This window comes from Aquabacterium sp., assembly GCF_030652515.1.
Classification (GTDB): Bacteria; Pseudomonadota; Gammaproteobacteria; order Burkholderiales; family Burkholderiaceae_C; genus Aquabacterium.
Genome location: NZ_JAUSAR010000159.1, coordinates 1 through 42039 on the forward strand (window position 1 = coordinate 1; position 42039 = coordinate 42039).

The window sequence follows — 42039 nt, forward strand, 5'->3', positions numbered from 1 at the left end:
CTAGTTTGTCAGCTCACCAGTGAGCCACGCCGTAGACGCCCATGGCGCACACGCTCATGAGCACCAGGGCGGTGGTGCGCACGGGCGCGCCATCGTCGGCGGGCAGGGCATCGCCCTCCACCATCTGGTCGCCGGTGATCATGGGTGTGACCAGGTCCCGTTTCTTGAGCACCCGGTGAAGGGCGATGGCCAGCAGGTGCAGCCCGACCAAGCCATAGATGAGTTTGCTGGTGACCTGGGCGTGCAGCCAGCTGAGCTGGTCGGACAGGTCTTTCTCGATGAAATGGGCCAGTGGCCCTTCGGTGGCGATGTCGTCGTTGGCGAACAAACCGGAGCCGGCCTGCAGCAGGATCACCGCGAGCATGGCCAGCACCGACAGGCCGCCCAGCGGGTTGTGGCCCGAGCCGGTCCCTGGCGAGCGACCACGCAGGTAGGCCACGATGGTGGCAGGCGAGCGCAGGAAGCTGGCAAAGCGCGCATACCGGGGCCCCATCAAGCCCCACAGCACGCGGAACAACACCAATGCCAGGGCCGCGTAGCCAAAGCGGAAATGCCAGTCCATGGCCGCTTCACCCAGGTAGTGGGTGACGAAGGCGCCCGCGATGATCACCACCAGGGCCCAATGGAAAAGTCGCGTGGGCAAGTCCCACACCCTGATCGTTTTCATGAAGGACTCCTCAGCGGTTGCGGTAGCCGTCGTGGCAGGCTTTGCAGGATTGGGCCAGGGTGTTGAAGGCGGTCTTGAACGCGTTCGCATCGCCGGATCGGGCGGCGGCCGACAGCTTGGCTGCCCCGCTTTGCCACTGATCGTTGTGGGTTTTGAACTTGGCGGCGTCCAGCCAGACTTCGGGCTTGACCTTGGAGGGGGCCATGTCGGACCCCGGTGGGAAAGCGCCCGCCAGTTGCCGAGACAGCAGCTCGATGAGGGCCGCGTTGGCTTCGGCGGCGGGTTTGTCAAAGGGCACTTCGCCTTTGGCCATGGCCCCGGCGCGTTGCACGTGCGTGCCCAGCACCTGGAAGCCCGCCTGTCGGTATTTCACCGCGTCGCTCAGGCGCGCGAACTGGGCTTGGGCCGACCAGGGCAGGACCAGCAGCAGGGTCATCAACAGGGTGGATGGGCGCATCTCGACAAGCTCCGGCTACTTGAGGGGGCGGGGCGCCTGTGTGCGCTCCCACTCGATGGCGGCATTGACGAACTTCTCGAAGGCCCCGCCTTTTTCCAGCAAGGTCTTTTCCATCGCCGGGTCGAGCGTTTTCTCGATGCCTTGCTCGTCCAGCGGCATCTTGCGTTCGCGCACCGACTTCAGAACCCGGTGGATCTCGCCCGAGGCGTGGGCGGGCGATTGCAGCAGCACCAGCCGTTTCATCTTGTCCGGGTTGTTGGGCACGTGGCATTCCAGGCATTGCGAATCGCGCAGCGAAATGGCGAACTCGCGGTAGGACTGGTCGAGTTGCTGCTTGTAGGGGTTGTCTTCGCGGTAGAGGCCATCAAACAGGGTGACGGCGGGCTGCGTTTTGCCCTGGGCGTCGGTCCACAGCCATTTCCCATCGAAAGCGGGCGGGGTGTTTTTTTGCACCACGTGGCCCTCGGCCTGGTCACCTCGGTTGGAGAACTGGGCGAAACGAATCAAGCCGGTTTTTGCATCCAGCCACAAATACAGGGATCGGGCATTTTCATACATGTCCCATTTATTCGCCTCATGCCAGAATGGATAAGGGAATTGGCCGGGTTGCAGGCGGTTTCTGAAACCCACACCCAAGGTGGCCAAGAATAATTTTTCACGCGCGACGTAACTGATTTTGTATTTGCCGTCAAACATGAACAACGGAATATACATGCCAGTGAGTATGTACGGCGCAAACTGCGTCAGGTGGGTTTCTTTCAAGGGTAATTCGGCGTCTTTTTGGCGCCCCCATGAAACCACCGGTTTGACCATCGCCTGTTTGAGCAGCGAGTCGGTGAACAGGGCTTGACGGCACTGGTCGAACGCGGCCTGGCTGGCGGGATCTGCCAGCGGGCAAAGCTGTTTCAGCTGGTTCGTGATCTTTTCAACGGATTTTTCAATGTGCAATGGTGTGGGCATGTCGGCCGCTTGGGCGATTTGGCCGTAAGTTGCGAAAGCGGCCGTCAAAGCGGTGATTTGGCACAGGTGATTCAATACTGTTCTCACAACAACTCCTTGGTTATAAAAAGTCTAGCCATGTCCAAAAAGGTGCGCAGGTTTATTACTCATGTAAGCAAGCGTTGATTTGTGCAACACCGGTGAGCTGTGTGATTTCATGCCTGCGGCGTCTGACCACGGTTCGGCTTAATGCCGCAAACTCGGATCCAAGCAGTCATCGGGCGCCGAAGGTAACTATGAATAAGCAGGAATTGAAAGTGGCGGTGTTCACCTCGCAGCAGCGAGACATGCGGGTGATCGGCATCGTGCTCACGCACCTCAAAAGCGCCAAGTACACGTTCAGCGTGGCCGAGCGGACGCCCTCGGCCGCGGTGGACGTGGCCCTGGTGGACGACAGCGATCCTGAAATGCGCAAGCGCCTGGCCACGGTGCTGGCCAGCAAGCCGGCCTTGCCCGTGGTGCACCTGGTGTCAGAAGTGGGGCAGAACGGTGCCCAGTGCGAACTGGTGTCCAGCCAGTTGATGATGCAGTTGTTGCCCACCCTGGAGCGTTTGCTGCACAGCCTGGCCAACCAGCCACCCGCCGCGCCAGTCGCCCCCACCAGCACGGTGACGACCCTGCCGCCCACGCGCAACAAGCTGCGCGCGCTGGTGGTGGACGACAGCCCGACGGTGCGCACGCAACTGGCCAATGTCATGTCCAACATCGGCATGGCCTGCGACGTGGCCGATGGCGCCAAGGGGGCGCTGGCGCAACTGGCCAACCGCCAGTACGACCTGATCTATGTCGATGTGATGATGCCCGACATGGATGGCTACACGCTGACCCGCGAGATCAAGCGCGACCGCAGCAACAAGGCTCCCGTGATCATCCTGACCAGCCAGTCATCCCCCTTTGACCGCGCCCGTGGCGCCCTGGCTGGCTGCGACATCTTCCTGACCAAGCCCGTGGGCCTCAAGCAGTTTTACGCCGCCACCACCAAGGCCTTGCGCAAGTCCATGGCCGTGGACGACCTGAGCACCTGGATCACCGATCCGACGCAGGCCAAGGCCCGGGCGCACGCCTGAGTCCTTCCCCATCATTCACCCGGAGATCTGGCATGACCGCCAACAAAGCCCTTGTCGTCGATGACTCGTCCACCGACCTGTCGAACCTGAAAACCATCCTGCAAGACGCGGGCTGGCTGGTGAACACCGCCAGCAATGGCATGCAGGCCCTGGAGCGCGCCAAGAACGACCGCCCCAGCATCATCTTCCTGGACATCGTGATGCCGCAACTGGACGGTTACGGCACCAGCCGCGCGCTGGCCGACGACCCGGCCACCAAAGGCATCCCCGTGGTCTTCGTGTCGACCAAGAACACACGTGCTGACCAGGTGTGGGCCAAGGCGCAAGGCGGCAAGATGCTGATCGGCAAACCCTTCAGCGCCGACCAGATCGTTGACGCGCTGAAGTTCGCGGCCTGAGCGCAGCAGCACCATGGACATCGCTGCCCTGGCGCGTGGTGTGGCCCCTGCCGCTGGCGAGTTGCGCTACGGCTTTCGGGTCGCGGGTTTGCAACTGGTGCCCGCGGCGCGTGTGCTGACCGAGATGATCGCCGAGGCGAAGATTTTCCCCGTGCCCAAGTCGGCCTCGGCGCTGGCGGGCGTGACCAATCTGCGCGGCACCATCGTGCCCTTGCTGGACCGCCGCGAGTTTCGCCGGGGCAGTCCCGACATCCGGCCCTTTCAGCACCGCGTGCTGGTGTTCGACCGTGAAGAGCAACGTGTTGGTCTGTTGCTGGACGCTGCCCCAGAACTGCTGAGCCTGGTGCCCGCCCCCGAAGGCACCGCGCGACCAGGCTCCAAGTTGAGTGCTTACCTGGTGCGGGCCTGGGCGCAAGCCGACCAGCCTGGCCAGATCTGGTGGGAGTTCAACCACCGGGCCGCTTTTGAATCCCTGGCGCGCGGCGCCCAACCCGCATCCATCCAAGAAGAGGTATTCCCATGAAACTCAACATCCGCCAGAAGCTCTTGCTCGGCTTTGCGCTGCTGCTGTCCGCCTTGTTCGCGGTGGGGGGCTATGCCATCGTGCAGCTCAACCAGTTGGAAGAAACCATCCGGATGACCCAGGGCAAGGAAGCGCTGCTGGGCCGGGCCAACTCGGCGCTGTGGAGCTTGCGTTACAGCCTGCCGCAGTACCTGGCATTGGAAGACCAGGCTTCGCGCCAGAAGATCATCGACGAGCAGCCCGGTCTGTGGAAGGTGGTAGAAGACAACCTCAAGGTCTATGGTGAAAGCCAGGGCTTGTCTAGCGAAGAGCGTGCGCAGCACAAGTCCCTGGTGGGCAGCTTCCCAGCCTACAAGGTGCACCGCACCGAATGGTTCAAGCTGGTCGTGAACAACCAGTTTGAAGAAGCCGCCGCCTGGCGCAAAAAGTACACCACGCCCACGGGCGCGGCCACCATCAAGGCCTTCGGCAAGCTGCTGGAGACCACGGTGCGCAATGACTCGGTCAAGCGCGAGATGCAGTTCCAGGAAATCGCCGTGGCCAAGCAGTGGATGGCGGGCATCGCGGGTGCTGCCGCCTTGGTGGGCTTGTTCGCCGCTTTCTTCGTGGTGCGTTCGCTGATGCTGCCGATCAACAAGCTGCTGGGCGCGCTGGCCAAGCTCACCGCTGGCGACTACACCGCACGCGCTGATCTGAAGAGCAAGGACGAGCTGGGCCGCCTGGGCTCCGCCCTCGATCGCCTGCTGGACGAACGCCTGGAAGGCCTCAGCCAACAGGCCAAGGAGAGCGAGCAGATCAGCAACTCCGTGGTGGAGATCATGCAGGCCATGGGCCAGGTGGCCACCACCAAGGACCTGTCGATCCAGGTGCCCGTGACCGAGGACGTGACCGGCGCCATTGGCGATGCCATGAACATGCTGACCAGTGAAACTGCCAAGGTGCTGAACAACGTGAGCGACGTGTCGCACAACGTGTCGCGCGCCACGATGGCGGTCAAGCAAAGCACCGACACCGCGATGGCTTCGGCCGCGCAAGGCCAGAGCGAGGTCGAATCGGCCGCCCGTGAACTGTCGCAAGCCGCCTTGACCTTGACCGACATGGCCCAGATGGCCACCAAGGCCAACGAGTCGGCCGAAGCCGCCGTGCGCACCACGCGCCAGGCCCTGGCCACGGTGGACAAGACCGTGGTGGGTATCAACGAATCGCGCGACCTGATCCGCGAAACGGAAAAGCGCATCAAGCGCCTGGGTGAACGCTCGCAAGAGATCACGCAGGTCGTGGGCCTCATCAACTCGATCGCTGAACGCACCGGCATCCTGGCGCTGAACGCCTCCATGCAGGCCACGGCCGCCGGGGATGCAGGACGCGGCTTCGCCATCGTGGCCGATGAAGTCAAGCGCATGTCGGAGAACGCGCGTGAAGCCACGCGTGAGATCTCCACCTTGGTGCTGTCCATCCAGTCGGAAACCTCGGAAACGGTGCTGGCCATGAACAACGCCATCACCCGCGTGGTCGATGTGTCCCGCCTGGCCGACCAGGCCGGATCGGAAATGAAGGGCACGCAGCAGGCCACCGATGCGCTGGCCTTCAGCGTGCGCGGCATCGCGGCCGCGTCGATCGAGCAAGCGCGTTCGGGCCAGACCCTGCAAGCACGCGCGCTGACCATCCAGCAGACCAGCCGCGACACGACCAAGCAGCTCACCCAGCAGAACGAGGTGACCAACAAACTGGTGGGCTATGCCCAGGCCCTGGTGCGCGAGGTGGCCGTGTTCAAGCTGCCGCGCCGCCTGGCGGCCGAGCAGTCCTGAACCACGCAGCCCCCAGTCCCTTCGCCGGAGCACCCCTTGATGACCGCTACCCACTTGCGTGAAGCCCTGGAGCCGCTCCTGTTCGAGCTGTTCGACCAGGCGGCCCAGTTGCAGGACGAAGGCAACGTGCCTTGCCTGCGGGCTTACCTGCAACGGGTCACGGCCTTGCAACTGGCGGCCAAGCAGCACCAGTTGCTGGGCCTGAGCTATGTGGGCATGCTGGTGGAAAGTGGCTTGACCAAGCTCATCACCTTGGACCGCCCCGTGGCGGCCGAAGAGTGTGACGCGCTGGCCGCGTGGCCGGCCCTGGTGCTGGGCGAGCTGATGAGCCCGGTGGGGGATGAGGTCGCAGCGTCCTGGATGGTGCTGCATGGCTTGCGCAGCCAACCTTGGTTCCCATCCATCTCGGCGGCCAATGTGGCTTTGATTGAGCGGCGGCTCGCGGAAGATGCGGGCAAGCTGGCCCAGGTGGATGAAGAGGGCCCCCCCGACATGCTCATGGCCGAAGAGGCTGAGTTGGACGACGAGCTGGAGCCGGACATGGAGTCCGACACGGTCTTCGACATCGGCATTGGTGAGGCGCCAGCAGCTGCCGCCCCGGCGGTGACCCTGGAAGAGCTGGCCATGCTCGGCGATGCCCTGGAGGCCTTGCAAGCCGATCTGGCCGTCCTGGTCGCACCGGACCTGCCTTTGGCCGAGCGCGATGCCCTGTTCGACAACCACCTGGAGCAACTGCACAACCTCGTCAACGCCGCCAACCTGCTGGGCCTGGCCGGCTTCCAGCAAGTGCTCGAAGTGATCCTGATCAACACGGCCGCTCTGCAAGCCGAACCCGAGCCCTTGAGCGAAAGCCAAAGCGCGGTGCTGCAAGCCTGGCCAACCCTGGCCATGGCGCACTTGCAAGCCCCCAGCGAGCCCGAGGCCGCGCAAGCCCTGGCTGATGGCGTGGCCGACTCCAACTGGCCTTATCCGGCCGATGCAGACGCCCTGCCCGAGTGGGTCAAGGCGATGACCTCCGTGAGCCTGGTGCGCGCACGGCCATCGCAAGACCGCCCCGTGAAAGCTTTGCCCCAACACGTGGACCTGAGCGTGCCCGCCGACATTGACCGCAAGGTGTTGGACAGCCTGCTGGTTGAGCTGCCCCCGCAAGCGCAGGAGTTCTCGGCCCTGGTGCAGCGCCTCTCGCAAGGCGGCACCTTGGAAGACCTGGACCAGGCGCGCCGCGTGGCCCACACGCTCAAGGGCGCGGCCAACACCGTGGGCATCAAGGGGGTGGCCAACCTCACCCATGCACTCGAAGACATCCTGGTGGCCTTGGGCCGCGAAGAGCGCCTGCCCACGCGCGAACTGCTGGACATGCTGCTGGAAGCCGCCGACTGCCTGGAGGCCATGAGCGAAGCCTTGGTGGCCAACGCGGGCACGCCGCCAGAAAGCCTGGCCGTGCACCAGAAGGTGCTGGACTGGGCCAACCGCATTGACTGTGATGGCTTGCCCCCGGACCAGGCCGACAGCAGCGACGATGCCCACATCGCCGAGCCCCTGATCAGCGCTGCCGTGCCGCCGACCACCATGGTCGCCGCCACGCATGGCGATGCGCCCCTGGCCAGCAACATCACCGCCTCAGACGAAGACGCCCAAGCCGAAACCTACCTGCGCGTGCCCGCCTCCCTCATCGACTCCCTGCTCAAACTGGCAGGTGAGAACAGCATCGTCACCTCGCAGATCCAGGACCGCGTCACGCGCCTGAGCGACAACATCAACGCCTTGCGCACCGGCTCGCGCCAGTTTGGCCAGTTGTCGGCCGAGCTGGAGCAACTGGTGGACGTGCGCGGCCTGGCCATGCTGGGCGGCCACACCGGCGAGCTGGACGCGCTGGAAATGGACCAGTACAACGAGCTTCACATGCTGTCGCGGCGCATCGTGGAGTCGGGCGCCGACAGCCGCGAGTTCTCGCGCTCCTTCGAGCGCGAACTGGCCAGCATGCGCGACCTGATGGCCGAGAAAGAGCGCCTGCAGCTGGAGATCCAGCGCAGCATCCAGCGCACCCGCATGGTCGAAGTCGCCTCGATCTCGCCGCGCCTGCAACGCACCGTGCGCCAGGCCGCCAGAGTGCTCAACCGCTCGGTGGACCTGCGCATCCAGGGCGAGGCCACCATGGTCGACACCCAGTTGCTCGACCGCATCATCGACCCCTTGATGCACCTGCTGCGCAACGCCGTGGACCATGGCATCGAGCCACCCGACGTGCGCGAAACTTTGGGCAAACCCGCCACCGGCACCATCACCTTGAGCTTCCGGACCGAAGGCAACAACGTGGCCGTGCGCTGCGAAGACGACGGCTGTGGCCTGGACCTGGGCGCCATCCGCCACCGCGCCTTGTCCCGTGGCCTGATCGCCCCGGACGCCACGTTGACCGAAGCCCAGGTGATGCGCCTGATCGTGCTGCCGGGCTTCTCGACCCGCGAGCAGACCACGCAGCTGTCGGGCCGAGGCATCGGCATGGACGTGGTGCAGCGCGCGGTGGTGGACCTGCGCGGCACGCTGGACATGGATTCGCAATCCGGCCAAGGCTCGCGCTTCGACCTGCACTTCCCGGTGCGCATGAGCACCATCCAGGTCATGCTCAGCCGCTCCGAACACCACCTGCTGGGCATCTCGGTGCGGGGTGTGGAGCAGATCCTGCCCGCCCGCGAAGAAGTCGGCGTTGATGCGCAAGGCGGCCTGACCTACGCCCTGCAAGGCGAGCAACTCAACGCCATTCGCCTGGAAAAACTGATGGGCCTGCCGCACGAAGCGCTCAAGCAGCCCGGCGTGATGGAAGTGGCCATGATCGTGCGCGACGAGTTCCGCCAACGCCTGGCCATCATCGTGCCCGAGCTGAGCGATGCGCGCACGGTGGTCGTCAAACCCTTCAACCCCATGATGCCGCACGCCCTGGGCATCGACGGTGCCACGGTGCTGGGCGATGGCTCGGTGGCCACGGTCATCGACCTGCCCGACCTGCTGCGCGACTTCACCGCTGGCCAGATGCCGGGCGTGGACGACGCGGTGGTGGCCTCGCGCCACAAGCTGCCGCTGTGCCTGGTGGTGGACGACTCGGTGAGCGTGCGCCGCACCATGGAGCAACTGATGCAGGACTCCGGCTACGAAGTCGTCACCGCGCGCGATGGGGTCGATGCCCTGGGCGCCGTGCAACTGCGGGCCCCCGACATCGTCCTGGTTGACCTGGAAATGCCCCGCATGAACGGGCTGGAATTGACCAGCGCCTTGCGCAACTGCAGCGCCACCAAGGCCACGCCGGTGGTGATGATCACCTCGCGCTTCACCGACAAGCACCGCCAGTTGGCCAACGACGCGGGCGTGAATGCCTTCCTGACCAAGCCGTACTCGGAAGACCTGCTGCTCAACACCATCGACGGCCTGTTGCGCAGCGCGGCCTGAGCCCGGGTTTCCGGCCTGCGCCGGGGGCGGCCCGCAGCAGGTATTCTCTAGGGCATGTACGCCAAATTCTTCGGACTGAAGCACGAGCCCTTCTCGATCGCCCCTGACCCGCGCTACCTGTTCATGAGCGACCGGCACCGCGAGGCGCTGGCCCACCTGCTGTATGGCGTGGGCGGTGGGGGGGGCTTCGTGTTGCTGAGTGGCGAAATCGGGGCGGGCAAAACCACGGTCTGCCGGTGTTTCCTGGAGCAGATCCCCCGGCGCTGCAACGTCGCCTACATCTTCAATCCCAAGCTGACGGTGCAGGAGCTGCTCAAGTCGGTGTGCGACGAGTTCCGCATCCCCTACCAGCACCAGGGCCCCGGGGTGGAGACGGTCAAGGACTACCTGGACCCGCTCAACGAGTTCCTGCTCAAGACCCACTCGGTGGGGCAGAACAACGTGCTCATCATCGACGAGGCGCAGAACCTGTCGCCCGATGTGCTCGAGCAATTGCGCCTGCTGACCAACCTGGAGACCAGCGAGCGCAAGCTGCTGCAGATCATCCTGATCGGCCAGCCCGAGTTGCGCACGATGCTGGCCCAGCCCGAGCTGGAGCAACTGGCGCAGCGCGTGATCGCACGCTTCCACCTGGAGGCCTTGTCCGAGGCTGAAACCGCGCAGTACATCCGCCACCGCCTGGCGGTGGCGGGCCTGGCCCGGGGCAAGCTGTTCGACACCCAGGCGGTGGAACGCGTGCACCAGTTGTCGCGCGGCATCCCGCGCCGCATCAACCTGCTGTGCGACCGCGCCTTGCTGGGCGCCTATGCCGAAGGCAAAAGCCGCGTTGACAGCGACATCGTCGAGAAAGCTGCCAGCGAGGTGTTCGACATCACCCGGGTGCTGGCGCCACCGCGCGCGGCGGCCGGGCGCATGCCCGCCTGGGGCTGGGGCCTGGTGGCCAGCACGACCGCCTTGGGTGTGGCAGGCATGGCCAGCGTGGCCTGGCTGCAGCACCGGTCCAGTCCCGCCGCAGAGCCGGTGGTGGCCAAGGCGGCACCCGCCCCGGCCCCGGTGGCGGCGTCCCGCGCTGCCACTGCACTGGTGGCCGCCGCGAGCCAGGCCACCCCCACCGTGGCACCATCCGCACCCATCGTGGTGGCCGCACCTGTGCTGAAAGCCAGCGCCGAGATCGCCTCGCTGTTCAGCAGCAAGCAAGGCAGTGAGCGCAAAGCCTGGCTGGAGCTGGCGCCACTGTGGAAGCTGACCCTGGCCGAGGGCGACCCTTGCGCCCAGGCCCAGCAAGCCCATGTCCATTGCTTTCGCAGCAGCCGGGGGCTGGGCCTGATTCGGCAACTGGACCGGCCCGGCATCCTCACCTTGAACGACGAGAACGGCCGCGCCACCTATGCCTTGCTGACCAGCCTGGACAAGCAAAGCGCGACGCTGAGCATGGGTGGCGTGAGCAAAACGGTGCCGGTGACCACCTTGCTGAAGGTCTGGCGCGGTGATTTCGCGACCTTCTGGCGCGCGCCGCCGGGCTATGTGCAATCCATCGTGGATGGCAATTCGGGCCCGCTGGTGGACACCCTGGCCACGCGCCTGGCCATCGCCCAAGGTGAGCCCGTGACCGCCGACAAGCGCACTTACGACGCGGCCCTCAAGGCCAAGGTGGCCGCCTTCCAGCAGGCTCATGGCCTGAGGCCCGACGGTGTGGCGGGGCCCACCACCTTCATGCAGCTCAATCGTGTCACGGGCGTGGAAGAACCACGCCTGCGGACGGGGGGATAAGGCCATGTCTTACATACTCGATGCCCTGCGGCGCGCGGACTCGGAGCGTGAACGTGGCGCCGTGCCCAGCATCCATTCCCCACCAGTGCCACCGCTGGCCGATGACCCCAAGCCGCAAACCGGCAGCCGCCAGTCTCAAATGCTGGTGGGGGTCATCGTGGTCTTGTTGCTGGCCCTGGCGGGGCTGCTGGCCTGGCACCTGATGAGTGGCAAGCAGCCAGCCACTGTGATGGTGGCCGAACCCGCCCCGGCACCGGTGCCCATCGCCGAGCAGGCGCCTGAACCGCCGACCGTTCAGGTCGCCCCCGTGCCGAACCCGATGCCGGCCACGCCAGTGACGCAAACCCCTGCCCCCGTGGCCCAGGTGCCCCCCATGCAGCCGGTAGCCCCGCCACCCGTGACAGCAGCACCGCCAATACAGCGGCCATCGCCGCCTCCAGCCCAGCCCACCATGGCCGCTGCGCCAATCCTGAGTGTGCCCCCTCGACCCGTGCTTGCTGCGCCATCCCCCCGGACTGCGCCAGTTTCAGTGCCCACCGCCGAAGCCGACACCCGCATCTACACCCCCAGCGAGTTGCCCGCCCACATCCAGCGCGACCTGCCCAAGCTGGTGATCGGTGGCGCGATGTATTCCGAGACCCCGGCCAACCGCATGCTCATCATCAACAGCCAGGTCTTCCACGAAGGTGACAAACTCACCCCGGACCTGGTGCTGCAAGAGATCAGGCTCAAGTCGGCCGTGCTCAAGTACAAAGGCTACCGCTACGGCGTCAGCTACTAACCCAGGCGCCATCATCACCATGAAGACCCTCCAGGCAGACGTCGCGATCATTGGCTTTGGCACAGCGGGCATGAGTGCCTACCGCGCGGCCAAGGCGCGCACCGACCGCATCGTGGTCATCCAGTCCGGCCCCTACGGCACCACTTGCGCACGCGTGGGTTGCATGCCCAGCAAGCTGTTGATCGCGGCGGCCGACAGCGCCCATGCCATCGCGCAGGCCCCCTTGTTCGGCGTGAGCGCCGGGCCGGTGAAGGTGGATGGCGCAGCCGTGATGCAGCGGGTGCGTTCAGAGCGCGACCGCTTCGTGGGCTTTGTGCTGGACACCGTCAACGACTGGCCTGCCGAGCAGCGCGTGTTGGGCCGTGCGCGTTTTGTCTCGCCCCACGAGCTGATGGTGGATGAGCACACCCGCGTCACCGCCCAACGTGTGGTCATCGCCACCGGCTCTTCGCCAACGATTCCACCCGGCTGGCGCGAAGCCCTGGGCGACCGCCTGGTCACCAACGACGAGGTCTTTGACTGGCAAGACTTGCCCCAATCACTGGCCGTGGTGGGCGGCGGTGTGGTTGGGCTGGAGTTGGCCCAGGCCCTGACGCGGCTGGGCGTGCGCGTCAAGTTGTTCAGCAAGGGGACCAGGCTGGGGCCCTTGACCGACCCTGAGGTCAGCGCCCAGGCTTTGGCCATCCTGTCGGCCGAGCTGGCCATCGCCGCGCCCGCCGAAGTGCGCCAGGTCCGCCGCCTGGGCGACCAGGCCCAGGTCACGTACAGCGTCAATGGGGCCGAACACACCGAGGCTTTCGAGCAGGTGCTGGTGGCCGCAGGGCGAAGGCCCAACCTGGCGAGCCTGGACCTGGCCGCCGCGGGCATCGCCGTCAACGATCGGGGCCTGCCGGCCTTTGACATCGAGACCGGGCAGATCGGTAACAGCCACGTGTTCATCGCCGGTGATGTGAGCAACGCCCACCCCTTGCTGCACGAGGCGGCCGATGACGGCAAGATCGCGGGCGACAACGCCGGGCGCTTTCCGGACGTGCGAGTGCACCCCCGGCGCGCACCCTTGGGGGTGGTGTTCACCGATCCGCAGATGATGCTGGCGGGCGCCAGCTTCAAGGCCTTGCAGGCCTCGGGCCAGGACTTCGAGGTGGGTGCCGCCAGTTTTGACGATCAGGGGCGCAGCCGCGTGATGGGCCAGAACCGGGGGCTGCTGCGGGTGTATGGCGAGCGGCACACCGGCCGATTCCTGGGCGCGGAGATGATGGGCCCCGCTGCCGAGCACATCGGGCACCTGCTGTCCTGGGCCGTGCAGCACCACCTGACGGTGCAGCAGATGCTGGACAGCCCCTTCTACCACCCGGTGGTCGAAGAAGGCGTGCGCACCGCCCTGCGCGAATTGAACCGGCATTTGCGCATGGGCCCTGTCCCGGTGGCACGCTGCCAGGACTGCGGCCCGGGTGCGTGAGGAAGAGACCTTGACGCGGTAAAAATTCGCCCTTCAACGGGGCAATGTCACCTACGATAGGTTTCACAAAAATCGAATGAGATGAGGACCGACCAAGATGAAGGTCTCCGAGTCGAGCGTTGAGGAGTCCACCAACCGCCGCCAGTTCCTGATGCCGCACCGGCGCGAGTCGTGGCAGCCTTACGTCGCGTTCGTGGCTCTCTCGCTGGTGGTGATCAGCCTGCTGGCAAGCATGGCCGTGACCAGCGTGAACGTGTTGGGAGCCCTGCGCGCCTACGTGGGCGGCGAAAGCCTGTGGTCCAAGGCCCGCAACGATGCCGTGCAGCACTTGCGCGATTTCGCGGTCACCCGCAACCAGGCTGATTTTGTGGCTTTTGAGCAAGCGCTCAAGCTGCCCATGGGCGACCAGCAGGCGCGCGAGGAAATGCTGCGCAGCGAGCCTGATCTGACCATCGTGCGGCAGGGCCTGATCGCCGGCGGCAACCACCCCGATGATGTGGAAGGCATGATCACCCTGTTCCGCCGTTTTGGCGACCAGCCTGCCCTGCAGGAGGCGCTGACCGCGTGGACGCATGGCGACGCCTTGCTGGCGAAACTGCGGGTGGAGGCGCAGCGGCTGCGCCACCACGTGCACGCGCCAGCCGATGGGGTGATGGTGCTGGCCTCGCTGGAGGAAATCCGCGAACTCAGCGATGAACTGGTGCTGGCCGAAAAGCGTTTCAGCGCCAGCCTGGCCGAGGTGTCACGCCTGACCGAGAAGGTCTTGATCGGCAGCACCTTGTTGGCCGCCGTGGTGCTGGCTTTGGGCAGTTTTTTCCTGGTGAGGCATGCCCTGCGGCGCCAGGAGGCGCACCGGCAGGCCTTGGTGTCGGCCAACGAGCCCTGGATGCTGGCCGCCGTGGTGGCCGAGCTGGGCATGTTCGAGATGGACATTGGTTCTGAGAACATCATGCTCGACGCCAGGGCGGCCTCACTGTACGGCGTGGGGTCGACTCAGATGCTGGTGCCTCGTGTTCAGTTGCGCCAGCTCATCGTGGCCGATGACCAGGAGTCCGTGCAGGCGGCTTTCGTGTCGGCGATGCAGTCGGGTCAACCTTTCAAGACGACCTACCGGGTTCGCCGGGCTGATGGTGATGGGGCTGTGCGGTACATCGAATCGACCGGCCATCTGATGGACGACAGATCGGCCACGGCGCGGCGCCTGGTCGGCGTGATGCGCGACGTCACCGAGGAGCGGGCCCAGGCCGAGCGGGCCATGCAAAGTGATGCGGCTGAAAAAGTGGCCCAGTCGCAGCGCAATTTCCTGTCGCGCCTGAGCCATGAGCTGCGCACCCCATTGAACGCCATCCTGGGCTTTGCGCAATTGCTGTTGCTGGACCGGGCCAACGCGCTGAACCCCGCGCAGGCCCAGCGCGTCAACATGATGCTGGAGGCGGGGCAGCAACTGCTGAGCATGGTCGAGGATGTGCTGGACCTGACCAAGGTGGATGCGGGCGAGATCACCATCGCCTTGCAGCCGGTCGAGCTGGCGCCTTTGTGGCGCTCCAGCGCGGCCATGATCGAAGGTGTGCGTGAGCGCCATGGGGTGACCTTCGTCGATCGCCTGCCCGCCCAGCCTTTGTGGGCCATCGCCGATCCGCAGCGCCTGGTGCAGGTGTTCATCAACCTGCTGACCAATGCCTGCAAGTACAACCGGCCTGGTGGGCATGTGGTGGTCGAGGGTTGGGTGGAGGAGGCCTTCGTGGTGCTGGAGCTGTCGGACGATGGCATCGGCATGTCGGCCGAAGACATGGCACAGCTGTTCCAGCCTTTCAAGCGCCTGGCACCGATGGCGGAGAGCATCGAGGGCACCGGCCTGGGGCTGTACATCGTCAAGCAACTGGTGGAACGCATGAACGGCAGCATCCAGGTGCACAGTGAAAGCGGACAAGGTTCCCGCTTCACGCTCAGGCTGCCGACGACATCGGCGTCTTCTTTTCCAGGAGCAGGCGCACCACTTCGATCCCGATGAACAAGGCCAGACTCCATCCAAACACCGGCAAGGCCAGGCTCAAGGCGCCCACCAAGGGCAGCAGCCACCACCAGGTTCGGGTTGGCAACTGTCGCAAGGTTTGGCGATTGACCTGGGGCGCCGCCAAGGCCCCGCGTGGGCGGCGCATCCACCACATGACCAAGCCCGACACCACCGAGAACACGGCGGCCAGCGCGGCCAGGATGAGCAACACCTGGTTCCACCAGCCGAACTCACCCCGGTGAAACGGGATGCCCACGGCGGTGGCCTTGGACAGTGCGGGCAACTGGTCCCAACCGCTGCGGAACAGGGTCTGGCCCGAGTAGGCATCGATCACGCGCGTGAAGCGCTTGGTGGGCTGAGATCGGTCGAAGTTCTCGGCGCGCCAGACGCCGTCGGCACCACTCGGTGGTGTCAGTTGAACGGCGATGTCAGGCGCCTGGGCGCGCACCTGCTCATGCACGACTTGCCAGCTCAGGGCCGTGCTGCCGTCGGCGGGTTGCGAGCGCAAGCCCTTGGGTGCTTTGGGCGTGCCTTGGCCCAAGGCCTGTTGGGCGGCGCGGAAGTTGTCGCCGCTGTGCTGCGCCCAGGTCAGGCCAGTGACCAGCACGGTGAGGGTGACCAGGCCCAAGGCGATGGCGATGCTGGCGTGCAGGTCGCGCCAGGTGAGGCGTTTGGAGGATCCTCGGCGTGGCCACAAGGCGCGCCATCCCGGTCCGCCTTGCGCCTGAGACTTGGGCCACCACAGAACCAGGCCGGTGGCGAACAGCACCAGCATCCAGCTGGCACCCAGCTCGATCAGCCAGCGCCAGCCATCGCCTTGCAGTGCGCTGGAATGCAGCTTCTTGGACCAGGTCTTGAAGCGCTGCAGCTCGGGCAACTGGCCCAGCACCTGGGCGCTGTAGGGGTTGACGTAGACGATGCTGCCCGTGGGCAGGCCATGGTCATGCTCGCCCTTGCCCTGGTGGTGGGCGTGGGCAGCCTGGAGGTAGACCTGCGTGCTGTCGGTGGCGCCATGCGCGGGCACCACGTAACGCAAGGCCTCGTGCGGGTGCTCGGCCAGGGCGGCGGCCACCTGCTGGTCCAGGGGCCTGGGTGCCGTGGCGTTGGCGGGCGCGGTGACGTGGTCCAGGCCCGCGTACAGCCGGGCCTCGATCTGCGGTGACAGGGCATAGAGCAGGCCGGTCAGCGCGGCAAAAATCACGATGGGTGCGCTGATCAGCCCGGCCCAGAAGTGGATGCGCCAGAACAGGCGGTGAAGGGTGTGGTTCATGGTGGGGGCCTGTTCAAAGCTTGAAGCGCAGTTCGGCGAACAGCGTGCGCCCGGGGTAGGGGTGCGATTGGTAGGCACGGGCGTCCAGCGCATTGTTGACGCCCAGGGCCAGTTCCAGTTGTTTCGTCATCTGGTAGCTGCCGCGCAGGTCCAGCTGCTTGACACTGGAGACGCCGCCGTAGACGTTGGGGTTGATGTCGGCGTTGTAGACATCGTTGTAGGCGCGGCCTTCGTGGCGGTAGCCGGCGCTGAAGCGCCAATCGGCGTTGAGCTGGTAGCTGGCCTGCACGGTGGCGCGCTCTTTGGGCACGCGCAACCACCATTTTCCAACCGAGGTCGGATCCTTGTCATTGGCCACCACCTTCGAGTGAGTGAAGGCCAGGGTGGCGTCCAGCGACAGGCCACTGATGAACAGGTCCTGCGCTTGCCACGCGAACTCGATGCCGGTGGTCTTGACGCGGTCCACGTTTTGAACGCAGGTGTAGCTGTTGAGCGTGATGGTGGACGAGGTCTTGCACACCGTCGCGTCGGTGGTGCTTTGGCGCAGTATCGCGTCCTTCACGTCATCGTGGAACAGCGACACGCGCAGGCGTTGCGCTTCCCATGTCTTCTCAGCGCTCAACTCGACCGCGTCCGAGGTTTCGGGTTGGAGATTGGGGTCTGAAAAACTGCGTGTGGTGGACGTGACCGTGCCGTTGTACAGCTCTTCAACATTGGGAAAGCGCACACCGCGTCCGGCGCTGAGCTTCAGGATCAGGTCGTCGCGCACGCTCCAGGCCAGGGCGGCCTTGGGCGAGTGACCGCGCAAGGTGCGTTGGGGGTAGATCTCGGCCTGGTTGAGGGCGAACTGGCTGCCATCAAAGGCGCGGAACTGCTCTTCGCGCCAGCCCAGGGTCAGCTTCAGGTCGTCTTGCAGGCGCCAGGCGTCCTGGGCATACAGGGCGATCACTTCGGTCTTGCCTCGGTAGTATTGGCTCAAGGTGCCTTCGCCCTGTTGCCAGTTGGCGGTGGTGTCTGCCACCGTGTTGTCCAGCTTGTAAGCATTGCGGTGCAGGCCGAAGGCCAGGGCGTGGCGGCCATCGGTCCAGTCACCGGCACTGGGCGTCCAGGTCCCTTGCACCTCGAAGGTGTTCCAGCCGGTGCCATCGCGGCGGGTCAGGGTGCCCGAGCTGCCGCTGCCAAAAGCCACCGGGTCAGGGCTGTTGGCCTGGCGGTTTTCATCGTTCAGGATGCGGTAGTCGGAGATCACCACCGAGGCATTCCAGCCGGTGGCGTTGCGCGTCTTCAAGGTGGCGCCGAGTTGCTGGTGGGATTCGTCGCGGGTGGAGGGGGCGAATGAGCTGGCAGGCAGTTCAAAAACATGGCCGTCCTGGCTGACCAGGAAATAGTTTCGTGCCACTGAGGTGCCTGACTTCTGAGCGTTGACACTGGTCCCTTGCCACACGGGGTTGCCCGCGGCATCACGCAGGAAGGTGACATTGCTCATCTTCGTGGTGTTGCCCCACCACGAGGCCATGGCACTGGCTTCCAGTGTGGGCGTGAAGCGGTAGCCTGCCCGCAGGTTCACCGTGTCTTGCACGGTGTGGTCAATCGCCCCTCCATTGGCGCCAAAGATGGCGCGCCTCAGGCCCTTGGCATCGGTGTCGTAGACCACCCCGGTGACGGGTGTTGGCGTGGCGGACTGGCTGGCGTAGGTTGGAAAAGCACCGCTGGCGTCCGCCGACACGGCCCCGTACTGCATCGGCTGCGAGGTCGAATCCTGGTGATTCACATCGGCCGTGAACCACAGGCCGGTGTCCAGCTTTTGCCCCAGGTGCAGTGACATCTGCTGGGCGTCGTCATGGTCCTTGTGCCCATACTGGTCAAAGCTTTGGCGGGCCGCGATCACTCGCCCCGAGGCCTCCAGGCCCTTGGGCACGCGCTGGCTCATGGCCACGGTGGTGCCGATCGAGTTGCCTGGGAACAGCGCTGAATAAGGCCCGTAAAGCATGTCCACGCGCTCGATCGCCTCGGGCGATGCCATGTTCCAGCGTGGCGCGTCGAAGCGGCCCAGGAAGTTCGAGATCAGGTAGCCATCCAGGTAGACCAGCGCGCGCGAAGGTTGCAGGGTGCCAAAGCTGCGCCCGGCGATCAGGGCGTTGCGGTCGCCGATGTAGCGCTTGCGCACGGTGGTGCTGGGGGTGTATTGCAGCGCGTCTTCGGGGTTGAAGAGGTTCTGGTCGCGCAGTTGTTCGGCCGTCTTGCTGGCGGTCGAGCCTGGCAGGCCTGCCGGCAGGCCGCCTCTGGCGCCGCCACTTTTGCCGGTGACCACCACGGGGGCCAGTTCAGTGTCGGTGGCCACGCCTTGGGCGTGGGCGAGGGGCGCGCAGGTGGCGGCGCAGGCCAGCGCCAAAGCGTGCAGGCGCACGTTGAATGCAAACATGTTTGAAACTCCAGATCGGATCAGGTTCGCCCGGGCAAGGCCGGGCGGTGCTCAAAGGCGGATCAGACTGAAGTGGGCGGCGCGCGCGCTTGGGAGGGTGCCCACGCGAACAGGCTGCGTGGGGCGTGCAGGAACAGGAAGGGCAGCGCGTGGGTGAGCGGTGTGGTCAAGGCCATCACGGGTGGCACGGCCGGGAGCAGGGCGGCATCGTGCGCCTGCACCAGGCAGAATGGGCAGTGCTCGCCAGCGTGCTCGCCACTGGGCAGGCCTCGGCTGCCATCGGCTTGCTGGGCCGAGCTGGCGTCCTGGCCCAAGGTCACAGCGATCAGCTTGTTGCCGGTGCTGGAGCACACCTCGACCCAGGTGATGGGCGAATGCGACCAGGCCCGCATGGCATGCGACACCGTGGGCGCGAGCGCACCCAGCAAGATCGCGCAGAGAGCGATCCAGGCAGTCCAGCGGCGGTGAAGGCGTGTGAAGACCATGGGCCTCAAGTGTACGCGCTGGGCCCTTGGAAGCCGCCCGCGCGGTAGGTCAGCACCAGGGTGTCGCGCCAGCCGTGTTCGCCCAGGGGCTGGATGGGGGTGGATTCGTGGATCACTCTGGCGTCGTCCAGCAGCAGCACGCTCCAGGGTTCGTTCAGGGTGAAGCGCACACCGTGCGGGCCATCGGCCTCGAAGACGCGCGTTTCGCCGCCCTTGACCTGGTGGCGCCCGACCATCACAACCGCCACGAAGTCCACACCATCGCGGTGGGCGCCTTCGGGGGTGGGGCGGCCGATGCCGCCCGCAGTGTCCACGCGGAACTGGTGCGCCTCGATGAACCACTGGGCGACGGGTTTGGCGGCGTTGAACTGCTGGCCCAGCAGGGTCAACAGATGGCGCCAGGCGGGGTGCTGGCTGACCTCGGCGTCGATGGGCTCGAACCAACGCTCGAAGCCCCCGTGCAGCGCGTTGTAGGTGACGGGCTGCCAGTGGGCGCGGTGCGGGGCCTGGATCAGCGGGCCTTGGACGTTGTCCAGCACATAGCAGCTGTGACGCCGAAAGCGGTAATGACCACCGTCGCGCAGATGCGTGTCGGCGGGCAAGTGGTGCCAGGTGGCGCGCAGGGGGTCCAGGTCGGCTTCACGCAGGTGCAGGGCGGGCAGCAGGTCGGCAGGGCTCAGCAAGGCCCAGCCTTGGGCGTGCAGTTGGGCGGGCAGTTCCGCGAGTGGGGTGGGCGTGACGGCGTTCATGCGCCAATGGTCGCATGTTTGCGAGGGGCGGGGTCAGGCGTAGGTGCTGAAACGCCCGTCGCGGCACCAGGCCCACAGGCGCAACTGGCCTGCCTGCGCGGCATCGATGGCCAATGAGGTGGGCGCCGACACCGTGGCCAGCAAGGGCACGCCCGCGCGGATGCACTTGTGCACCAGTTCATGGCTGGCGCGGCTGGTCATCAGCACCCAGCCCTTGCTCATGGGCACGCCAGATTGCGCCAGGTGACCCAGCAGTTTGTCGAGCGCGTTGTGTCGGCCGACGTCTTCAAACACGTGAAGCAATTGGCCTTGTGGCGTGACCCAGGCGGCGGCGTGCAAGGCGCCAGTCCGGGCGTTGAGGACTTGCCGACCCGGCAGATCAAGCAAGGCGGTTTGCACGGCGGACTGGGCTGGCGCATCGTCGGCGCGCCACGTGCGCAGCCAGTCCGGCAGGGACCAACCACGAGGCCGGGCAGGTGCCTGCGCCCATTGCTGCAGGCTTTCAATGCCGCACACGCCGCAACCCGTGCGGCCTGACATCTGGCGACGGCGTTCTTGCAGCCTGGCAAAGCTGCGTGTGGCCACTTCCAGTCGCACTTCCCAACCCAGCGGGGTGGACACCACGTCGATGCCATAGCACTGCGCCGCGTCGTCCAGCAAGCCTTCGCTCAAGGCAAAGCCCAGGCCCAGTTCGGCCAGGTTCAAAGGGGTGGCCATCATCACCACGTGCGACACGCCGTTGAACAGCAGGGCCACGGGGGCTTCCACCGCCACGGCTTCTTCGCCAGGTTTGGCCGCCCCGTCGGGGCTGGAGCGCAGCACCGGCCGCGCAGACCAGCCGGACTCGCTCATGCGCGTGGGCCTGGCTGTGCCGGGCTTTCAGGCAAGCCGCAATGGTCGGCGGGTTCGTCCAATGGCGCCTGGCTGGCCGTGAGCCGCACAGGGATGTATTTGGACGTGGGCGTGCCCGCGCCTTCGGCCACGCTGTGCAGGGGCACCAGCGGGTTGGTCTCGGGGTAGTAGGCGGCCAGGCAACCGCGCGGGATGTCGTAAGCCACCAGCTTGAACTGCGGCGCGCAGCGGTCAATGCCGTCGTCACTGATCGTGTGCAGATCCACCCAGTCGCCCGCCTTGAAGCCCAGGGCCTGGATGTCGTCCGCGTGGATGAAGACCACGCGGCGCTGTCCCCACACGCCCCGGTAGCGGTCGTCCAGGCCATACAAGGTGGTGTTGTACTGGTCGTGCGAGCGCATGGTGGCCAGCGTGAACACCGTGGCCATCGGGCTTTGCAGGCGCGCGCGGTGCACCGCGGTGTCTTGCGAAATGGGGTGAGCGTGGAACTGGGCCTTGCCCGATGCCGTGGCCCACACGCGGTCACTGGCGGTGTTGCGCAAACGGAAGCCACCGGGTGTGCGCACCCGCTGGTTGAAGCCCGCGAAATCATCCAGCGTGGCCTCGATGCGTTCGCGGATGCGGTCGTAGTCTTCCACCATCCATTGCCAGCGTTGCCTGGGGCCCAGCGTGGCTTCGGCCAGGCGGGCCACGATGGCCGGTTCGGACAGCAGGTGCTCGCTGGCCGGGGCATTGGTGCCGCGCGACAGGTGGACCATGCTCATCGAGTCTTCCACCGTCACGCTTTGCGGGCCACCGGCTTGCTCGTCGGCCTCGGTGCGGCCCAGGCAGGGCAGGATCAGCGCGGCGCGGCCATGCACCACGTGGCTGCGGTTCAGCTTGGTGGACACCTGCACGGTCAGATCACAGCGGCGCAGCGCGGCCCAGGTGCGTGGCGTGTCGGGCGTGGCGGCCGCGAAGTTGCCGCCCATGCCGAAGAAGACCTTGGCACGCCCATCGGCCATGGCCGCGATGGCCTCGACTGTGTCGAAGCCGTGCTCGCGCGGTGGTGTGAAGCCCAGCACCTGCTCCATGCGGTCCAGGAAGGCCGCGCTGGGCTTTTCATAGATGCCCATGGTGCGGTCGCCCTGCACATTGCTGTGGCCGCGCACCGGGCAAGCGCCAGCACCCGGCTTGCCGATGTGTCCGCCCACCAGCAGCAGGTTGCTGAGCATCTGGATCGTGCCGACCGCGTGCGGATGCTGGGTGATGCCCATGCCCCAACACACGATCATGGCCTTGGCATGGCGCACCACGTTGGCCGCTTCAAGCAGTTGCTCGCGGCTCAACCCCGATTCGAGCTCGATCACCGACCAGTCCTCGGCCCGCAGGTCGGCGGCCAGGTCGTCGAAGCCCATAGTGTGCTCGGCGATGAAGGCCTGGTCCAGCACCGGCGGCGCACCGCACAGGCGAGCGTCGTCATCCCAGGCCAGCAATTGCTTGAGCAGGCCCTTGACCACGGCCAGGTCGCCGCCGATGCGGGGCTGGAAATAGTGTGAGCTGATGCGCGTGGCACCCCCCGTGCTCATCTCGATCGCGCTTTGTGGGTTGGCAAAGCGCTCCAGCCCGCGTTCACGCAAGGGGTTGATGCTGACGATGCGGGCGCCGCGTTTGGACGCGGCACGCAACTCGGCCAGCATGCGCGGGTGGTTGGTGCCCGGGTTCTGGCCAAAGATGAAGATGGTGTCGGCCAGCGTGAAATCGTCCAGCGTGACCGTGCCCTTGCCCACGCCGATGCTGCCCTTCAGGCCCACGCCGCTGGGCTCGTGGCACATGTTGGAGCAATCGGGGAAGTTGTTGGTGCCGTACTCGCGCACAAACCATTGGTAGAGAAACGCCGCCTCGTTGCTGGTGCGGCCCGAGGTGTAGAACACCGCCTGGTTGGGGCTGGGCAGGGCCTTCAGATGCTGCGCGATCAGCTCGAACGCGGCATCCCATTCGATGGGCAGGTAGCGGTCGCTGGCCGGGTCGTAGGCCATGGGGTGGGTCAGGCGGCCCAGGCCTTCCAGAAAGTAATCGGACTGCGCGGCCAGCTCGCGCACGGTGTACTGGGCCAGCACCTCGGGCGTGCAGCGGCGCGCGGTGGCTTCGGCGGCCACGGCCTTGGCGCCGTTCTCACAGAACTCGAATGATGAACCGTGGTTGCGGTCAGGCCAGGCGCAGCCGGGGCAATCAAAGCCATCGGGCTGGTTGGCATGCAGCAGGGTGCGCGCGCCCTTGGTGGCGATGCCTTGCTCTTTCAGTTGGTGCGCCACGCTGCGCAAGGCCCCCCAGCCTCCGGCGGGGTAGGGGTAGACGTCGATTTTTTGGTCGCTCATGACCTGGCGCACGCACTCAAGGCGTGGTTTCCTTGGGAATTGGACGGGGCCTGCCCTCGTTGTCCGTGGCCACATAGGTCACCCGCGCTTCGGTCACCTTGACCAGGTGCGGATCGGAAGGTCGGCGTTCGGCCCACACCTCCACGTGCACCGTGATCGAGGTGTTGCCGATCGCCTCCACGCGGCAATAGAAGGACAGCAGATCACCCACCGACACGGCCGAGCGGAACACGAACTCCTTGACCGCCACCGTGGCGATGCGGCCCCTGGCGATGCGGGCTGGCAGCACCGAGCCGGCCAGGTCCACCTGCGACATGATCCAGCCGCCAAAGATGTCGCCGTTGCCGTTCGAGTCGCGCGGCATGGGCGGCACGCGCATCACGAGCTCCATGTCGGGGGCCAGGTCGGGCGGGGTCAGCAGGGTATTGCGGAAGGTGGCAGCAGTCATGGGGAATCCGGTCGACAATCGACGTCACAGCAAATCAGTAGAAACCATTGTTCCAGAATGCGACGCACCCCGACCGCCACGGCCCCTGAAAATTCCCCATCTGCCACGCAAACGGAAATCCGTCGTTCCGATTGGGCCACGCTGTCGCGCCTGTGGCCGTATTTGTGGGAGTACAAGGTCCGCGTGGTGCTGGCGCTGGCCTTCATGCTGGGCGCCAAGCTGGCCAACGTCGGTGTGCCCTTGTTGCTCAAGAACCTGGTCGATCGTTTGGCGCCCAGCGCAGGCAGCGCGCAGGCCTTGATGGTGGTGCCTTTGGGTTTGCTGCTCGCTTATGGCCTGCTGCGCCTGTCCACCTCGCTGTTCACCGAACTGCGCGAACTGGTGTTTGCCAAGGCCACCGAAGGCGCGGCGCGGCGCATCTCGCTGCAAGTGTTCGCGCACCTGCACGCGCTCAGCCTGCGCTTCCACCTGGAGCGCCAGACCGGCGGCATGACCCGCGACATCGAACGCGGCACCCGCGCCGTTCATTCGCTGATCTCGTACTCGCTGTACAGCATCATCCCCACGCTGATCGAGGTGGCGCTGGTGCTCACCTTGCTGGCCACCAAGTTCGACGTGGCCTTTGCGTGGATCACCTTGACGGCGCTGGTGGTCTACGTGACCTTCACGGTGACGGTGACGCATTGGCGCACGCGCTTCAGGCGCGAGATGAACGAGTTGGATTCAAAAGCGCACACGCGCGCCATCGACTCGCTGCTGAACTTCGAGACGGTGAAGTACTTCAACAACGAGGCCTTCGAAACCCGCCGCTATGACGAAAGCCTGGACCGCTTGCGCAGCGTGGCCGTGAAGGCCCAGCGCAGCCTGTCGTTTTTGAATGCGGGCCAGCAAACCATCATCGCCACCGGCCTGATCGTGATGCTGTGGCGCGCCACCGAGGGCGTGGTCGAAGGCCGCATGACGGTGGGCGACCTGGTCATGGTCAACGCCTTCATGATCCAGCTCTACATCCCGCTGAACTTCCTGGGTGTGATCTACCGCGAGATCAAGCAATCGCTCACCGACCTGGACAAGATGTTCAACCTGATGGAGCGCGAGCGCGAAGTGGCCGATGCGCCGGATGCCAAGCCGCTGCTGCTCAAAGGCCCGCCGTCGGTCCGGTTCGACCATGTCAACTTTGCCTACGATGCCGACCGGCCGATCCTGCACGACCTGAGCTTCGAGATTCCCGCCGGGCAGACGGTGGCGGTGGTGGGCCCTTCGGGTTCGGGCAAATCCACCCTGGCGCGCCTGCTCTACCGCTTTTATGACATCCCGCCGGGCCAGGGCCGCATCTCGGTCAACGGCCATGATGTGCGTGGCCTGACGCAAGACAGCCTGCGCCGCAGCATCGGCATCGTGCCGCAAGACACCGTGCTTTTCAACGACACCGTGGCCTACAACATCGCTTACGGTCGGCCCGAGGCCACGCGCGATGAGGTGGAGGCGGCAGCGCGTTCGGCCCGCATCCACGACTTCATCGTCAATGTGCCCAAGGGTTACGACACGGTGGTGGGGGAGCGCGGCTTGAAATTATCGGGTGGTGAAAAGCAACGCGTGGCCATCGCCCGTACTTTGCTGAAAGATCCGCCCATCCTGGTGTTCGACGAGGCCACGTCCGCGCTCGATTCGGCCAACGAGCGTGCCATCCAGGCCGAGCTGGCCGCCGTTGCGCAGGGCAAGACCGTGTTGATCATCGCGCACCGCCTGTCCACCATCGTGCATGCCCATGAGATCCTGGTGATGGAAGCGGGGCGGATCATCGAGCGCGGCACACACGCGCATTTATCAGCGGCCAATGGCCGATACGCGCAAATGTGGCGCTTGCAGCAGAGCGAGCAGCATGCTGACCTAGGGGGGTGAAATGGCCTGCAAAAGGCTTGCCGATTTCAGCGCCCCGACGCTATACTCTGCCTCCTTTTTAAGCAGCCCCGGCCGCCCCTGCAACGTCGCAAGCGCCGGGGCTGCGTCGTCTTGTCTGGCCCGCCGTTTCACGCCATTTCAATGCACATTGGTCCCATTTCCCTGCCGAACCGCCTGTTCGTGGCCCCCATGGCAGGGGTGACGGACCGGCCGTTTCGCCAGCTGTGCAAGCGGTTGGGGGCGGGTTATGCCGTGAGCGAAATGGTCACCAGCCGCAAAGAGTTGTGGAACACGCTGAAGACTTCGCGCCGCTCCAACCACGAAGGCGAGACCGCGCCCATTGCCGTTCAGATCGCGGGTACCGATGCGGCCATGATGGCCGAGGCCGCCGCCTACAACATCGACCGCGGCGCCCAAATCATCGACATCAACATGGGTTGCCCGGCCAAGAAGGTGTGCAACAAGTGGGCGGGCTCGGCCCTGATGCAGGACGAAGCCCTGGCATTGCAGATCGTGGAAGCCGTGGTGGCCGCGTGCGCGCCGCACAACGTGCCCGTGACCTTGAAGATGCGCACCGGCTGGTCGGCCCTGAATAAAAACGCAGAGCGCATTGCGTGCCTGGCTGAAAGCGCTGGCATCGCCATGCTGACGGTGCACGGCCGCACCCGCGAGCAGGGCTACAAGGGCCTGGCCGAATACGACACCATTGCCGCCGTCAAGGCCGCGGTGAAGGTGCCGGTGGTGGCCAATGGCGACATCGTCAGCCCTGAAAAGGCGCTGCAAGTGCTGCGCTACACCGGGGCCGACGCCATCATGGTGGGCCGCGCCGCGCAAGGTCGCCCCTGGATCTTCGGTGACATTGCACACTTTCTGGCCACCGGGGAGCACCGTGCCCAGCCTTTGACCGAACAGGTCAAACAATGGCTGCTGGAACACCTGGACGACCACTATGGCTTGTATGGCGAATTTGCTGGCGTGCGCACCGCGCGCAAGCACATCGGCTGGGCTGTGCGCGCATTACCCGGTGGCGAAGCCTTCCGCGACCACATGAACACCCTGGACGTCTGTTCGGCCCAAGTGCAGGCCGTGACGGATTTTTTTGACCAGTTGAGCCTGGAACACGTTCGCTTGCCGAACCTGGCCACCTCGCTCAGCGAAGACGATGACGACGCCACGCTGCCTGCCGAGCAGGCGCTGTGCATGGCGAACTGAAGCACCATGAGTAGCAAAAAGAACATCCAAGACTGCATCAAAGACAACCTGGAAGGCTACTTCCATGACCTGCGGGGCGCCGAGCCGTTTGCCGTGTACGACATGGTCGTCAACGCGGTGGAGCGGCCGATGCTTGAAGTGGTGATGCAACGCGCCGAGGGCAACCAGTCGCGCGCCGCCGAATGGCTGGGCATCAACCGCAACACCCTGCGCCGCAAGCTGATCGAGCACAAGCTCATCAAGTGATTTTTTATTTTCTCTTTGACCTGAAAACACCCCATGAGCCAAACCCTCACCGCGCTGTTGTCCGTGTCCGACAAGACCGGCATTGTTGAATTCGCGCAAGCGCTGCACGCCCAGGGCGTCAAGCTGCTCTCCACCGGCGGCACCGCCAAGCTGCTGGCCGACAAGGGCCTGCCGGTGACCGAAGTGTCCGAGGTGACGGGCTTCCCGGAGATGCTGGATGGCCGCGTGAAGACCCTGCACCCGCGCGTGCACGGTGGCCTGTTGGCCCGCCGCGATCTGCCCGAGCACATGGCCGCCTTGAAAGAGCACGGCATCAACACCATCGACATCCTGGTGGTCAACCTTTACCCCTTCGCGCAAGCCACGGCCAAGCTTGACTGCACGCTGGAAAACGCCATCGAGAACATCGACATTGGTGGCCCCACCATGCTGCGCGCCGCCGCCAAGAACTGGCAAGACGTGGCCGTGATCATCGACCCGGTCGACTACACGCAAGTGCTGAGCGAACTGAAGGGCGACGGCCTGACCCGCGCCACCAAGTTCATGCTGGCCAAGAAGGTGTTTGCCCACACCGCCGCCTACGACGGCATGATCACCAACTACCTGACGGCGTTGGAAGTGGGCAGCGAGTTGAAGACCGAAGCCGTGCCTGTGCGCGCTGAATACCCCGAGGTGTTCAACCTGCAACTTCAAAAGGTTCAGGGCATGCGTTACGGCGAGAACCCGCACCAGTCTGCTGCCTTCTACAAAGAGGCGCAGGCCGTTGAAGGCACGCTGTCGCAATGGACCCAGATCCAGGGCAAGGAGCTGAGCTTCAACAACATCGCTGATGCCGATGCCGCCTGGGAATGCGTCAAGGCCTTTGAAGAGTGCGCTTGCGTGATCGTCAAGCACGCCAACCCTTGCGGCGTGGCCGTGGGTGCCACGCCTTTGGAAGCCTATCAAAAGGCCTTGAAGACCGACCCCACCAGCGCCTTCGGCGGCATCATGGCCTTCAACCGCCCCATCGATGCCGATGTGGTCGAGGCCATCAACGCCAACAAGCAGTTCGTGGAAGTGGCCATTGCCCCGGCGATCACACCCGCTGCCCGCGCTGCTTATGCGGCCAAGCAGAACGTGCGCCTGCTGGAAGTGCCCATCAGCAAGCTCAGCAACGCGCTGGATTTCAAGCGCGTGGGCGGCGGCATGTTGCTGCAATCGGCTGACAACATCGACCTGGTCGGTGAGGTGAAGGTGGTGAGCGAAGTGCAGCCCACCGCGCAACAGATGAAGGACATGCTGTTCGCCTGGACCGTGGCCCGCTTCGTCAAGAGCAACGCCATCGTGTTCTGCAAGGATGGCATGACCATGGGCGTGGGCGCGGGCCAGATGAGTCGCCTCGATTCGGCCCGCATCGCCTCGATCAAGGCTGGCCACGCTGGTTTGACCTTGCAAGGCTCGGCCGTGGCGTCAGATGCTTTCTTCCCCTTCCGCGATGGCCTGGACGTGGTGGTGGACGCGGGTGCGACCTGCGTGATCCACCCCGGTGGCAGCATGCGTGACGACGAAGTGATCGCGGCGGCCAACGAGCGTGGCATTGCGATGGTGTTCACGGGCACGCGCCACTTCCGCCATTGATGGTGATGGGTGAATCGGTCTGCGGACTGATGCGATGAGCAAACCGGCCTTTGTGCCGGTTTTTTCTTTTGGGGTGCGCGATATACTTCGCATGCGAAATAAATTTGCAACACCCGCCATGGCCCAACGCCCCCGCCTTGTCTTCTTGCTCAACAGCGCACAGCGCCGCCTACAACAGTGGATCGGCGTGCAGCAGGCCGAGGCGGCGCGTGATGGGATCACGGCACCCACGCCTGCGCAGGGTGGCGTGCTGTTCTGCCTGGCCCGTGAAGATGGTGCCACCATGGGGCAACTGGCCGAGACCCTGGACCTGGCCCCGTCGGCCGTCTCGGGCCTGGTCCAGCGCATGGAGGCTTTGGATTGGGTGGCCCGCCACCCTTGTCCGCAGGACGGGCGTACCCAGCGCGTGTGGCTGCGCCCCGCCGGGCTGGCCCAGCAGCAGCCACTGCGCGAGGCCATGGCCCGCATCAACGCCCGGCTCACCAAAGGCTTCACCGAAGCCGAGTTGCAAACCGTGGCCCGCTGGTTGACGCATGTGCAGCACCTTGACTCGACCCCTTCATCCGGATCCCACCATGACTGAACAAGGCCATACCAGCAAGACCGACGGCGCTGCCGAGCGCATTGAGATCACCTGCGCCGATGGTGCGCGCCTGCAGGGTCACTTCCTGCCCGCCAGTGGCGGCACGCCTGGCTTGCCGGTGCTCTTGTGCCCGGCCACCGGCGTGCGCCAGCATTTCTACCTGCGCTTTGCCACCTGGCTGGCCGGGCAGGGCCACGACGTGCTGGTGTTCGACTACCGTGGCATTGGCCTGTCCCTGCACGGCCCCTTGCGCGCCAGCAAGGCCAGGCTGCAGGATTGGGGCCAGCTGGACCAGGTGGCCGCGCTGGATTGGCTGCTGCACCGCACGGCCTGCGAGCAGGTGCTGATGCTGGGCCACAGCGCGGGCGGCCAGATGATCGGCTTGTTGCCCAATCACGGCAAGGTGGCACGGTTGGTGGGGGTGTCGGCCTCCACGGGTTGGTTCAGCGGCATGCGCCTGGGCTTTCGGCTCAAAGCACGCTTTGGTCTGCGGCTGGCCATGCCTTTGAGCATCCTGTTCAAAGGCTATGGCGTGTCTTCGGTGCTTGGGCTTGGAGAGAACTTGCCTGCGGGTGTTGCCCGCCAATGGGGGCAATGGTGTGCGGCGGGCGGCTATGCCACCAACGCCATCCGCCAACAGCCCGAGCGCGATTTTCACGCCCAGGTGCGCACGCCCATGACGGTGCTGCACGCGGCCGACGATGACATCGCCACGCCCGCCACCGTGGCCGATCTGCTGCGCACCTTCCCGGCGGCGCACAAGCAGGCGCTGAGCGTCAAGCCTGCACAGCATGGCTTGAAAAGCATTGGGCACATTGATTGGTTTCGGGCTTCGCACCAGGTGTTGTGGCCGGTGATTGCGGGGGCTTTGCGGGGGTGAGGTGAGGGGGCTGGTCGCTGCTCTGGCGAGTGCTGAAATGATGCTGTATTTGCTATCGGACTTGGCATGATGCGGTTGCCTTCATAGCGAAGCCGGGTTTTTCATATGACAAATACGCTACTTTCCCGCACCGTGTTGCTGCCGATCTAAAACAGACCATCTAAACAAGGAAGGGATGTGCGGCAGAAATCTTGGACTGGTTATGCCGCAAGGCCCAGGCGGTCACTATTGGCTTGGCGCCAGCGTATCTCTCTTGAACGAAACATGACCCAGCAAATTGCGTGAACTTAGTGGCCGACCTGGAAGGGTCGCAAGGGTCATCGGCGGCATGCGTGGGAAATTGAACAAGTACGTCAATGGGCGAGGGTCTTCTTCAAGATCAACAAAGCTTCGTCAGCAGCAGCCATCTGGCTCGTGTCAGGCGGAAGAACCACATCCGGCTGTATCCCCGCTTCATAGGACTTATCGTTGGGCGCATAAATTAACCCCGAAGTGATTCTCAAAGCGCCGTATCCCGGCAATGGCCGAAGCGTTTGGATCTTTGCTCTCCCAAAGGTCTGATGGCCGATGATCTTGGCGCGCGCGTGCTGTTGGAGGGCGCCAGCGACAACTTCAGCACCGGATGCCGTTCCTGCGTCCACAAGTACAACCAGCGGGATAGATCTGATCGCCCCGGGAAGGTCTCGTAAAGGATCCGCCTCCTGGCTGCGCAGATAGAACTGTGGACGCGCAAAATAAACGGCCTTCGCATCATTGGATTGCCCCATGGTCTTCGCGACGACTTTATCGGGCGGCAAAAAGAGAGCAGCCAATCCAATGGCATGTTGAAGCAGTCCCCCAGGGTTATGCTGGAGGTCCAGCACCAGCCCTTTGAATGGTCGGGTATTCCATTCCTGTTGAAGATGACGCGCAACCATAGTGAGCGCGTCTGTCCGCAACGCAGTGACTTTGAGAAGCAAGATGTCCTCATGAAGCCTTCGTGTGCTTACGCTGGAAACGCTGATTTTTCCGCGTTCGACTTCAAGGGTGAGCAATCTCTTCGCGTCTCCCCTTGAGACAGAAATACGTACTTTGCTCCCAATAGGCCCACGGAGCAAATCCAAGGCTTTCGCTACCGACTTGCCGACAACGATTTCTTCGTTGATCGACACGATCCTGTCTTTTGGCAAAAGGCCTGCGAGATCGGCGGGTCCGCCGACGATGGGGCTGATGATCATCAAAGCATCGCCCCTTGATGCGAGCTCCAATCCAACCGCGCCTTCTGAGCGACCTGAGGTGTAGTTCTCATACTCCGCTTGGGAGTAATACTCATTGTCTTCATCTGCTGCCTTCGCCATTCCGTTCAAGGCGCCGCGTGCCAACTCTTCCAGCGTCACGGGTTGCGCAGCGGTCTCCTGAACAGTCATAAGCGCCGCATACAGGAGGCGCAGCTCCTTTGGTATGGGTCTGGCAGGCTGTTCGCCTGACTCATCTGCGCCAATGGCGTGAGCGGGAAGCAAAATCCCCATGACGGACAGCGCGACAGCAAAGACATTCGTCAGACTCTTCATTTGCACTTTCTTTGACGATGGCGCTCGAACATTATCATGTCGGTGGCCGCCGACACCTGACCGCTACCCCTCAAACCCGGTCAGTGTGAACCTCGCTCAGTGTCCAGTCCGGCCGCGATGCGACCAAAGCCTTGAAGCCTTCATCCCGGCACGTCCAACCCAGCGTCTCAAACTGATGAGCCTGCTGCCGAAAGCCCGCGCGACGCAACTCACGCTCCACATCCTGGCGGTACGAGGTCATGGTCACGTACTCGACCTGATGGCGCCAGGCTTCTTCCAGCACGGTCCACAACAACACCCGCAAGGCTGGCAGGCCGCTGGGCAATCGCACCACCAGGTCCACGATGGTCAGTGCCTGGCGCCCGTCGTCCAGTGGCGTTAACTGCGTGGCCATGTAGCCAAGCAGGCGGCCTTTTGACCAAGCCCCCCACACCTGCGATGCGCCACGTGGGTTGTCCAACAGGCGCCAGTTCAGCTGCGCCGGGGTGCGTTCAGCATGCACCACATCGTTGGCCTCCAGCTGGGCATTCAGCTCATTCAAAGCATCGTCCAGGCGAGCCCATGGCTTGACCTGGATGGACGATGGCAACCAGGGCGCCAGCAGCAGCGCGCGGCCCAGCCGCATCATCGTTTCCAGGCCCATCGCCATCAGGTGCGGCAAGCCCGGCACCGGCAGCCGCTTGCGCAGGAAGTGGCCCAGTTTGACGGGGTGCACAAAGCTGCGCCGATTAGGCAGGGTGTCGAACAAGCGGCTGACCATGCCGATGGAATTGGCGTTGGCCCCGATGGCCAGTGTGGCCGTGGTCCGTTCCTGGATCGCCAGGTTCATCCACACGCCCAGGCCCACGCTGTCCAGCTCGGGCTGGATCATGATGTCCATCAGGGACAAGGCCGGGCAGGCTTGGCCGTCGCAGCGCAGCACCAGGTCTTGCGTGCCGACCATGCCCAGCAACTCGCCTTGGCGCACCAGCACCCAGCATTCGCCGCCCCCGGCTTGCGGTCGACCCAACCGATAACGCCAGGCCAGGTAGGCCTGGTCGTCCCAGGTGATGTCGCCCCCGAGCACGCGGGTGCGCAAGGCCAGCAGGGCGGGCAGATCGGCCCAAACGGCGGGGCGGAAGCTGGCCGCCAGGTCTGGCACGCTCATGCCCAGGGCGCGCGCCACCAGGCGGCTGGTCTGCGCCAGTGAAAGGCGAGGGTGGCTGGTCACTGGTGCGTCAACCGGCCAGCGCGCCATGCTTGGCCAGGAAGGCCAGCACGTCGCTCACGTGTTTCATGGTGCGTGATTCGTCGGCGCTCAGCTCGATCTGAAAGCGTTCGTCGATTTCGGCGATCAGCATCAGGGCGCCCATCGAGTCCCAGCCGGGGATGCTTTCCCGGGACAGCTCGGGGGTCAGGCGCTCGACCGGTTCCATGAAGCACTCGGACATCATGGCCATGGCTTCGGCAGCAGTGATCGGGATCAAAACATTTACTCCTGGTAGGTGTGGTGCAGCAGCGGCGTGCTGTGGTCCAGCGTCATGATGGCCGCGCCCCAGGACAGGCCCACGCCATAGCCCAGCAACATCAAGCGCATGGGCTGGTCGCCGCGTTGCGCCAGGGTTCGGGTCATGGTCAAGGGCACCGAGGGGCCGCCGCAGTTGCCCATGTCTTCAAGGATGAAGGGCACGCGGTCTTCGGGGAGCTCGCACTTCTTGACCAGGTGCTTCATGATGAAGCGGTTGGATTGGTGGAAGATGAAGGCGTCGATGTCGGGAACGGCCAGGCCGGCGTAGGCCAGCGTGTCCTGGATCATGGCGGGCACGCGCTTGATGGTGAAGTTGAAGATGCTGGCGCCGTCCATGTGCAGGCGCAGGTCGCGTGGATCGACGGGCGTTGGATCGCGGAAGGCTCCGCCCCGGATGATCAGGCCCTCGGCACCGCTGCCATCGGTGAACAGGCCGAACCAGGCTTCGTCTTGTGCGTCACCTGTGTGCTCCAGCGCCGTGGCCGAGCCCGAGTCGCCGAACAGCAAGGTGGTGGCGTGGTCGCCGGGATCGACAAAGCGGCTGGGCGTTTCGCCATGCAGCACCAGGATGCGCTGGTGGCCGCCACCGCTGAGCATGGCGGCGCCCAGGTACAGGCCATAGGGGTAGCCTGAGCAGCCCAAGCCCACGTCGAAGGTGGCGCAGTGCACGCCCAGGCCCAGCCGTGCATGCACGATGCAGCTTGACGAGGGCAGGAAGTAGTCGGGCGACTGGGTGACCATGATCAGGCCGGTGACTGACTCGGGCGCCCAGCCCAGTTGATCGAGCAGGCGCTGGGCGGCGGCGGTGCACAGGTCGACCGAGGTGATGTCGGGGCCTGCGACCTGCCGAAAGCGCACGCCCGCCATGGAGACGACCTTGCGGACTTCAACGGCGCCGAAGTCTTTGCCCGCTTCCAGGTTGTCCACGGTGTGCGGCGGCACGCAGGTGCTGATGCCCGCCACCTTGAAACCACGCAGGTGGGAGAAGCTCACTCGGACACCTCCCCGATGGGTTCGACCAGCGCGGGGCGGGCGTGCAGGTAGGCCGCGGCGCGGCGCTTGGCCTCGATGTCGGTGTACAGGTGCGTGGCCTGGGCCTCGCTCAGGCCCAAAGCCTGGGCCAGGTCGGTGGCGGGGCGCTGGTGGTTGTGGGCCCACAGCGCCAGGTCCATCTGCGGGTAAGGCAAGGCGAAGTAGAACTCGTCTTGCCCTTGCTGCAGGCTGTAGGTGTCGGTGGTGGGCACGGCCGAGCAAACGGCCTCGGGCAGGCCGAGGTGGCGCGCCATGGCGTACACCTGCGTCTTGTACAGGTGGGCGATGGGCTTGATGTCGGCCGCGCCATCGCCGTTCTTGACGAAGAAGCCCTGGTCGTATTCCAGGCGGTTGGGCGTGCCGATCACGGCGTAGTTCAAGCGGTCGGCGTGGAAGTACTCCATCGTCTTGCGGATGCGCTGCTTGTGGTTGGTGGCGGCCACGATCTGCAGGTACTCGCGCAAGGGCAGGCGCTCTTCGTGCATCTGGCCATCGGGCGATTGCACCACCAGCTTGAAGAAGTTGATGCGCCCTTCCACCCCGCCACCAATCACGATCTTGCTTTTCCAGGCATCGTTGTAGCCCGGGAAGACGGCCCGCATGGCCTCGTCGCGCCAGCGGTAGCAGCCAATGGCCTCGACCGTGGGGCCGATGTTTTCCAGCACATGTTCGATGCCCAGGTGCTCGGCCACCATGCGGCCTTTGTCGGTGCTGCCGCTGCTGGAGTCGCGCTCGGGCATCAACAGGCCGAACACTTTCTTGGGCCCCAGGGCGTGCACTGCCAAGGCGGCACAGGCCGAGCTGTCGATGCCGCCCGACAAGCCCAGCACCACGCCACGCTTGTGGAAGCGGCGCACGGATTCGACCATGTGGCGCGCGATGCGGTCGGCCTCGGCGGCCAGGTCGATGTTCAGGACGGCGGGCGTCAGGGGCGCGTTCATGCTCAGGCTGCCTTCTTGCGGTTGACGTAGGCCTCGATGGCGTCCAGGCTGTCCAGGTTGTCGGGGAGCATGTCCTCGTCGGGCACCTTCAGGCCAAAGGTGTCTTCGATGAAGACGATCAGCTCCAGGAAGCCGGTGGAATCGACGATGTGCAGCTCCAGGAAAGAGTCGGCATCACTGAAGTTGGCGCCTTCGGATCCCAGGATGAAGTTGTCGAGGATGTACTGGCGAACCTGTTGTTTGATGTTGGGCATGGTGCTGGGATCGGTTAAGAAAATGAGAGGCGGCTGTTCAATTCAGTTCGGCCTTGCGGATTTTGCCGGTGTCGGTGGTGGGCAGCGAGGTGACGAACTCGACATGCTTGGGCGCCATGAAGCTTTCAAGGTGGGCCAGGCAGTGTTTGACCACGGTCTGCGCGGTCAAACTGGCCTCAGGCTGGAGCACGATGAAGGCTTTCACGGCCTGGCCCAGCAGTTCGTCGGGCACGCCCACCACGGCCGCCTCCAACACCCCTGGCAGCGCATACAGGGCGTTCTCGACTTCGCGGGGGCTGACCTTCTCGCCCCGGCTCTTGATGATGTCGTCCTGGCGCGAGACGAAGTACAGGTAGCCTTCGGCGTCGGTGCGGAACACGTCGCCAGAGTGCAGCACCATTTCGCCGGGCAGGGGGCCGGGCTTGAGGCGCTGGGCGGTCTCGGCCGGTTTGCCCCAGTAGCCGCGCATCACGTGGCTGCCGCGAATCACCAGCTCGCCGGTGCTGCCATGTGGCAGGCGGTGGCCCGATTCATCGATGAGCCAGAGCTCCTGGTTGGGCATGCCCCGGCCCACGCTGTTGGGCCGCAGGGCCAGTTGCTCATGCGGCAGGTAGGTCACGCGCTTGCACTCGGTCAGCCCGTACATGGACAGCAGCTGGGCTTGTGGGAACAGCGCGCAAACTTGGTGGATACGGGCTTCGGGCAGGGCGGCGCCCGCGTTGGTGATCAGGCGCAGTCGGCTCAGGTCATGCTGCCCGATGGTGCTCTGAAGGTTGGCCAGCGCGGAGAGCATCGTGGGCACGCCGGGGAACACCGTGGCGCCTTCGCGGGCCATGATCTCTATCGCCCTGACGGGGAAGGCGAAGGAGCGCTCCAGCACCACGGTGGCGCCCACCATGAAGCCCATCAGCACCTGGTACAGCCCGTAGTTGAAGGCCAGGGGCAAGGCGCACAGGATGACGTCGTCTGGCATCAAGCCCAGGTAACTGTTCACCGACTGCGCAGCCGACACCATGTTGCGGTGGCTGAGCATCACGCCCTTGGGCTCGCCCGTGGTGCCCGAGGTGTAGATGATGCTGGCCAGGTCCTGATCGATCAGGTCGGGCTCGGCCCAGGGCTGGGCGCTGGGTGGGCTGTCATCAGGCAGGCCTGCGTGCCACACGGTGTGCACTTGCGGCGATTGCGCCAGGGCCGGTTGGTGCACGGGGGCCAGCGAGGGCTGCGTGAGCAAGGCACTGGCGCCGGAATCCTTGAGCAGGTAGACGAGCTTGGCCTGCTTGGTCAGCGGGCTGATCGGCATGAACACCGCGCCCACCTGCAGCGCCGCGAAGATGCCCACCACCAGCTCGACCGTGTTGTCCATGAACAGCGCGACCCGGTCGCCACGCTGGATGCCGCGTTGCTGCAGGAAGGTGGCCAGGCGATCCACGCGCACGCGCAATTGACTGTAAGTGTGGCGCTGCTCGCCGCACACCAGGGCCACCTGGTCAGGCCAACGCGCCGCCGTCTGATCGAAGAAGTGGTGCAGCAGCATGGTGTTCATTGAACAGCCTTGCCCAGGATGAACTGCTCGTGCAGCAGCATGGTCGAGAGCACGCCCACGAAAGCCATGTTGTCGCCAAAGCCAATGGCCCGGCCTGCACGGCATTTCTCGAACAGCTTGCTGACGGCCTTGGGGTCAAAGTAACCGGCATCGGCGATGCGCGCGGGGCTGAGCAGGTCAGCCACGTAGTCCACCGGTTGGCCGCCCTCAAAAAAGCTGGCACTGTCGGGTGAGCGGTAAGGCTGCTTGGTGCGGGTGCGGATGCCCTCGGGCAGCAGGCCGGTCATGGACCGCTTGAGCAGGTACTTCTCGGTCAGGCCCATCAGCTTGTAGCGGGGCGGCAAGCGGTTGGCGAACTCGATCACGCGGTGGTCCAGGAAAGGGAAGCGCCCTTCGATGGAATGGGCCATGGCGGGCCGGTCGCCTTGCGAGCTGAGCAGGTAGCCCGACATCAGGGTGTGCGCCTCGATGTACTGATCTTGGCTGAGCGCGGCCCACTGGCCGATGTCCGACGGCAAGTGCGGTGCGATGGCGGCCAGGTGATCGACGCCCGCCAGGCTCTGCCGAACTTCGGGCGTGAAGAACTGCCACATGCGGCGCGTGGTGGCCCAGCGTGGGCCGTGGGCGAAGTGCGGCTGGCCCAGGTGCTCCGAGCCTTCGCTGAAGAAGCGCTGGGCCATCACGCGGTTGGCGGCGGGTGAGTGGCGCAGGTAGGGGTAGAGGCGCTCCATCAAGGCGGGCCGCATTTTGGAGCTGGGCTGGCGCGCCATGAAGCGTCGCACGCTGGCTTCCTTGAAAAGGTCGTAGCCACCAAAGACTTCGTCGGCGCCTTCGCCGGTCAGCACCACCTTGAACCCGGCCTCGCGCACGCTGCCGGCCAGCATCATCATGGGCGCTGGCGCGGTGCGCACGATGGGGCTTTCGGCGTGCCAGACCGCGCGTGGAAACGCGGCGGCGATGTCAGACCGTTTGCAGCGCAGGGCGGTGTGCTCGGTGCCCAGGTAGCGGGCCATGTCTTGCTGGTAGGCGCTTTCGTCGAACTCTTCGTCTTCAAACGCCAGCGAGAAGGTGCGCAGCGGCGTGTCGGTGAAATGCTTGATCAAGCTGGTGATGATGGACGAGTCCAGCCCACCGCTCAGGTAGGCGCCGACCGGCACATCGGCGCGCAGTTGCAGGCGCACGGCGTCGATCAGCAGCTCGCGCAGTTCGTCGGCCAGGTCGTCGGCGCTGCGCTGGGTTTCCAGGTGCGCTGCCGGGAAAGTCCAATCCCAGTAGCGCTCGGTGCGCGCGCCGGATTGGCCACGTTCTTCGATCACCATCAGGTGCCCGGGTGGCAAGGCCTGGATGCCCTCGAACACGGTGTGGCCGGGCAGTGGCGCCCAGTAGGTGAAGGTTTCGCCCAGCGCTGGCAGGTTCAACTGGCGAGGGGTGTCGGGCAGGGCCATCAGCGCCTTGACCTCGGAGGCAAAGGCCAGCCGCTGGCTTGTCCAGTGGTAGAACAGGGGGCGGATGCCGGTGCGGTCGCGGGCCAGGATCAGGCGTTGCTGTCGCGCATCCCACAAGGCGATGGCGAACTGGCCGTTCAGGTGATCGACAAAGCGCTCGCCGTGCTGCTCGTACAGGTGCACGATGACTTCGGTGTCGGAGTGCGTGTAGAAGCGGTGCCCGGCCTGCTCCAGGGTCTGGCGCAGTTCGATGTGGTTGAAGATCTCGCCGTTGAAGACGACCCACACGCTGCGGTCTTCGTTGTGGATGGGTTGGTCGCCGCCAGCCAGGTCGATGATGCTCAGTCGGGCATGGGCCAGGCCCAGGGGGCCATCGGTGTGGAAGCCCTGGCCGTCGGGCCCGCGGTGGTGCAAGCGGCGGATCATGTCCTCCAGCGAGGCACGCGCGACCTGGCCATGGCTTTTCAAAATCCCAGCAATGCCGCACATACTTCGCGAAACACCTTCCCTGTGAGAGGGGCGCTGGTGCCGCGTTGCCCGCACCACCGAGTTGGTGCGTGGACACGCCCAGGCCAGCCGCGATCCTAGCGAGGATCACTGGCCTGGCCTAGTCCTAATTCATGGGGGTCGGCTTTAAATGCTCATTTCTGGCAGGCTTTGGTCTCGCCGCCGATGAAGATGCTCCAAAGGTGAAACCAGGGTGAATGCCCTCAGAATGATGGGTGCTCGGTGTCGAACGCACTATCCCTAGTTTGGAAAATCCACCCCATGAGAATTTTGGGCATCGACCCTGGCCTGCAGACCACCGGTTTTGGCGTGATCGACGCCGATGGACCGCGCCTGTCTTATGTGGCCAGCGGCACGATCCGCACCAAGGAGGCGGCCCTGGGCGACCTGCCCGGGCGCCTGAAGCTGATCTTTGACGGGGTGCGCGAGGTCATGGCGCGCTACGAGCCGCAGCAGTCGTCGGTCGAGATCGTGTTCGTCAACGTCAACCCGCAGTCCACCTTGCTGTTGGGCCAGGCCCGGGGCGCGGCCCTGGCCGCCCTGGTCAGCGCGGGCGAGATGGCCGTCTCGGAATACACCGCGCTGCAGATGAAAAAAGCCGTGGTGGGCCATGGCCACGCGCGCAAGGAGCAGGTTCAGCACATGGTGATGCGCCTGCTGCAATTGCCTTCAGAGCCCAACAAGGACGCGGCCGATGCGCTGGGACTGGCCATTTGCCACGCCCACGCCGGCCATTCGATGGCCGCGATGGCGCGTGCCACCGGCCTGACCCGCCGCACCCATGCGCAGCTCAAGGGCGGGCGCGTGTATTGATGTTAGGGGGATGACGCTGCACGTGCTGTGTGACAGAGTGACTTGACCAAACGGTTCATTCATTCAAGTTTTTGGAGTACAGCATGAAATTTCTCTCGTCCCTCATCGTGGCCGCAGGCCTGACCATGGCAGGCGCAGCCCACGCGGCGCCCCCGGGTTCGATCTTCGTGACGGAACCCGGTGTTGATGGCTTTACCATCAACACGCTGGCCTTCAATGGCTCCAGCTACGACATCAGCAAGCTCACTTTCGACTTCTCGTCGACCCTCACGACCGACGGCAGTTTCTTGGTGATGGATGGTGCTCCCAGCGGCATCACTGCCCCGTCTGGTGGAACGGCATCGTTCTTTGGTGGCGGTGCGGTGTTCGGCTTTGACTTCACCAGCTTCGGCACCTTCGACACCTTCAGCTTCAGCTGGGATCCCGATTCCGGTATCAATGGCAGCTATGGCGCCACCAGCCTGGATTTCATTGGCGCCAAGGTCACCGCGCTGACGTCGGCCGGAACTTACGTGGGCACGTTCGAGCTCGTGGGCTCAGGTCCTGATGTGTCCGCCGCGCTGGCCCCCGTGCCCGAACCAGAAAGCTATGCGCTCATGGTGGCCGGGCTGATGGCGGTGGGTGCCGTGGTTCGTCGGCGCAGTGCTGCCAGGCAAGCAGCCTGACCTGCCTCACTGGCCTTCTTTGATCATGCGACCCGAGGCCGACTGAACCGGCCTCGCGTTGTTCGCATACAAGCGGCTGAACACCGAGGCCTGGTAGGGCGACAAGGTGGCTGGCTGCTTCATCACCAGCCACAGCACGCCCTCGGTGCACGGTGGTGTGGTCAACGAGCCCATGTAGGTGTAGTACTGGCGCTGCTCGGGCAGCATCAGGTTCATGTCCAGCATCACGGGCGAGGCCTGCTCGATGCTTTTCTCCAGCGGCAGGCTGTTCCACACCAGTTGCACCATGGGGTGCTCCTTGCCCTGGTCCAGCAACACGGCGATCACGGCCAGGCGGCCTTGCGCGTCCTTGTGCACCAGGTGCGCCACCATCTCGTACTGGCGGCCGTTGATGCGTTCTTCGCTCGGCCGGTGAAAGTGGAACTGCACCAGCTCGTAGCGGCGGCCCGACACCGTGATGTTGTTGCCCGCATCCAGGTTGACCTGCACCGTGTGGCCGTTGTCGATCACGCGGAAAGGCGTGGGCCGGTAGTCGAACTGGATGGGCTCCAGCTGCACCTTGATGCCATCGCGGATGTCGATCGGGCTTTGGCGTGTGCCACTGCTGCAGGTCTTGAACTCGGGTTTGAGCTGGCCCCAGCTTTGCGGGCCGGCGGCGCCGGTGTATTCCCAATGCAGGTCGTGGCCCGCGGGCAAGCCTGGCACGGCGGCCGCGCCATGGGCGGCCATGGTCTGCTTGATCTGGGGGCTCACCGCCGCGACGCGGGGCTTGGGCGATCTGTTGATGACCTTGACGGCGGGCGCGGCGGCCTGTTTGGCGCGCACTTCGGCGATCTTCTGGTCGATCAGGTCTCGTAACTCTGCCATGGACACCGAGGTGGGCTCGGGCTTGCCCGATGGCACAGACGCGGCACCCGCTTCAGATTTTCCGTCGGTTTTTCCTGCTTTGGCCTCGGCTTTGCCTGCAGCCAGCTGGCGCTTGAGCGAATCCTTGGCGATGACCTTGGGCTCTTCCTGCGCAGAAGCCGCGCCGTGGGCGCTGCTGGCATGGTCGCCGCTGCGATCACTGGCCAGGGCACAGAATGCAACGCCGACACCTGCGGCCAGGATCAACAGGCGCGGGGTGCGCATTGGCAAACGAATGGGGGAGGAGGGCGTGGGCGACATGGCTGATTTTCCTGAGATTTCAGGAAGCATTTCGACCACCCGGCCCGCCAACTTGAGGTTCGCGCCACTTTCAAGGCGCGAAAAATCGAAAAAAAGTGTGAAGTCAGCCGATAGGCCGGATTCTGTGCAGCCTGCCACCTTGCGATGCCAGGCCGTGACCGCCATTCCTCTGGGCCGCCTGTCGCCAGAACGGCTCGGTGCCACCTAC

The 42039-nt window shown here is 64.9% G+C and carries 37 protein-coding genes; 18 read left to right on the forward strand and 19 right to left on the reverse strand.

What is annotated here, in order from left to right:
* Window positions 1-13 precede the first annotated feature (13 nt).
* The 3 genes from Q7V20_RS18195 to Q7V20_RS18205 are packed head-to-tail and all read right to left on the reverse strand — an operon-like array spanning window position 14 to window position 2084.
* The gene (locus tag Q7V20_RS18195) at window positions 14-667 is read right to left on the reverse strand and encodes a cytochrome b/b6 domain-containing protein (protein WP_304794496.1); all 654 of its coding nucleotides are present in this window, start codon (window positions 665-667) and stop codon (window positions 14-16) included.
* 10 nt (window positions 668-677) lie between these two features.
* The gene (locus Q7V20_RS18200; protein ID WP_304794499.1) at window positions 678-1124 is read right to left on the reverse strand and encodes a cytochrome c; all 447 of its coding nucleotides are present in this window, start codon (window positions 1122-1124) and stop codon (window positions 678-680) included.
* Between the two features lie 15 nt (window positions 1125-1139).
* Window positions 1140-2084: a hypothetical protein gene (locus Q7V20_RS18205; protein ID WP_304794502.1), complete on the reverse strand. Its 945-nt coding sequence runs from the start codon at window positions 2082-2084 to the stop codon at window positions 1140-1142.
* Window positions 2085-2359: 275 nt separating this feature from the next.
* Here Q7V20_RS18205 and Q7V20_RS18210 point away from each other — a divergent pair, with 275 nt between their 5' ends.
* From Q7V20_RS18210 to Q7V20_RS18250, 9 genes are all read left to right on the forward strand, one after another.
* The gene (locus Q7V20_RS18210; protein WP_304794505.1) at window positions 2360-3190 is read left to right on the forward strand and encodes a response regulator; all 831 of its coding nucleotides are present in this window, start codon (window positions 2360-2362) and stop codon (window positions 3188-3190) included.
* A 32-nt stretch (window positions 3191-3222) separates the two neighbouring features.
* Window positions 3223-3588 carry a response regulator gene (locus Q7V20_RS18215; protein WP_230177572.1) on the forward strand — a complete coding sequence of 122 codons (366 nt, stop codon included), beginning with the start codon at window positions 3223-3225 and terminating at the stop codon, window positions 3586-3588.
* Window positions 3589-3601: 13 nt separating this feature from the next.
* Complete coding sequence (locus Q7V20_RS18220) at window positions 3602-4111, forward strand: chemotaxis protein CheW (RefSeq protein ID WP_304794510.1); 510 nt, start codon at window positions 3602-3604, stop codon at window positions 4109-4111.
* Window positions 4108-5919, forward strand: a complete 1812-nt coding sequence (locus tag Q7V20_RS18225; RefSeq protein WP_304794513.1) for a methyl-accepting chemotaxis protein — start codon at window positions 4108-4110, stop codon at window positions 5917-5919. Before Q7V20_RS18220 ends, Q7V20_RS18225 begins: the two co-directional genes overlap by 4 nt.
* A 39-nt stretch (window positions 5920-5958) precedes the next feature.
* Window positions 5959-9360, forward strand: coding sequence for a response regulator (locus Q7V20_RS18230; RefSeq protein ID WP_304794516.1), 3402 nt, complete (start codon window positions 5959-5961; stop codon window positions 9358-9360).
* Between the two features lie 54 nt (window positions 9361-9414).
* Entirely contained in the window at window positions 9415-11130 is a 1716-nt protein-coding gene (locus tag Q7V20_RS18235; protein WP_304794519.1) for an ExeA family protein, read from the forward strand.
* Window positions 11131-11134: 4 nt separating this feature from the next.
* Entirely contained in the window at window positions 11135-11911 is a 777-nt protein-coding gene (locus Q7V20_RS18240; RefSeq protein ID WP_304794522.1) for a general secretion pathway protein GspB, read from the forward strand.
* Window positions 11912-11930: 19 nt separating this feature from the next.
* The gene (locus Q7V20_RS18245; protein WP_304794526.1) at window positions 11931-13370 is read left to right on the forward strand and encodes a dihydrolipoyl dehydrogenase; all 1440 of its coding nucleotides are present in this window, start codon (window positions 11931-11933) and stop codon (window positions 13368-13370) included.
* Window positions 13371-13467: 97 nt separating this feature from the next.
* Window positions 13468-15381 carry a PAS domain-containing sensor histidine kinase gene (locus Q7V20_RS18250; RefSeq protein WP_304794529.1) on the forward strand — a complete coding sequence of 638 codons (1914 nt, stop codon included), beginning with the start codon at window positions 13468-13470 and terminating at the stop codon, window positions 15379-15381.
* On the opposite strand, the gene Q7V20_RS18255 is transcribed toward Q7V20_RS18250, so the two are convergent.
* The 7 genes from Q7V20_RS18255 to Q7V20_RS18285 form a co-directional block, all read right to left on the reverse strand.
* The gene (locus Q7V20_RS18255) at window positions 15317-16654 is read right to left on the reverse strand and encodes a PepSY domain-containing protein (protein WP_304794532.1); all 1338 of its coding nucleotides are present in this window, start codon (window positions 16652-16654) and stop codon (window positions 15317-15319) included. The two genes, Q7V20_RS18250 and Q7V20_RS18255, sit on opposite strands and share 65 nt — an antisense overlap.
* Window positions 16655-16667: 13 nt before the next feature.
* Window positions 16668-19076 (reverse strand): TonB-dependent receptor, encoded by a 2409-nt coding sequence (locus tag Q7V20_RS18260; protein ID WP_304794534.1) that lies wholly within the window; start codon window positions 19074-19076, stop codon window positions 16668-16670.
* Window positions 19077-19138: 62 nt separating this feature from the next.
* Entirely contained in the window at window positions 19139-19561 is a 423-nt protein-coding gene (locus Q7V20_RS18265; RefSeq protein ID WP_304794537.1) for a DUF2946 domain-containing protein, read from the reverse strand.
* 5 nt (window positions 19562-19566) lie between these two features.
* Complete coding sequence (locus Q7V20_RS18270) at window positions 19567-20310, reverse strand: 2OG-Fe dioxygenase family protein (protein ID WP_304794540.1); 744 nt, start codon at window positions 20308-20310, stop codon at window positions 19567-19569.
* Window positions 20311-20343: 33 nt separating this feature from the next.
* Complete coding sequence (gene fdhD, locus Q7V20_RS18275) at window positions 20344-21162, reverse strand: formate dehydrogenase accessory sulfurtransferase FdhD (RefSeq protein WP_304794543.1); 819 nt, start codon at window positions 21160-21162, stop codon at window positions 20344-20346.
* Window positions 21159-23519: an FdhF/YdeP family oxidoreductase gene (locus Q7V20_RS18280; RefSeq protein ID WP_304794546.1), complete on the reverse strand. Its 2361-nt coding sequence runs from the start codon at window positions 23517-23519 to the stop codon at window positions 21159-21161. The genes fdhD and Q7V20_RS18280 overlap by 4 nt, the downstream gene beginning before the upstream one ends.
* A 16-nt stretch (window positions 23520-23535) precedes the next feature.
* Complete coding sequence (locus Q7V20_RS18285; RefSeq protein WP_304794549.1) at window positions 23536-23967, reverse strand: acyl-CoA thioesterase; 432 nt, start codon at window positions 23965-23967, stop codon at window positions 23536-23538.
* A 57-nt stretch (window positions 23968-24024) separates the two neighbouring features.
* On the opposite strand from Q7V20_RS18285, the gene Q7V20_RS18290 reads away from it, so the two are divergent.
* The 6 genes from Q7V20_RS18290 to Q7V20_RS18315 all read left to right on the forward strand — a co-directional run bounded on the left by Q7V20_RS18290 (window position 24025) and on the right by Q7V20_RS18315 (window position 30407).
* Window positions 24025-25869 carry an ABC transporter ATP-binding protein/permease gene (locus Q7V20_RS18290; protein WP_304794552.1) on the forward strand — a complete coding sequence of 615 codons (1845 nt, stop codon included), beginning with the start codon at window positions 24025-24027 and terminating at the stop codon, window positions 25867-25869.
* 141 nt (window positions 25870-26010) lie between these two features.
* Entirely contained in the window at window positions 26011-27081 is a 1071-nt protein-coding gene (gene dusB, locus Q7V20_RS18295; RefSeq protein WP_304794555.1) for a tRNA dihydrouridine synthase DusB, read from the forward strand.
* A 6-nt stretch (window positions 27082-27087) separates the two neighbouring features.
* Window positions 27088-27327 carry a Fis family transcriptional regulator gene (locus tag Q7V20_RS18300; protein WP_300547599.1) on the forward strand — a complete coding sequence of 80 codons (240 nt, stop codon included), beginning with the start codon at window positions 27088-27090 and terminating at the stop codon, window positions 27325-27327.
* Window positions 27328-27360: 33 nt separating this feature from the next.
* Window positions 27361-28944 (forward strand): bifunctional phosphoribosylaminoimidazolecarboxamide formyltransferase/IMP cyclohydrolase, encoded by a 1584-nt coding sequence (gene purH / locus Q7V20_RS18305; protein ID WP_304794561.1) that lies wholly within the window; start codon window positions 27361-27363, stop codon window positions 28942-28944.
* Between the two features lie 118 nt (window positions 28945-29062).
* Window positions 29063-29527, forward strand: a complete 465-nt coding sequence (locus tag Q7V20_RS18310; RefSeq protein WP_304794564.1) for a MarR family winged helix-turn-helix transcriptional regulator — start codon at window positions 29063-29065, stop codon at window positions 29525-29527.
* Window positions 29520-30407 (forward strand): alpha/beta fold hydrolase, encoded by an 888-nt coding sequence (locus Q7V20_RS18315; RefSeq protein WP_304794567.1) that lies wholly within the window; start codon window positions 29520-29522, stop codon window positions 30405-30407. The genes Q7V20_RS18310 and Q7V20_RS18315 overlap by 8 nt, the downstream gene beginning before the upstream one ends.
* Window positions 30408-30760: 353 nt before the next feature.
* Here the strand turns inward: Q7V20_RS18315 and Q7V20_RS18320 are convergent, their stop codons facing one another.
* The 8 genes from Q7V20_RS18320 to asnB form a co-directional block, all read right to left on the reverse strand.
* A complete protein-coding gene (locus tag Q7V20_RS18320; protein WP_304794569.1) occupies window positions 30761-31957 on the reverse strand; it encodes a S41 family peptidase in 1197 nt (398 codons plus the stop codon).
* Between the two features lie 70 nt (window positions 31958-32027).
* Complete coding sequence (locus tag Q7V20_RS18325; protein ID WP_304794572.1) at window positions 32028-33167, reverse strand: hypothetical protein; 1140 nt, start codon at window positions 33165-33167, stop codon at window positions 32028-32030.
* Between the two features lie 7 nt (window positions 33168-33174).
* Window positions 33175-33423, reverse strand: a complete 249-nt coding sequence (locus Q7V20_RS18330; protein WP_304794573.1) for an acyl carrier protein — start codon at window positions 33421-33423, stop codon at window positions 33175-33177.
* A 5-nt stretch (window positions 33424-33428) separates the two neighbouring features.
* Entirely contained in the window at window positions 33429-34457 is a 1029-nt protein-coding gene (locus tag Q7V20_RS18335) for a ketoacyl-ACP synthase III (RefSeq protein WP_304794576.1), read from the reverse strand.
* On the reverse strand, window positions 34454-35437 hold the full coding sequence (nadE, locus tag Q7V20_RS18340; protein WP_304794578.1) for an NAD(+) synthase: 984 nt from the start codon (window positions 35435-35437) through the stop codon (window positions 34454-34456). The genes Q7V20_RS18335 and nadE overlap by 4 nt, the downstream gene beginning before the upstream one ends.
* A 2-nt stretch (window positions 35438-35439) precedes the next feature.
* Window positions 35440-35691, reverse strand: a complete 252-nt coding sequence (locus Q7V20_RS18345) for an acyl carrier protein (RefSeq protein ID WP_304794581.1) — start codon at window positions 35689-35691, stop codon at window positions 35440-35442.
* Window positions 35692-35728: 37 nt separating this feature from the next.
* Window positions 35729-37234 (reverse strand): class I adenylate-forming enzyme family protein, encoded by a 1506-nt coding sequence (locus Q7V20_RS18350; RefSeq protein WP_304794584.1) that lies wholly within the window; start codon window positions 37232-37234, stop codon window positions 35729-35731.
* On the reverse strand, window positions 37231-39168 hold the full coding sequence (asnB, locus tag Q7V20_RS18355; RefSeq protein WP_304794587.1) for an asparagine synthase (glutamine-hydrolyzing): 1938 nt from the start codon (window positions 39166-39168) through the stop codon (window positions 37231-37233). Before asnB ends, Q7V20_RS18350 begins: the two co-directional genes overlap by 4 nt.
* 279 nt (window positions 39169-39447) lie before the next feature.
* On the opposite strand from asnB, the gene ruvC reads away from it, so the two are divergent.
* Both ruvC and Q7V20_RS18365 read left to right on the forward strand, forming a co-directional pair.
* Entirely contained in the window at window positions 39448-39999 is a 552-nt protein-coding gene (gene ruvC, locus Q7V20_RS18360; protein ID WP_304794590.1) for a crossover junction endodeoxyribonuclease RuvC, read from the forward strand.
* Between the two features lie 83 nt (window positions 40000-40082).
* On the forward strand, window positions 40083-40664 hold the full coding sequence (locus Q7V20_RS18365; RefSeq protein ID WP_304794593.1) for a PEP-CTERM sorting domain-containing protein: 582 nt from the start codon (window positions 40083-40085) through the stop codon (window positions 40662-40664).
* A 6-nt stretch (window positions 40665-40670) separates the two neighbouring features.
* On the opposite strand, the gene Q7V20_RS18370 is transcribed toward Q7V20_RS18365, so the two are convergent.
* On the reverse strand, window positions 40671-41831 hold the full coding sequence (locus tag Q7V20_RS18370) for a carbonic anhydrase (protein ID WP_304794596.1): 1161 nt from the start codon (window positions 41829-41831) through the stop codon (window positions 40671-40673).
* On the opposite strand from Q7V20_RS18370, the gene Q7V20_RS18375 reads away from it, so the two are divergent.
* Window positions 41830-42039, forward strand: a 210-nt coding sequence (locus Q7V20_RS18375; RefSeq protein ID WP_304794599.1) for a hypothetical protein, incomplete at its 3' end; no start/stop codon positions are given. The two genes, Q7V20_RS18370 and Q7V20_RS18375, sit on opposite strands and share 2 nt — an antisense overlap.

Excerpts from the sequence above, each read along its gene's own strand:
- Q7V20_RS18195 (WP_304794496.1), bottom strand. The coding sequence starts at position 667 with ATGAAAACGATCAGGGTGTGGGACTTGCCCACGCGACTTTTCCATTGG.
- Q7V20_RS18200 (WP_304794499.1), bottom strand. The coding sequence starts at position 1,124 with ATGCGCCCATCCACCCTGTTGATGACCCTGCTGCTGGTCCTGCCCTGG.
- Q7V20_RS18205 (WP_304794502.1), bottom strand. The coding sequence starts at position 2,084 with ATGCCCACACCATTGCACATTGAAAAATCCGTTGAAAAGATCACGAAC.
- Q7V20_RS18210 (WP_304794505.1), top strand. The coding sequence starts at position 2,360 with ATGAATAAGCAGGAATTGAAAGTGGCGGTGTTCACCTCGCAGCAGCGA.
- Q7V20_RS18215 (WP_230177572.1), top strand. The coding sequence starts at position 3,223 with ATGACCGCCAACAAAGCCCTTGTCGTCGATGACTCGTCCACCGACCTG.
- Q7V20_RS18220 (WP_304794510.1), top strand. The coding sequence starts at position 3,602 with ATGGACATCGCTGCCCTGGCGCGTGGTGTGGCCCCTGCCGCTGGCGAG.
- Q7V20_RS18225 (WP_304794513.1), top strand. The coding sequence starts at position 4,108 with ATGAAACTCAACATCCGCCAGAAGCTCTTGCTCGGCTTTGCGCTGCTG.
- Q7V20_RS18230 (WP_304794516.1), top strand. The coding sequence starts at position 5,959 with ATGACCGCTACCCACTTGCGTGAAGCCCTGGAGCCGCTCCTGTTCGAG.
- Q7V20_RS18235 (WP_304794519.1), top strand. The coding sequence starts at position 9,415 with ATGTACGCCAAATTCTTCGGACTGAAGCACGAGCCCTTCTCGATCGCC.
- Q7V20_RS18240 (WP_304794522.1), top strand. The coding sequence starts at position 11,135 with ATGTCTTACATACTCGATGCCCTGCGGCGCGCGGACTCGGAGCGTGAA.
- Q7V20_RS18245 (WP_304794526.1), top strand. The coding sequence starts at position 11,931 with ATGAAGACCCTCCAGGCAGACGTCGCGATCATTGGCTTTGGCACAGCG.
- Q7V20_RS18250 (WP_304794529.1), top strand. The coding sequence starts at position 13,468 with ATGAAGGTCTCCGAGTCGAGCGTTGAGGAGTCCACCAACCGCCGCCAG.
- Q7V20_RS18255 (WP_304794532.1), bottom strand. The coding sequence starts at position 16,654 with ATGAACCACACCCTTCACCGCCTGTTCTGGCGCATCCACTTCTGGGCC.
- Q7V20_RS18260 (WP_304794534.1), bottom strand. The coding sequence starts at position 19,076 with ATGTTTGCATTCAACGTGCGCCTGCACGCTTTGGCGCTGGCCTGCGCC.
- Q7V20_RS18265 (WP_304794537.1), bottom strand. The coding sequence starts at position 19,561 with ATGGTCTTCACACGCCTTCACCGCCGCTGGACTGCCTGGATCGCTCTC.
- Q7V20_RS18270 (WP_304794540.1), bottom strand. The coding sequence starts at position 20,310 with ATGAACGCCGTCACGCCCACCCCACTCGCGGAACTGCCCGCCCAACTG.
- fdhD (WP_304794543.1), bottom strand. The coding sequence starts at position 21,162 with ATGAGCGAGTCCGGCTGGTCTGCGCGGCCGGTGCTGCGCTCCAGCCCC.
- Q7V20_RS18280 (WP_304794546.1), bottom strand. The coding sequence starts at position 23,519 with ATGAGCGACCAAAAAATCGACGTCTACCCCTACCCCGCCGGAGGCTGG.
- Q7V20_RS18285 (WP_304794549.1), bottom strand. The coding sequence starts at position 23,967 with ATGACTGCTGCCACCTTCCGCAATACCCTGCTGACCCCGCCCGACCTG.
- Q7V20_RS18290 (WP_304794552.1), top strand. The coding sequence starts at position 24,025 with ATGCGACGCACCCCGACCGCCACGGCCCCTGAAAATTCCCCATCTGCC.
- dusB (WP_304794555.1), top strand. The coding sequence starts at position 26,011 with ATGCACATTGGTCCCATTTCCCTGCCGAACCGCCTGTTCGTGGCCCCC.
- Q7V20_RS18300 (WP_300547599.1), top strand. The coding sequence starts at position 27,088 with ATGAGTAGCAAAAAGAACATCCAAGACTGCATCAAAGACAACCTGGAA.
- purH (WP_304794561.1), top strand. The coding sequence starts at position 27,361 with ATGAGCCAAACCCTCACCGCGCTGTTGTCCGTGTCCGACAAGACCGGC.
- Q7V20_RS18310 (WP_304794564.1), top strand. The coding sequence starts at position 29,063 with ATGGCCCAACGCCCCCGCCTTGTCTTCTTGCTCAACAGCGCACAGCGC.
- Q7V20_RS18315 (WP_304794567.1), top strand. The coding sequence starts at position 29,520 with ATGACTGAACAAGGCCATACCAGCAAGACCGACGGCGCTGCCGAGCGC.
- Q7V20_RS18320 (WP_304794569.1), bottom strand. The coding sequence starts at position 31,957 with ATGAAGAGTCTGACGAATGTCTTTGCTGTCGCGCTGTCCGTCATGGGG.
- nadE (WP_304794578.1), bottom strand. The coding sequence starts at position 35,437 with ATGAACGCGCCCCTGACGCCCGCCGTCCTGAACATCGACCTGGCCGCC.
- Q7V20_RS18345 (WP_304794581.1), bottom strand. The coding sequence starts at position 35,691 with ATGCCCAACATCAAACAACAGGTTCGCCAGTACATCCTCGACAACTTC.
- Q7V20_RS18350 (WP_304794584.1), bottom strand. The coding sequence starts at position 37,234 with ATGAACACCATGCTGCTGCACCACTTCTTCGATCAGACGGCGGCGCGT.
- asnB (WP_304794587.1), bottom strand. The coding sequence starts at position 39,168 with ATGTGCGGCATTGCTGGGATTTTGAAAAGCCATGGCCAGGTCGCGCGT.
- ruvC (WP_304794590.1), top strand. The coding sequence starts at position 39,448 with ATGAGAATTTTGGGCATCGACCCTGGCCTGCAGACCACCGGTTTTGGC.
- Q7V20_RS18365 (WP_304794593.1), top strand. The coding sequence starts at position 40,083 with ATGAAATTTCTCTCGTCCCTCATCGTGGCCGCAGGCCTGACCATGGCA.
- Q7V20_RS18370 (WP_304794596.1), bottom strand. The coding sequence starts at position 41,831 with ATGTCGCCCACGCCCTCCTCCCCCATTCGTTTGCCAATGCGCACCCCG.